The 56,118-nt window shown below is 50.8% G+C and carries 54 protein-coding genes, 1 tRNA gene and 1 CRISPR repeat array; of the genes, 24 read left to right on the top strand and 31 right to left on the bottom strand.

What is annotated here, in order from left to right:
• Positions 1 to 41 precede the first annotated feature (41 nt).
• Positions 42 to 473: a CRISPR direct-repeat array (repeat unit 36 nt; unit sequence GTTGTAGCTCCCTTTCTCATTTCGCAGTGCTACAAT).
• A gap of 62 nt (positions 474 to 535) precedes the next feature.
• The 7 genes from cas2 to ACTHRE_RS09195 all read right to left on the bottom strand — a co-directional run bounded on the left by cas2 (position 536) and on the right by ACTHRE_RS09195 (position 10,543).
• Entirely contained in the window at positions 536 to 862 is a 327-nt protein-coding gene (gene cas2 / locus ACTHRE_RS09165) for a CRISPR-associated endonuclease Cas2 (protein ID WP_033912916.1), read from the bottom strand.
• Complete coding sequence (gene cas1, locus ACTHRE_RS09170; RefSeq protein WP_070608383.1) at positions 855 to 1,769, bottom strand: type II CRISPR-associated endonuclease Cas1; 915 nt, start codon at positions 1,767 to 1,769, stop codon at positions 855 to 857. The genes cas2 and cas1 overlap by 8 nt, the downstream gene beginning before the upstream one ends.
• 67 nt (positions 1,770 to 1,836) lie before the next feature.
• A complete protein-coding gene (cas9, locus tag ACTHRE_RS09175) occupies positions 1,837 to 5,085 on the bottom strand; it encodes a type II CRISPR RNA-guided endonuclease Cas9 (RefSeq protein WP_377073744.1) in 3,249 nt (1,082 codons plus the stop codon).
• A 269-nt stretch (positions 5,086 to 5,354) separates the two neighbouring features.
• The gene (locus ACTHRE_RS09180) at positions 5,355 to 6,779 is read right to left on the bottom strand and encodes an alanine/glycine:cation symporter family protein (RefSeq protein WP_296185205.1); all 1,425 of its coding nucleotides are present in this window, start codon (positions 6,777 to 6,779) and stop codon (positions 5,355 to 5,357) included.
• Positions 6,780 to 7,041: 262 nt separating this feature from the next.
• A complete protein-coding gene (lysS, locus tag ACTHRE_RS09185) occupies positions 7,042 to 8,553 on the bottom strand; it encodes a lysine--tRNA ligase (RefSeq protein ID WP_377073745.1) in 1,512 nt (503 codons plus the stop codon).
• A gap of 170 nt (positions 8,554 to 8,723) precedes the next feature.
• Positions 8,724 to 10,166: an aldehyde dehydrogenase gene (aldA, locus tag ACTHRE_RS09190; RefSeq protein ID WP_440345028.1), complete on the bottom strand. Its 1,443-nt coding sequence runs from the start codon at positions 10,164 to 10,166 to the stop codon at positions 8,724 to 8,726.
• Between the two features lie 301 nt (positions 10,167 to 10,467).
• A tRNA-Lys gene (locus tag ACTHRE_RS09195) sits at positions 10,468 to 10,543 on the bottom strand.
• A 182-nt stretch (positions 10,544 to 10,725) separates the two neighbouring features.
• On the opposite strand from ACTHRE_RS09195, the gene ACTHRE_RS09200 reads away from it, so the two are divergent.
• Positions 10,726 to 11,124: an Ag473 family lipoprotein gene (locus tag ACTHRE_RS09200; protein ID WP_070645672.1), complete on the top strand. Its 399-nt coding sequence runs from the start codon at positions 10,726 to 10,728 to the stop codon at positions 11,122 to 11,124.
• 63 nt (positions 11,125 to 11,187) lie between these two features.
• On the opposite strand, the gene ACTHRE_RS09205 is transcribed toward ACTHRE_RS09200, so the two are convergent.
• Together ACTHRE_RS09205 and ACTHRE_RS09210 are read right to left on the bottom strand one after the other, a co-directional pair.
• Positions 11,188 to 12,162 carry a TerC family protein gene (locus ACTHRE_RS09205; RefSeq protein WP_377073747.1) on the bottom strand — a complete coding sequence of 325 codons (975 nt, stop codon included), beginning with the start codon at positions 12,160 to 12,162 and terminating at the stop codon, positions 11,188 to 11,190.
• A gap of 33 nt (positions 12,163 to 12,195) precedes the next feature.
• Positions 12,196 to 12,645, bottom strand: coding sequence for a CopD family copper resistance protein (locus ACTHRE_RS09210; RefSeq protein ID WP_377073748.1), 450 nt, complete (start codon positions 12,643 to 12,645; stop codon positions 12,196 to 12,198).
• Positions 12,646 to 12,899: 254 nt separating this feature from the next.
• On the opposite strand from ACTHRE_RS09210, the gene ACTHRE_RS09215 reads away from it, so the two are divergent.
• Complete coding sequence (locus ACTHRE_RS09215; protein ID WP_003684747.1) at positions 12,900 to 13,112, top strand: glycine zipper 2TM domain-containing protein; 213 nt, start codon at positions 12,900 to 12,902, stop codon at positions 13,110 to 13,112.
• A 63-nt stretch (positions 13,113 to 13,175) separates the two neighbouring features.
• Here ACTHRE_RS09215 and ACTHRE_RS09220 read toward each other — a convergent pair whose 3' ends face one another.
• From ACTHRE_RS09220 to ACTHRE_RS09240, 5 genes are all read right to left on the bottom strand, one after another.
• The gene (locus tag ACTHRE_RS09220; protein WP_049330768.1) at positions 13,176 to 14,096 is read right to left on the bottom strand and encodes a hydrogen peroxide-inducible genes activator; all 921 of its coding nucleotides are present in this window, start codon (positions 14,094 to 14,096) and stop codon (positions 13,176 to 13,178) included.
• A 3-nt stretch (positions 14,097 to 14,099) separates the two neighbouring features.
• Entirely contained in the window at positions 14,100 to 14,363 is a 264-nt protein-coding gene (gene minE / locus ACTHRE_RS09225) for a cell division topological specificity factor MinE (RefSeq protein WP_003680625.1), read from the bottom strand.
• Positions 14,364 to 14,366: 3 nt separating this feature from the next.
• Positions 14,367 to 15,182 carry a septum site-determining protein MinD gene (gene minD, locus ACTHRE_RS09230; protein ID WP_070645666.1) on the bottom strand — a complete coding sequence of 272 codons (816 nt, stop codon included), beginning with the start codon at positions 15,180 to 15,182 and terminating at the stop codon, positions 14,367 to 14,369.
• A gap of 26 nt (positions 15,183 to 15,208) precedes the next feature.
• On the bottom strand, positions 15,209 to 15,928 hold the full coding sequence (gene minC / locus ACTHRE_RS09235) for a septum site-determining protein MinC (protein ID WP_296185723.1): 720 nt from the start codon (positions 15,926 to 15,928) through the stop codon (positions 15,209 to 15,211).
• A gap of 147 nt (positions 15,929 to 16,075) precedes the next feature.
• Entirely contained in the window at positions 16,076 to 17,311 is a 1,236-nt protein-coding gene (locus tag ACTHRE_RS09240) for an FAD-binding domain-containing protein (RefSeq protein ID WP_296185726.1), read from the bottom strand.
• A 125-nt stretch (positions 17,312 to 17,436) separates the two neighbouring features.
• Between ACTHRE_RS09240 and ACTHRE_RS09245 the strand changes: the two genes are divergently transcribed.
• The 6 genes from ACTHRE_RS09245 (at position 17,437) to ACTHRE_RS09270 (ending at position 25,845) form a co-directional block, all read left to right on the top strand.
• A complete protein-coding gene (locus ACTHRE_RS09245; protein WP_440345027.1) occupies positions 17,437 to 18,294 on the top strand; it encodes an ATP-grasp domain-containing protein in 858 nt (285 codons plus the stop codon).
• A 370-nt stretch (positions 18,295 to 18,664) separates the two neighbouring features.
• Complete coding sequence (locus ACTHRE_RS09250) at positions 18,665 to 20,056, top strand: alanine/glycine:cation symporter family protein (protein WP_107697227.1); 1,392 nt, start codon at positions 18,665 to 18,667, stop codon at positions 20,054 to 20,056.
• An 83-nt stretch (positions 20,057 to 20,139) separates the two neighbouring features.
• Positions 20,140 to 21,396: a D-amino acid dehydrogenase gene (locus ACTHRE_RS09255; protein WP_049336835.1), complete on the top strand. Its 1,257-nt coding sequence runs from the start codon at positions 20,140 to 20,142 to the stop codon at positions 21,394 to 21,396.
• A gap of 180 nt (positions 21,397 to 21,576) precedes the next feature.
• Positions 21,577 to 22,386 (top strand): zinc transporter ZupT, encoded by an 810-nt coding sequence (gene zupT, locus ACTHRE_RS09260; RefSeq protein WP_002224778.1) that lies wholly within the window; start codon positions 21,577 to 21,579, stop codon positions 22,384 to 22,386.
• A gap of 96 nt (positions 22,387 to 22,482) precedes the next feature.
• Positions 22,483 to 25,311 carry a valine--tRNA ligase gene (locus ACTHRE_RS09265; protein ID WP_377073754.1) on the top strand — a complete coding sequence of 943 codons (2,829 nt, stop codon included), beginning with the start codon at positions 22,483 to 22,485 and terminating at the stop codon, positions 25,309 to 25,311.
• A 69-nt stretch (positions 25,312 to 25,380) separates the two neighbouring features.
• A complete protein-coding gene (locus tag ACTHRE_RS09270; RefSeq protein ID WP_049336837.1) occupies positions 25,381 to 25,845 on the top strand; it encodes a hypothetical protein in 465 nt (154 codons plus the stop codon).
• A gap of 107 nt (positions 25,846 to 25,952) precedes the next feature.
• Here the strand turns inward: ACTHRE_RS09270 and ACTHRE_RS09275 are convergent, their stop codons facing one another.
• Positions 25,953 to 26,894: an ABC transporter ATP-binding protein gene (locus ACTHRE_RS09275; protein WP_440345026.1), complete on the bottom strand. Its 942-nt coding sequence runs from the start codon at positions 26,892 to 26,894 to the stop codon at positions 25,953 to 25,955.
• A 15-nt stretch (positions 26,895 to 26,909) separates the two neighbouring features.
• Positions 26,910 to 27,800, bottom strand: a complete 891-nt coding sequence (locus tag ACTHRE_RS09280; RefSeq protein ID WP_377073755.1) for an NUDIX hydrolase — start codon at positions 27,798 to 27,800, stop codon at positions 26,910 to 26,912.
• Positions 27,801 to 27,923: 123 nt separating this feature from the next.
• Here ACTHRE_RS09280 and ACTHRE_RS09285 point away from each other — a divergent pair, with 123 nt between their 5' ends.
• The 8 genes from ACTHRE_RS09285 to ACTHRE_RS09320 all read left to right on the top strand — a co-directional run bounded on the left by ACTHRE_RS09285 (position 27,924) and on the right by ACTHRE_RS09320 (position 38,224).
• On the top strand, positions 27,924 to 28,508 hold the full coding sequence (locus ACTHRE_RS09285; RefSeq protein ID WP_070461258.1) for a beta-class carbonic anhydrase: 585 nt from the start codon (positions 27,924 to 27,926) through the stop codon (positions 28,506 to 28,508).
• Positions 28,509 to 28,526: 18 nt separating this feature from the next.
• Positions 28,527 to 29,132, top strand: a complete 606-nt coding sequence (nadD, locus tag ACTHRE_RS09290) for a nicotinate-nucleotide adenylyltransferase (protein WP_377073756.1) — start codon at positions 28,527 to 28,529, stop codon at positions 29,130 to 29,132.
• A 58-nt stretch (positions 29,133 to 29,190) separates the two neighbouring features.
• Positions 29,191 to 29,577 carry a ribosome silencing factor gene (gene rsfS, locus ACTHRE_RS09295; RefSeq protein ID WP_049322451.1) on the top strand — a complete coding sequence of 129 codons (387 nt, stop codon included), beginning with the start codon at positions 29,191 to 29,193 and terminating at the stop codon, positions 29,575 to 29,577.
• Between the two features lie 108 nt (positions 29,578 to 29,685).
• Complete coding sequence (gene hrpA / locus ACTHRE_RS09300; RefSeq protein ID WP_004520228.1) at positions 29,686 to 31,080, top strand: ATP-dependent RNA helicase HrpA; 1,395 nt, start codon at positions 29,686 to 29,688, stop codon at positions 31,078 to 31,080.
• 129 nt (positions 31,081 to 31,209) lie between these two features.
• Positions 31,210 to 32,787, top strand: coding sequence for a lipooligosaccharide phosphoethanolamine transferase (lpt3, locus tag ACTHRE_RS09305; protein ID WP_440345025.1), 1,578 nt, complete (start codon positions 31,210 to 31,212; stop codon positions 32,785 to 32,787).
• A gap of 65 nt (positions 32,788 to 32,852) precedes the next feature.
• Positions 32,853 to 35,693 (top strand): DUF3418 domain-containing protein, encoded by a 2,841-nt coding sequence (locus ACTHRE_RS09310; protein ID WP_440345024.1) that lies wholly within the window; start codon positions 32,853 to 32,855, stop codon positions 35,691 to 35,693.
• A 51-nt stretch (positions 35,694 to 35,744) separates the two neighbouring features.
• Entirely contained in the window at positions 35,745 to 36,464 is a 720-nt protein-coding gene (locus ACTHRE_RS09315; protein ID WP_440345023.1) for a TIR domain-containing protein, read from the top strand.
• Positions 36,465 to 36,793: 329 nt separating this feature from the next.
• The gene (locus ACTHRE_RS09320) at positions 36,794 to 38,224 is read left to right on the top strand and encodes a tetratricopeptide repeat protein (protein ID WP_440345022.1); all 1,431 of its coding nucleotides are present in this window, start codon (positions 36,794 to 36,796) and stop codon (positions 38,222 to 38,224) included.
• 84 nt (positions 38,225 to 38,308) lie between these two features.
• On the opposite strand, the gene ACTHRE_RS09325 is transcribed toward ACTHRE_RS09320, so the two are convergent.
• The 3 genes from ACTHRE_RS09325 to ACTHRE_RS09335 form a co-directional block, all read right to left on the bottom strand.
• Positions 38,309 to 39,079: a ParA family protein gene (locus ACTHRE_RS09325; RefSeq protein ID WP_003681348.1), complete on the bottom strand. Its 771-nt coding sequence runs from the start codon at positions 39,077 to 39,079 to the stop codon at positions 38,309 to 38,311.
• Positions 39,080 to 39,146: 67 nt separating this feature from the next.
• On the bottom strand, positions 39,147 to 39,776 hold the full coding sequence (rsmG, locus tag ACTHRE_RS09330) for a 16S rRNA (guanine(527)-N(7))-methyltransferase RsmG (protein WP_440345021.1): 630 nt from the start codon (positions 39,774 to 39,776) through the stop codon (positions 39,147 to 39,149).
• An 82-nt stretch (positions 39,777 to 39,858) separates the two neighbouring features.
• Complete coding sequence (locus ACTHRE_RS09335) at positions 39,859 to 40,353, bottom strand: hypothetical protein (RefSeq protein WP_440345020.1); 495 nt, start codon at positions 40,351 to 40,353, stop codon at positions 39,859 to 39,861.
• Positions 40,354 to 40,787: 434 nt separating this feature from the next.
• Here ACTHRE_RS09335 and ACTHRE_RS09340 point away from each other — a divergent pair, with 434 nt between their 5' ends.
• The 3 genes from ACTHRE_RS09340 to ACTHRE_RS09350 all read left to right on the top strand — a co-directional run bounded on the left by ACTHRE_RS09340 (position 40,788) and on the right by ACTHRE_RS09350 (position 43,621).
• Positions 40,788 to 42,260, top strand: coding sequence for a malate:quinone oxidoreductase (locus tag ACTHRE_RS09340; protein ID WP_440345019.1), 1,473 nt, complete (start codon positions 40,788 to 40,790; stop codon positions 42,258 to 42,260).
• 143 nt (positions 42,261 to 42,403) lie between these two features.
• Complete coding sequence (gene trpC, locus ACTHRE_RS09345) at positions 42,404 to 43,186, top strand: indole-3-glycerol phosphate synthase TrpC (protein ID WP_049322461.1); 783 nt, start codon at positions 42,404 to 42,406, stop codon at positions 43,184 to 43,186.
• Between the two features lie 63 nt (positions 43,187 to 43,249).
• Positions 43,250 to 43,621 carry a DUF488 domain-containing protein gene (locus tag ACTHRE_RS09350; protein WP_049322462.1) on the top strand — a complete coding sequence of 124 codons (372 nt, stop codon included), beginning with the start codon at positions 43,250 to 43,252 and terminating at the stop codon, positions 43,619 to 43,621.
• Positions 43,622 to 43,693: 72 nt separating this feature from the next.
• Here the strand turns inward: ACTHRE_RS09350 and ACTHRE_RS09355 are convergent, their stop codons facing one another.
• The 5 genes from ACTHRE_RS09355 to argG all read right to left on the bottom strand — a co-directional run bounded on the left by ACTHRE_RS09355 (position 43,694) and on the right by argG (position 46,729).
• Positions 43,694 to 44,326, bottom strand: coding sequence for a DUF421 domain-containing protein (locus tag ACTHRE_RS09355; RefSeq protein ID WP_049322463.1), 633 nt, complete (start codon positions 44,324 to 44,326; stop codon positions 43,694 to 43,696).
• A gap of 14 nt (positions 44,327 to 44,340) precedes the next feature.
• The gene (locus ACTHRE_RS09360) at positions 44,341 to 44,790 is read right to left on the bottom strand and encodes a DUF3290 domain-containing protein (protein ID WP_049322464.1); all 450 of its coding nucleotides are present in this window, start codon (positions 44,788 to 44,790) and stop codon (positions 44,341 to 44,343) included.
• Between the two features lie 129 nt (positions 44,791 to 44,919).
• Positions 44,920 to 45,135, bottom strand: coding sequence for a hypothetical protein (locus tag ACTHRE_RS09365; RefSeq protein WP_107997267.1), 216 nt, complete (start codon positions 45,133 to 45,135; stop codon positions 44,920 to 44,922).
• A complete protein-coding gene (locus ACTHRE_RS09370; protein ID WP_003749376.1) occupies positions 45,128 to 45,343 on the bottom strand; it encodes a DUF4177 domain-containing protein in 216 nt (71 codons plus the stop codon). The genes ACTHRE_RS09365 and ACTHRE_RS09370 overlap by 8 nt, the downstream gene beginning before the upstream one ends.
• 42 nt (positions 45,344 to 45,385) lie before the next feature.
• Positions 45,386 to 46,729 carry an argininosuccinate synthase gene (gene argG, locus ACTHRE_RS09375; protein ID WP_004520241.1) on the bottom strand — a complete coding sequence of 448 codons (1,344 nt, stop codon included), beginning with the start codon at positions 46,727 to 46,729 and terminating at the stop codon, positions 45,386 to 45,388.
• A gap of 110 nt (positions 46,730 to 46,839) precedes the next feature.
• Here argG and ACTHRE_RS09380 point away from each other — a divergent pair, with 110 nt between their 5' ends.
• From ACTHRE_RS09380 to ACTHRE_RS09390, 3 genes are read left to right on the top strand one after another with little or no spacing between them, the layout of a single operon-like run.
• Positions 46,840 to 47,640 carry a competence/damage-inducible protein A gene (locus ACTHRE_RS09380; RefSeq protein ID WP_440345018.1) on the top strand — a complete coding sequence of 267 codons (801 nt, stop codon included), beginning with the start codon at positions 46,840 to 46,842 and terminating at the stop codon, positions 47,638 to 47,640.
• Positions 47,640 to 48,266: a phosphatase PAP2 family protein gene (locus tag ACTHRE_RS09385; protein WP_070748568.1), complete on the top strand. Its 627-nt coding sequence runs from the start codon at positions 47,640 to 47,642 to the stop codon at positions 48,264 to 48,266. The genes ACTHRE_RS09380 and ACTHRE_RS09385 overlap by 1 nt, the downstream gene beginning before the upstream one ends.
• A 12-nt stretch (positions 48,267 to 48,278) precedes the next feature.
• Positions 48,279 to 49,229 (top strand): YheT family hydrolase, encoded by a 951-nt coding sequence (locus ACTHRE_RS09390; protein WP_377073766.1) that lies wholly within the window; start codon positions 48,279 to 48,281, stop codon positions 49,227 to 49,229.
• A gap of 93 nt (positions 49,230 to 49,322) precedes the next feature.
• Here ACTHRE_RS09390 and ACTHRE_RS09395 read toward each other — a convergent pair whose 3' ends face one another.
• The 6 genes from ACTHRE_RS09395 to ACTHRE_RS09420 form a co-directional block, all read right to left on the bottom strand.
• Positions 49,323 to 49,616 carry a helix-turn-helix domain-containing protein gene (locus ACTHRE_RS09395; protein ID WP_003684039.1) on the bottom strand — a complete coding sequence of 98 codons (294 nt, stop codon included), beginning with the start codon at positions 49,614 to 49,616 and terminating at the stop codon, positions 49,323 to 49,325.
• A gap of 404 nt (positions 49,617 to 50,020) precedes the next feature.
• Complete coding sequence (gene map / locus ACTHRE_RS09400) at positions 50,021 to 50,821, bottom strand: type I methionyl aminopeptidase (RefSeq protein ID WP_225905510.1); 801 nt, start codon at positions 50,819 to 50,821, stop codon at positions 50,021 to 50,023.
• A 42-nt stretch (positions 50,822 to 50,863) separates the two neighbouring features.
• Complete coding sequence (locus tag ACTHRE_RS09405; protein ID WP_440345017.1) at positions 50,864 to 51,469, bottom strand: hypothetical protein; 606 nt, start codon at positions 51,467 to 51,469, stop codon at positions 50,864 to 50,866.
• Positions 51,470 to 51,536: 67 nt separating this feature from the next.
• Entirely contained in the window at positions 51,537 to 52,148 is a 612-nt protein-coding gene (locus ACTHRE_RS09410; RefSeq protein ID WP_036493677.1) for a BON domain-containing protein, read from the bottom strand.
• Positions 52,149 to 52,221: 73 nt separating this feature from the next.
• Complete coding sequence (locus ACTHRE_RS09415) at positions 52,222 to 52,815, bottom strand: phosphoheptose isomerase (protein ID WP_049359335.1); 594 nt, start codon at positions 52,813 to 52,815, stop codon at positions 52,222 to 52,224.
• A gap of 4 nt (positions 52,816 to 52,819) precedes the next feature.
• A complete protein-coding gene (locus tag ACTHRE_RS09420) occupies positions 52,820 to 53,167 on the bottom strand; it encodes a YraN family protein (protein ID WP_377073767.1) in 348 nt (115 codons plus the stop codon).
• A 65-nt stretch (positions 53,168 to 53,232) separates the two neighbouring features.
• Between ACTHRE_RS09420 and rsmI the strand changes: the two genes are divergently transcribed.
• The gene (gene rsmI / locus ACTHRE_RS09425; protein ID WP_070712221.1) at positions 53,233 to 54,120 is read left to right on the top strand and encodes a 16S rRNA (cytidine(1402)-2'-O)-methyltransferase; all 888 of its coding nucleotides are present in this window, start codon (positions 53,233 to 53,235) and stop codon (positions 54,118 to 54,120) included.
• Between the two features lie 219 nt (positions 54,121 to 54,339).
• On the top strand, positions 54,340 to 54,960 hold the full coding sequence (locus tag ACTHRE_RS09430; protein WP_070712222.1) for a DUF1269 domain-containing protein: 621 nt from the start codon (positions 54,340 to 54,342) through the stop codon (positions 54,958 to 54,960).
• Between the two features lie 257 nt (positions 54,961 to 55,217).
• Here the strand turns inward: ACTHRE_RS09430 and ACTHRE_RS09435 are convergent, their stop codons facing one another.
• The gene (locus tag ACTHRE_RS09435; protein WP_070712223.1) at positions 55,218 to 56,027 is read right to left on the bottom strand and encodes an alpha/beta hydrolase; all 810 of its coding nucleotides are present in this window, start codon (positions 56,025 to 56,027) and stop codon (positions 55,218 to 55,220) included.
• Between the last annotated feature and the right edge of the window lie 91 nt (positions 56,028 to 56,118).

Genomic DNA, 56,118 nt, shown 5'->3' on the forward strand with positions numbered 1-56,118 from the left:
AGTGCTACAATAAAATTGACCCGTCTATGGGTAATTGCATGGTTGTAGCTCCCTTTCTCATTTCGCAGTGCTACAATTGAGTTATTGACGGCCAACGTAGCCGAATAGTTGTAGCTCCCTTTCTCATTTCGCAGTGCTACAATAAAATTGACCCGTCTATGGGTAATTGCATGGTTGTAGCTCCCTTTCTCATTTCGCAGTGCTACAATGCATTTGCGTGCTTTCCGTTGCTTTCCATGGTTGTAGCTCCCTTTCTCATTTCGCAGTGCTACAATGGCGTTGGCGTTGTCCGACGGTTGACTTATGTTGTAGCTCCCTTTCTCATTTCGCAGTGCTACAATCGAATGGAAACTCGACATAAACCGTTGTTGGTTGTAGCTCCCTTTCTCATTTCGCAGTGCTACAATTGACCGGAACTGCCATACTGTTTCCTATTGGTTGTAGCTCCCTTTCTCATTTCGCAGTGCTACAATACCTCAACGGGAAATCCTTATTTTATAAGGGTTTCCCGTTTTATTTTGTCTAAAAAATGAGCTTAAAATAATAATAGTTGGTCTGAATTTACTCTTTTTTCTTGGGTTTTTAGCTCTCCCAATAGTAGTTTCATGGTGGCATATTGCTTTTCCGTTACTTCCAAACAGCGGATTGACCCTTCTTGCGGTAGGTTTGCACATAGCCTGTTGTGGTGTTTTTGCAACGAATCTCGACCTTTGACAATACGGCTGTATACGGAAAGCTGGAGCATTTGGTATCCATCTTTTAATAGAAACTGGCGGAATTGATTGGCAGCTTTGCGCTTTGCCGCTGTGGTAACCGGTAGGTCGAAGAAGACAATAATCCTCATAAATTTGGCCTCACTCATATTGGTATTCTTTCAATGGCAAGATTTCAGGCAGTTTCAGCTGTTTGGCATTTTTGTCAGTTACGCTGGCTTGAAATGAGGAAATCATTTTGTCTATGGCAGCCAAGGTGCTGAAGTATTGCCGTTCGATGCAGATTTGACAGTGAAGGGTCTTGATAAGGTTTTGTTTGATATTAGGGGTCAGATCAGTTTTCAGACGGCCTTGTTCATGCAAATGTATAACGACCAGGTCGGCCAATGGGCGTAAGGGTTCGATAAAGTCATCGGCGAGGTTGAATGGATTTAGTTCGCTTCTATGAAACAAGCCTAATGCAGGCAACCATCCATATAAAGTCAGGGCGCGTGCAACTGCTGCACGGAGTACGGCGTAGGTGTAGTTCAATGCGGCATTGACGGCATTGTTGTCATTGCGAGTAAACTTTTCTCCAAAGAGGGCTTGGAAGTAGAGGGCGGCAGCTTGGGCTTCACGGTTTCCTGTATCGCCCGAACGGACTTCGACTGCCAAAGTGCGCAGCCGTTTGGCGGCAAGATCATTGCCTGTTTCGTCTGCGACAAATGCTTGATTTAGGATTTTTTGGCGGATGATATGTTGCCAGAGTTGCTTTTTTAAGGGTTCGCTTATATTCAGCTGCAGCTTGAGGATTTTAAGTTGGCGGTGATATTGGGCATAAGGCAGCCATTGTCCGCAGGGTAGGAACTGTTCGTCACATGTCAGCAGGGTTGAGCCATGTTCGGCTAAGGCTGATAGGAGCGGGGCAGTAATCAGGGTTTCGCGGTTTTCGATGATGATAACGGCGATGTCTTCTAATGGTACGGTATGGGACTCGCCGTTTTGTTGAATCAGCAGTTGCCGGCGTTGCAAGGATAATTTACCGCCGTTTTGAATAAGCAGACTGCGCCAAGTCATGTTTCTTCCCCTTATTTTTATACAAAAAATCCCTGTTTCATGTCGTCTGAAACAGGGATAGGTTTATTTAACGAACAGGCGGGCGTTTTTTCAGACGGCATGATCTGATTTCTTTGCCCAATTCGTCGATTTGGTATTTTTGGAATGAAAGGGCGGTTTTGACACCAACACTTTGGAAAATGCCGTTTTTCCCTTTGGTGCTATCCGTATCATGTGTACGAATATCAATTGCTCCTGTAGCTCTATTTAGGCTGACGAAATAGCCTAAAAATTCATTTTTCTTAGCGGTTAGCTTAATCAGATCATTCGCATAAAGTACAAACTTAAACTCAAAACTATCATCCATTACCGTCCAATCTTCTTCATCTTTTCCTTGTACAACAGCCCTATTCGGCAAAATCCCTTTTGCGACCTGCCAACTGTAAATCGGTACCAGATAATACTTGCCGCCTTTCTCAAACACATCTACGCGCACCATGGTTGCGTTGTCGGCAATACCGTTATGGTTGCGCACCCATACGCCGGTTTTCTGTACTTGCTCTACGCGTACGGCTTTTACCTGTTGGGTGCGGTTGCCTGCTTTATCGTATTTGTAAAACGGCTCGGCAAAGGCTTTGGCCGGATCGTCTTTATGTGTTTCCAGCCGTGCTTTCAGCGCTTCGTATAGCTTAGGTTCACGCTCCCGATTGACCATTTTTTCCAAGTCTTTCAGTTTTAACTGTGTCAGCGGTACGCGCAACACGCTGATGCCTTCGTCCAGTCGTTTGGCGGATTTGACGGTCTCCATATGGCCTTGCCCGCTCATCTTCCGATTGGGCGCGCGTGAAACAAACAGTGGCGTAACGTATTCGTGTACGGCTTCGGGACGAGATGATAATTTTTCTGCGAGCAGGGTACGCAGTTTTTCGGGGGTATCCGCTTCTTCAAATTCGGGTTTGCCGTCCGGTTTGCCGAAGACGCGAATCATGACTTCTTGTGCGAAAAATTCCCAAGGTTGCGGGAAATGTGCTTTTTGATGCAGCACTTCTCCTGTTTCTTTATCTATAGTTTTGCCGTCAAATGCGTTCATCTCTTTATAGCGTACAAAATGGGTAATTTTCTGCTGCATGGCAACGGTCGAACAGGCAACGACAACTGCGTCCAAGGCGTGATGGCGGTCGTTTTCCGCACGCACTTTGCGTAATCCCCAAAAGCCGCGCAACAGATTGGTAATTTGTCCGTTGGATGCAAAGACACGTCTTTTCCCTTTACCTGTCAGCCGCATACGGTCGGCAATAAATTGGCACAGGAAACGGTTGACGTAGCGCGTATCGTTCAGATTGCGTTCTTTAAAGCCGTCTTCGTCGAATTTTTGCAGCAGAATCCGTTGTTTTTTACTACGAGGAAAACGGCTGGTTTCGACACGCGCTTTAAATTCCTGCCATTCGCGGCTGTTGTCTTTGCCATTGAAGTATTCGTAAGGGGTTTGGTTGCTTTTGTTTTGGTTTTCGCTGCCCAATACCAGCACTTTATTGTTGAAACTGTCGTCCCATGTGCGCGAGAACGGCAGGGCATGGTCGATTTCGACATAGCCTTTTTCGTTCAGACGGCCTAAGTTGATTTCTTTGCCTGAATACAGGCATTTGCCGTGTTGTTGCTCGTACAGGCGCAGTTTCAGAATATCTTTGGATTTGGGTTCGCCGACAAAATTGGGGAAATACTCTCGGAATTTGGCGGCGGCTTTTTCTCGGTCTTTACGGTTTTCTTCTTGGCGTTTTTCGATTTCTTTGCGGTCTTTAAACGATTTTCCTACTTCCCTTGCCGTTTCAATATGAATACGTGCAGGAGAGCCGTAACGCCGTACAACGGCGTTAATGACTTTTCTGGCTTGAGATAAGGCGCGTAAGACGACTGAGTTACGGATTTCATCGGCGGGAATCGGTGGCAGATAAATCGCTTCTTCCGCATTTTTCTTGCCGTAATGGTCTCCGTAGATTTCGGCGCAGGCTTCATCGTAACGTTTGCTTTGCTCCATTAGAGGCACAATTCGGCGCAATGCTTTCAAGGAAATTTGGACGAACTTATCGAAGCTAATGTGTTTCAACAGCGCTTCTAAGATTTCGGGCTGAACACGGTCTTTCAGACGGCCTGTAATATCTTCATCGGTTTTGAACAGGGAGAATGCCGTGCCGATTTCGTCTTGTAATTCGGGAGAAAGGTTTAATGGGGATTTTTTGTCTTTCAATCCTTCTTTTTCCAGCGCACGGCTGATGGCATGGTAGGCCTTCATTTCCATCAATGTTGAGGTTTCGGCATTGTCTTTACCATAGTGTAATCCTTTGAAAAAGGCGGTATCTTCTAAACCCAGCAGCTTACGGGCTTGTGCGTAAGTCAGTTTGGATTTTCTGTATGGCTCGTCCATAAGCGTGGCGCGTTCGGTAGCGGTCAATGGCCGCTCGCTGCCTTGCTCTAAAATACGCAGGTTGTTCAGCTTGGTCAGCCAGATGAAACGTTCGGCTGTGTAGGTGTTTTTAGCGGCTTTAGGTTCTGTCGGTTCGAAGGTGCAATGCCCCAACATTTTTTGAACGGCATCGCCGGACAGGGCAGGGCGTTGCGTCATCAGCAGGGTTTCAATACCTTCTTTAAGGCCGTCTGAAACATTCGGATTGCCGAATTCTTTTTGTTTTTCAAACAGTAAATTCAGCTCTGCCTGCAAATCTTTGCGGCTGAACGTATGCGAATAATCATCGCGCTGGTTGCGGATATGGCCGCTTTCTTTTTCAAATTTATTTAAAGCCAATTCGGCCGGAGTGCGGAAATTGCTAGTCTGTAAGGCATGGGCATTGTCGGCTACGCCTTTAAGCAAAGCGCCAAGCTCCTTATCGGCAGTTTCGCCCTCGTTTTTTCTTTGCGACAAATAGCCGCGATGTTTGATTAAATGCAACAAGACTGCCGACCACTCTAAAGGCGTCAGTTTGCGGTCTAATGCGGCTGTGCGAAGTTGCCATGGTGTATTCGGTAAGGATTTGATCAAGCCGTTTTCATCAAAATCGGCAGCCTGTAATACGCCCTCGCGTTTCAATAGGCGACGGGCCCGAAGCAGGCGGTGGGCGCGACGGCGGGTCAGGCGGCGGACGCTGCGTGCTAAGCGTCTTACCGCTGCGAGAGAGTCGCCTGTTTTTGGTACTTCGGCCCGCTCAAATACGCGCACGCCCAAATCAATCAGGCGTATGGGGTTTTCTTCTTCGTCAATTTCTACCATCGCCCAGCCGACGGATGCGATGCCGATATCGAGGCCGAGGACGTAGTTGATTGGATTGGGTTTGAATGCAGCCATCAGTTTCTCCGTAATGTGATGTTTGGTAAGTATAAATATATCCCAGGTAAGTATTACCATGCAAATGAAATACTTGACTAGGTACCGATTTGGAATTAGAATCTGTCCATATTGTTGCACTGCGAAATGAGAAACGTTGCTACAATAAGGCCGTCTGAAAAGATGTGCCGCAACGCTCTGCCCCTTAAGGCTTCTGCTTTAAGGGGCATCGTTTTGTCTAAATGGCAGGGATTAAAAAGGCCGTCTGAAATTTCAGACGGCCTTTGGTTTTACCAGATATCGGATTTGATTTTGCGTTTCAAGCCTGGGTGTTCAGAGAGTTTGAACTCTGGGTCTTTACCCATTTTCAGCTTGGCTGTGTAGTCTTTCAACAGCAGGAAGGCAAGTGGGGACAGGAGCAGGATGGCGACGAGGTTAATCCATGCCATGATGCCCATGGCCATGTCTGCCATATCCCATACCAAGGGTACGTTGGCAACTGCGCCGAAGTAGACCCATGCCAAAACCAGCATACGGAAAACGGCGGTAACCAGCCAATGGCTCTTGATGAATTGGACGTTGGACTCGGCATAGGCATAGTTACCGATAACGGTTGAAAAGGCAAACATAAACAGGATGACGGCAAGGAAGCCCGCGCCCCATTGACCCACTTGGCTGACAATCGCTGCCTGCGTCAACGCCGCACCGCTCAGGTCGCCGTAAGGCTGTTGATAGATCAAGACGATAAAGGCGGTGCATGAGCAGACGATGATGGTATCGACGAAAACGCCCAGCATTTGAATCATGCCTTGGGAGACGGGGTGTTTCACTTCGGCTGCGGCTGCGGCGTTCGGCGCGGAACCCATACCCGCCTCATTGGAATACAGGCCGCGTTTGATGCCCTGCATCATGGTGGTTGAAATCAGACCGCCGAGGAAACCGCCTGCAGCCGAATCGAAGTTGAACGCGTTGGAGAAAATCTGACCGAACACGTCAGGAATCAGGGAAATATTGGTAGCAATGATGAAGAGTGCTATGACGAGATATAAAACCGCCATCAGCGGAACGATAATTTCCGCGGCTTTGGATACGCGGCGGATACCGCCGAAGATAATTGGGGCAGTCAGAATGACCAGGGCGACGCCGACATAGTGTTGATCCCAGCCCCATGCCGCTTTGGTGGTATCGGCGATGGTATTGGTCTGTACAGCTTCAAATACAAAGCCGAAACAGAAAATCAGGCTCAGGGCGAACAAAACGCCCAGCCATTTTTGTCCCAGGCCTTGAGTGATGTAGTAGGCAGGGCCGCCGCGGAAGTGGTGGTTGTCGTAGTCCCGGACTTTAAAGAGTTGGGCCAGTGAAGATTCGACAAACGCCGAACTCATGCCGATTAAGGCGGTTACCCACATCCAGAACACCGCGCCCGGTCCGCCGAGTTTGATGGCAATCGCCACGCCGGCGATGTTGCCCACGCCTACGCGGCTGGCCAAGCCGGTAACGAATGCTTGGAACGGTGTGATTCCGTGCGGATCATCACCTTGTTTGCGGCCGCCCAACATTTCTTTAATACTGCGGCCGAAGAGGCGGAATTGTACAAAACCGGTGGTAACGGTGAAAAAGAGGCCTGCGCCTAAAAGCATATATACCAACCCCGACCACATTTGGTCGTTGATGGCGTTTATCAAGCCGTGAAGCTGTTCGAAAAATTGATCCATACAAACCTTTCAGAGTTTCTGCATTTTCAGACGGCCTGTGTGTGGAGGCTGTCTGTAACTGGATGTATTCTAGCAGACTGTCAACAAACTGAAAAACGTTTACATATTCTTTTTTATATTATCTTTTTGATTATCATGTAATTTTATTATTATGGTGTAAAGGATTTATCGATTTAAACTCTTCCGTTTTACATATTTGAACAAAAAGACCGCCTGAAAACAGAGTCTTGTTTTCAGACGGCCTTGATTTTATTTCAATGCGTTATTCGGGACGCATTTGTGGGAACAGAATCACGTCGCGGATGGTTTGCGAATCGGTCAGCAACATTACCAAGCGGTCGATACCGATGCCGCAGCCGCCTGTCGGTGGCAGGCCGAATTCCATGGCGCGGATGTAGTCGGCATCGTAGTGCATGGCTTCGTCGTCACCGGCATCTTTTTGCGCCACTTGCGCTTTGAAGCGTTCGGCTTGATCTTCCGGATCGTTCAACTCGGAATAGCCGTTTGCCAGTTCGCGGCCGACAACGAAAAGCTCGAAGCGTTCGGTCAAACCCGGTTTGCTGTCGGATGCGCGTGCCAATGGCGATACTTCGACAGGGTAGTCGATGATGAAAGTCGGGTTCCACAGTTTGCCCTCGGCGCAACCTTCAAACAGGGCGAGTTGCAGGCTGCCGATACCCGGAGACGGAGGCAGGCTTTCGCCGTGTTTGACGATTTCTTTTTTCAGCCATTCTTCATCGTTCAACTGCTCATCGGTGTAGTGCGGATTGTATTTTTTGATGGCCCCGAGAATGGTCAGGCGTTCAAACGGGCTTTCCAAATCGACTTCTTTGCCGTTGTAGCTGATTTTTGCCGTACCGTTTACCGCGCGGGAAGCGTTGCGGATGATGTCTTCCGCCATTTGCATCATGCGTTCGTAGTCGGAGAAGGCTTCGTAGAATTCGATCATGGTGAATTCAGGGTTGTGGCGTACGGACATGCCCTCGTTACGGAAGCTGCGGTTGATTTCAAACACACGTTCCAAACCACCGACAACCAAGCGTTTCAGATACAGCTCGGGAGCAATGCGCAGGTAGAGCGGAATATCCAAAGCGTTGTGGTGGGTAACGAAAGGTTTCGCTGTTGCGCCGCCTGGAATCGGGTGCATCATTGGGGTTTCAACTTCCAAATAATGCTCGTTGACCATGAAATTGCGCACGGATTGGATGATTTGGCTGCGTTTGATGAAGGTATTGCGCGATTCTTCGTTGGCAATCAAATCGACGTAGCGTTGACGGTATTTGGTTTCCTGATCGCTCAAACCTTTGTGTTTGTCCGGCAGAGGGCGCAGGGATTTGGACAGCAGACGGATGTTGGACACGCGCACGGTTAATTCGCCGTGGTTGGTTTTGAACAAAGTACCTTCCGCGCCGACGATGTCGCCCAAGTCCCAATGGTTGAAATCGTCCAAAACTTCCTGACTCACGCCTTTGTTGTTCAGATAAAGCTGGATTTGACCGGTCACGTCTTGAATGGTGGCGAAGCTGGCTTTGCCCATTTGACGTTTGAGCATCGTGCGGCCGGCCACTTTGACGGGAATGCCTTGCGGGTCGAGTTCTTCTTTGCTGATTTCACCGTATTGGGTGTGCAGGTCGGCGGCAAAGCTGTCTCGTTTGAAATCGTTAGGGTAGGCATTGCGTTCTTTGCGGATGTTGTGCAGTTTCTCGCGGCGCAGGGCGATGATTTGGTTTTCGTCCAACTGCGGCTCGATTTGCGGATTGTTTTGTTCGCTCATGGTGTTTTCCGGAAAAATGAGTCAGGCTGCCGGAGTTTTCAGACGGCCTGAATAAAGTGAAAAATTGGCTCTATTTTACGCGATGTCGGTGTTTTTTTCTATAAAGGCAGAAAGGCCGTCTGAAACCTGAAAAATCGGTTTCAGACGGCCTTTTGTTTTATGAAGGGCAGTTAGATATCGGTTTCTAAATAAACAACTTGGGTTTGCAGATATTCTTCCAAACCGTGTTTACCGTCCGCGCCGCCGATACCTGATTTTTTCCAACCGGCATGGAAGCCCTGCATGGCTTCGAAGTTTTCGCGGTTGATGTAGGTTTCGCCGAAACGCAAGCGGCGGGTTACATAAAACGCTTCATTCAGATTGGTGGTATAGACGGAGCTGGTCAGGCCGAATTCGCTGTCGTTTGCCAAAGCGATGACTTGGTCGAGTGTGTCAAAAGTGGCAACCGGCAGGACTGGGCCGAAGGTTTCTTCTTTCATGATGTCCATGCTGTTGTCGGTATCGGTCAGCAGGGTAGGTTCGAAGAAGTAGCCTTTGCCGTCGGCACGTTTGCCGCCGCAAACCAAGGTTGCGCCTTGTCTAACTGCGCGTTCGACTTTTTCGGCAACGGATTTTACGGCGCGTTCTTCAATCAATGGGCCCATTTCCAGTGCGCCGGGTTCGGCTTCGGCCGGGTTGCCGTAGCGCACGCCTTTCATGGCGGCGGTCATTTTTTCAATAAATGCGTCTTTCAGGCTGCTGTGGACATACACGCGTTCGGCGCAGTTGCAGATTTGGCCGGTATTGCCCACGCGTGAAGCCAAGATGGATTTCACTGCCAAGTCCAAATCCGCGTCTTTCAAAACGATGGCAGGGGCTTTGCCGCCCAGTTCCAGTGAGACTTTGGTAATGTTGGTGGCGGCGGCTTCCATTACTTGGCGGCCTGCATCGACAGAACCGGTCAGGCTGACCATATCGACTTGCGGATGCGATGCCAAGGCATTGCCTATTTCTGCGCCAGGGCCGTTGACGACGTTGAATACGCCGGCCGGTAAGCCTGAAGCATGAACGATTTCAGCAAAAATGTGGCAGTTAATCGGGGTAATGCTGCTCGGTTTGACGACGATGGTATTGCCTGTTACCAAAGCCGGGCCCATTTTGCGGGCGATCAGGAAGAATGGGAAGTTCCACGGCAAAATGCCGGCGATTACGCCCAAAGGACGTTTGAACAATAAAATATTTTCGCGCGGGCGGTCGCTTTGGATGATTTCACCTTCATAACGGCGCGCCCATTCGGCTTGGTAGTCGAGATAATCGGCAGTGAACATGACTTCTATGCGTGCCAAGTCTTTGGTTTTGCCGCCTTCAGCAACAATAGTGTCGGTCAGCTCGTCGGCACGTTCGCGGATGCCTTGGGCGATTTTGCGCAGGTATGCGCCGCGTTCAACGGCAGGCAAACGCTCCCATGCAGTTTGCGCATCTCTGGCCGCAGCAACGGCACGATCAACATCGGCTTTTCCGCCTTTAGGCTCACGTGCGATGACTTCTTCGGTTGCCGGATTCAATACATCACGCCATGCGCCGTTAAAGTCGGTTTCAAAGCGGCCGTTAATATACATAGACAGTTGTTTCATCAAACCTTCTCCTGTTGTTGTAGTTGGATGTAGTTTTAGTCTATGCCTAAATTGTCTGGCATACAAGAGGATTTAGCGTGGGTTGATGGTAGGTATTTGGAAGTTTTTAGAAAAAGATGTTGGGTGAGGAGTTGGGTTTGATTGATTCAAGAGGTTTGTGATGCTTTCAGTTACATCTATAACAGCATTGTGACAAAGCTCGAATATTCTTGATGTTGATAATAAGGGAGGTATCGAGTGAAGAAAGGCTTGATGGAGAATATAAAAAAAACCTACTTTTTTCAAAGCAGGTTTTCATATTTGGTGGGTCGTGAGCGATTCGAACGCTCGACCAACGGATTAAAAGTCCGCTGCTCTACCGACTGAGCTAACGACCCGATAAGCTGTGCATTATAGGGAACTTGTTTCTTTTCGTCAACTATTTTTTTGAAATTTTTTTCAAAAAACGTAAATCGGCTGTCATTTGGCGTTAATTCTTCCTTTTTTGAGCATTTATTATGTTATGATTTTTGGGTCTGTCAGTTTTGACAGATATTTTTTAGACCAAAGGATATACAATATGAAAAAATTATTGATTGCTGCAATGATGGTAGCCGGCTTGGCTGCGTGTACACAAGAAGCGAAAAAAGAAACCCAAGAGGCGGCTTCTGCTGTTGCTTCCGATGTAAACGCTGCTGCTGAAAATGCAGCTTCTGCTGTTGATGCTGCTGCTTCTGAAGCCAAAGGTGCGGCTGAGCAAGCTGTTTCTGATGTTAAAGACGCTGCTGCAGATGCTAAAGCAACTGCAGATAAAGCAGTTTCTGACGCTAAAGATGCTGCCGGTAAAGCGGTTGAAGAAGCTAAAGAAGCTGTTTCTGATGCTAAGGATGCTGCCAAAGACGCAGCTAAAGACGCTATGGGTAAAGCAGCCGATGCGACTCAAGAAGCTGCCGACAAATTGAAAGACGCTGCTAAATAAGCTGGTGTTTGATATTTGAAAAGGCCGTCTGAAATGTTCAGACGGCCTTTTTATATCGGCAGATTATTTTTTCTCTTGCTGACGCGTATATACCAAAGAAGTCAGGATGGACGCACCCAGTGCGCCGAAGACGACAGACAGGGAAATGGAAATCGAGATATGTACCCAGTGCATAATCAGCATCTTGATACCGATAAAGCTCAACACGAAAGCCAAGCCGTATTTGAGGAAAATAAAGCGTTCGGCAAAGTCTGCCAGTAAAAAGTACATGGCACGCAGGCCCAAGATGGCAAAAATGTTGGAGGTGAGGACGATGAAAGGGTCGGTGGTTACGGCAAAAATAGCGGGGATGCTGTCTACGGCGAAGATGACGTCGCTCAATTCGATCATAATCAATACCAGCAAAAGCGGCGTAGCGATGCGTTTGCCGTTTTCAATGGTAAAGAATTTTTCACCGTCAAACTGTGGGCTGGTTGGGATGACTTTTTTGAGTAGGGTCAGAATCTTGTTTTGGGAAAGGTCTTCTTCAGCTTCGGCTTCGGGCTTCATCATGTGAATGCCGGTGTATAAGAGGAATGCGCCGAAGAGGTACAAAATCCATTCAAATTGTTGTACCAAGGCTGCGCCGATGAAAATCATGATGGCGCGCAGGATGATTGCGCCGAATACGCCATAGAGCAGGACGCGGTGTTGGAATTTGGGTTCGACTTTGAAATAGCCGAAAATCATCAGGAAGACAAAGATGTTATCGACGGCGAGGGATTTTTCGAGTACATAGCCGGTGAAGAATTCGAGGACTTTTTCTTTGGCGACAACGGCTCCGTAAGTCGGGTTGACCGCCAGTTCAAAATAGAGCCAGCCTGCAAATGCGCAGGATACGGCCACCCAAATGCCGCTCCAAGCGAGGGCTTCTTTGATGCTGACTTTGTGGGCGCCGTTTTTTTTCAACGATACCATATCGATGGCGATCATGATTAAGACGGCAATAAAGAAGATGCCGTAAAACATCGGCGAGCCGACGGACGGGTATTGGGTCATAAACAATCCTTGTGTGTGGGGTATGGGTAAGGTTTACCAAGACAGGTAGAACATCGCCTTGGCAAAAAAGACGATAAACAGCATATGGCTGAATACGACGGCGTGTATGTATTTCGACCAGCCGACGGTGAGAGTGTGCCGTGCCATTTTGACGACGGCGATGGCAAAATGTACCAAAACGCTTATTGCCAACAGGATTTTGATGCTCAGCATGATGCCGAAGGAGCTGTCGAATGGGTGGTGCAGTATCGGCAGGTAACGGTTGTACACCATCACGATGCCGCTGATGAAAAGGGTGATGACGACAGGCGGCATTACGCGGACGGCACGATGGGACATGGCACGTTCGACTTCGCGGCGCGATTCGCGCGAAACGCGGCCGGTGTGCAAAACGGAGAGAACCAGCATTTCGAAAAATACGCCGCCGACAAAGGCAATCGCGCAATAAACGTGGATGATGTGTGCCAGTGCGTAGGTACTCATGACGGGTGTTTCCGGTAGTTCAGACAAGTCGTCATTGTATCACTACCGAATGCGGTTGATGTATGCGCAATTTTATGCCAAATATATTAAAATTTATAAATATTCTATTGGAATTTCCGTTTGTTTTTGAAGTTAACCGTTCATCAAAAGCATTATCTTAGTTTAATCTGTCTTTACTTATCAGAAAATATATTAATGAAAGGTTGTGCCATACTGTTCCATATACAGCTTAACCCCTGATGGAGAATCAAACCATGAAGAAAACTTTCGCAAAAACTGTGACCTTGATCATGCTGGCCGCTTCTTTGGGTGCATGTGCCAATATGACTCAAACCCAACGCAACACTGCTGCTGGTGCGGTATTGGGTGGCGTGGCAGGTAACTTGATTGGTGGCGATACCGGCTCTACCTTGGGTGGTGCGGCTTTGGGTGGCGTTATCGGCAGTCAAGTTCATACCCGCTACTAATCCTTTATTCGGTTAAAAATAAAAAGGCCGTCTGAATGTTCAGACGGCCTTTTGTTTTGTGGTTTATTCGTTGACGAAGGTTACACCGGTCAGTTGCGATTGCAAAATGGCAGTGCGCAAAGCAGTCAGTGCTTTCGGTCGGACAAAGTTGCGGCGATAGGCCAAAACGACACGGCGGTGCGGTGCAGTGCCTTCAAACGGGATAATGCTGAAAAGCATATGGTCGTTTTCGGTCAATGCGGTAGCCGGCATGACGCTGATGGCCAAACCGCTGGCAACCATGTGGCGGATGGTGTTGATGGAGCTGCCTTGCAGGGTATTGGTCAAACCTTGGATTTTTTGTTTGGAAGCCAATTCGGAACAGCTCGCCAACACTTGGTCGCGCATACAGTTGCCTTCGGACAGCAGCAACACTTGTTCTTCGCCTAAAAGCTGAGGCGTAACGGCATCGAGTTCTTCAAAGTGATGGCCTTTGGGAACAATGACGAAGAAAGGTTCGTCATACAGAGGCTCGGTCACGATGCCCGGCTCTTGGAACGGCTCGGCAACGACGATTGCATCGACATCGCCACGTTTGAGCGACTCGGTCAGGATGTGGGTATAGTTCTCTTCCAGCATCAGTGGCATTTTCGGCGCGGTTTCACGCAGCGCGGTAATGAGCTTGGGCAGAAGGTAGGGAGCAACGGTGAAAATCAGGCCGAGTTTGAACGCGCCTTCCAATTCGTTTTGCTCTTCATTGGCAAGGTGCTTGATGAGTTCTGCTTCTTCCAAAACCCGGCGGGCTTGGGCGACAATGCGCTCGCCCGCTTCGGTCGTGATGATGTCGTTGCTGCTACGGTCGAACAGGGATACCGACAGCTCTTCCTCCAGCTTTTTGATGGCGATGGAGAGGGTGGGCTGGCTGACAAAGCAGCGTCGTGCGGCACGTCCGAAGTGACGTTCTTGTGCGACGGCTACGATGTAACGCAATTCGGTCAAGGTCATGTGTTAAGCCTTTTTTTGTTCCGGCAGGGTGATGTTCAGCTCAAGAACGTCCAAGCCGTCTTGTTTCTCTTGGGAGATGCGGATGTCGTCCAATGATACGTTGACGTATTTGGACAGGACTTCCAACAACTCTTTACGCAGGGTCGGCAGATAGTCCGGAGCTTGGCCTTCTTGTGCGCGTTCTTGCGCGATGATGATTTGCAGGCGGTCGCGCGCGACGGTGGCGGTTTTCGGCTTTCTGCCGAACAGCATATCGAGCAGTGACATGTATTAACCTCCGAACAGTCGTTTTAAGAAGCTTTTCTTCTCAGCTTCGAGGAAACGCATTTCGCGGTTTTCACCCAAGAGGCGGGCGATAACGTCTTTGTAGGCTTCTGCCGCTGCGGCATTGTCTTGGTGGATGACAGGTTCGCCGGCGTTGGAAGCTTGCAGGACGTTTTGTGATTCAGGAATCACACCGATCAACGGAATACGCAAGATGTCGCAGATATCTTGTACAGACAGCATTTCGCCTTTGGCTACGCGCTCAGGGGAGTAGCGAGTAATCAGCAGGTGCTCTTTAACAGTACCGCCTTGTTCGGCTTTGCGGGATTTGCTTTGCAAAATGCCCAAGATACGGTCGGAGTCGCGGACGCTGGATACTTCCGGATTGGTGGTAATGATGGCTTCGTCGGCAAAGTAGAGCGCCATCAGTGCACCTTGTTCGATACCGGCAGGGGAGTCGCAGATGATGAATTCGAAGCCCATTTTTTTGCTGGCCAGCTCTTTCATCACGTTGTCCACGCCTTCGCGGGTCAGTGCGTCTTTATCGCGGGTTTGCGATGCAGGCAGGATGTAGAGGTTTTCGCAGTTTTTGTCTTTAATCAGGGCTTGGTTGAGAGTCGCTTCGCCGTGGATGACGTTGATGAGGTCGTATACGACGCGGCGTTCGCAACCCATAATCAGGTCAAGGTTGCGCAAACCGACGTCGAAGTCGATCACGGCAGTTTTGTGGCCGCGCAGGGCCAGGCCGGTTGCGATGCTGGCGCTGGTAGTGGTCTTTCCTACGCCGCCTTTACCTGAAGTTACTACGATGATTTTGGACACGATATTTCCTTTTTAAGTACTGATGTTTATTCGGCGTCGATTGCGCTGATAACCAGTCGGTTGTCTTGCAATGATACTTGTACGGGTTTTTTGTGCAGATGCTCGGGCAAGTCTTGCTCGAAGTTGCGGTAGATACCGGCAACGGAGACTAATTCGGCCTGCATGGAATGAATAAAGATGCGCGCGTTGGTATTGCCTTTGGCACCGGCCAACGCTCTGCCGCGCATGGGGGCGTAAATATGGATGTTGCCGTCGGCGATAAGTTCCGCACCTTGGCTGACGATGCCGGTAACGATGAGGTCGCCGTTTTCAGCGTAAACCTGCTGGCCGGTACGCACGGGCGTGCTGACCAATACGGTCGGATTGTTGATAACGGTAGCTTGTACGTCTTGCGGCTGCGGTGCTTGGCGCGGGGTAGGTGCTGCCTGTGTGTCGGCTGCCTGGGTGGAGTTGCCTTGTTTGAAGACCAAGTGATAACGCGCTGCCGCTGCCGCCCAGGTATCGCTGGTGTGGTGCAGCCCTAAAATTTGCATACCGTAACGGGCAAACAGGGAAATCATACCGCCCAAATCGATGGATTCGGGATGGTCAAAATCTTGTACGTCTAAAATGAAGGGAACGAATTCGTCTTGGGATTGGCCTGCCAGTTGGCGCAGGAATTCTTCCAATTCGGTTAGATCTGCGGTGTGCAGATAGATGGATAAGACGTCCAACCGTGACGTTTTTATGTCGAATGCGGGTTTCATTGTAATGAAATAATAAAATTTTTTAATGACGTAAGTTTACCGTGTAAATCTTGGCTATTCAATCTGTTTGGCCGTCTGAAACCAAAATATTTTGCTTGAATGTTTTTCAGCTGTATTTAGTGTGGTTTTTTGGTGTGAACACAGGTTTCAGATGGCCTTGGGAAAGGGGTAGCCGTGTGTGTCGATGTCATCGGCGGCAGCCCACGGCGTGTGGATGAGGGTGGACGGCAGGTGCGCCAATTCGGGGAGATAACTGCGGATGTAGCTGCCGTCGGGATCGATTTGATGTGAACGATGGGCATAGCGGACGGTGGCCGTGTCTTGTGCGGTGAGGTGCCAGTTGGCTTGGTTGAGCGCGGGGTCGGTGCCGGTTTGGACGGAAGCTGTCCATGCGATGCCTTGGTTGGGGTCGAAGTTGAGCGCATGGCAGAAATAGTGGGCGCACAGCTGCTGGAGAACGGGGTGTAAGTGGCCGGTGGCTTCGAGGCCGCGGATGGCGGCGTCGATGATGGGCACGCCGGTTTGGCCGTGTCGCCAGTATTCGCGTACCGGAGCAGCATCGGTTGTTTCGGGCAGGCGGCGGTGGTAGGCGAGCTGGTAGCAGTAGTCGCGGAAAATAAGCTTGTCCAGCCACTCGAAATGTCGGTTTGCCAAGCCTTCAGCAGCCAGTAGGCGCGGTGAAATGCAGCCTGCGGACAGGTAGGCATTGAGGAGGCTGGTGTTTTTTCGTGCCGGAAAATTTTGGGTAATCGGGTAGTGAACCAAATTCTGTTTGAACGCGTGCCATTGCGTTAAGGCTGCGGTTTCGCCGCCCTGCTGATAGGCAGGCAATATTGCTCCGGTATGGGCTGGAAACAGTGGAACGTTTTGTCCGGTTTGAACAGGCAATTCGGTGTCAGACGGCCTTTGTCCTGAATAAGCCTGCAACCATGCTTGTTTATAGGCGGCAAAATCGGTGTAGGGCAGGCCGTTGGCATCCATGAGGGGGGATTTGGCCAAAATGCCGCGGTCGGTGGCGTGTTGCAGGGGAATGCCTGTGCGGTCGAGATTGTGCCAGAGGTGGTTGTCTTGGCGGATTTCGGCTTCGGTGTAGGCTTCGTCTGTGATGACGGTATGGGCATTGAGCGAAGCGGCCAAGGGGAGGAGGTCTTCGTCGGAAGCGACGACATATAAAGGAATATAGTGCGCCGCCAGACGGGTATGCAGCTCTTGTGCGGCTTGATAATGGAACAGGCTTTGACGCGGATTGTGGTTTTCAGACGGTCTTTGGCTGACCCAGACGCAGGTGATGGGCAAACCGCTTGCAACGGCGGCATTAAGCGCGGCATTGTCGTGCAGGCGGAGGTTGCGGCGGAACCAGACAAGGACGTGAGCAGATTTCATGAGCATGTTCCGACGAAAAAGGGGAAACCATTTTATCAGAATCGGCCTCATGTATCAGGCCGTCTGAAAAATCTTTTGGTTTGATTTCGCTATATAATTTTGGTTTTAGCAATGAGGCGGCAACCATGACCGAGCAAACCGTTTTGGCACTCATTACCTGCCAAACTTATCCCGAACCATCAGACAACCTGAAAACATTGGCGGCATGCTTGGAAACCATGGGCGTGAAAACCGTATTTGATGCGTGGCAAAACCATCCGTCCGTGCCGTTTTTACTGCCTTTGTGCGCATGGGATTATGCCGCCGAACCCGAAGCCTTCCGCCAATGGCTGGAGCATGCCGGGCAGGCGGGGCAGTGTTTTATCAATCCGCCCGAGTTGATGGCTTGGAATATGGAAAAGACTTATTTGTGCGATTTGGCGGCGCGCGGCGCGCAAGTGATTCCCAGCGTGTTCGTTCCGCTGCAAAAAACCGAATTGGCCGACATCCTGAACCAACAGGGCTGGACGGAAGCGGTCATCAAGCCGGCATTCGGGCAGAGCGGCAAAGGCGTGGTTAAAGTTTGTGCGGAGGCATTGGACGTGGATATGGCGGATTATCCGCAAGGTATGATTGTTCAACCTTATATCCGCGAAATCGAAACGGCGGGTGAAACCTCGCTAGTGTTTTTCAACGGCATATTCAGCCATGCCGTGCGCCGTCAGCCGCCACAAGGTGAATGGCGTGCCAACTCGGCCTATGGCGTGTCGGTGTTCGGTATTGAGCCGCCCGAGTTTGCCGTCCGTGCCGCGCAAGACGTACTGGCTGCCTTGCCACAAATGCCGGTTTACGCCCGAGTGGATGGTACATTGGTCGGCGACACCTTCCTGCTCAATGAATTGGAACTTATCGAGCCCGCCCTGTATTTGCACACCAGCGAAGGCGCTCCGGAACGTTTTGCCCGAGTGTTGGTGCAGTTGCTTGGGCAACATTCATCAACCTGATTTTATCAATATAATTAAAAAGCCTCAGGCCGTCTGAAAACCATCTTTCAGACGGCCTGAAGCTTTTTAAAACAAGATTTGCGTGTTTGTATTTTTCAATAATGTGCCATTTGTCGATTGTGTCATTTTAATTGATGCAGTCTTAATTAATGGTTGATTAACTTTCATTTGGCATTTTATCTCGGCCGCAGCCTTTATTTTTAGCGGATTGTAAACAATCTGACCGGTCTAAATAGATATCTTTTTAGGGTAAAACCTCAAAAATCTTTTTAAAAAGAAAGATATTGTCTTATTGAATATTCTGTGCTGAAATTACATGACACTACAAAAAGTAGTGCATAAAAAAATAAAACAGACAAAGGAGAAAGCCATGCAATTGTTTTTAGACAATCTCAAAGCCTTTTTCGAAACCATCAGCGGCTGGGTCTGGGGACCTATTATGTTGATGCTGCTGGTCGGTACGGGCATTTTGCTGACCGTTTTGCTGAAAGGCTTGCAGTTCACCATGTTGGGTTATGCACTGAAACAGGCGTTTGTGCCGTCAAAGAAGCATGAAGACGGCGAAGACCATGAAGGCGATATTTCCCATTTCGCGGCGTTGATGACTGCGCTGTCGGCCACCATCGGTACGGGCAATATCGCCGGCGTGGCGACTGCGGTGGTAACCGGCGGCCCGGGCGCGGTATTTTGGATGTGGATGACCGCTATTTTCGGCATGGCGACCAAATACGGCGAGGGCGTGTTGGCGGTGAAATACCGTGTGACCAATTCCAAAGGCGAGATGTCCGGCGGCCCGATGTATTACATCGAAAAAGGCTTGGGCAAAAACTGGAAATGGATGGCCGTTGCGTTTGCGCTGTTCGGCACATTTGCTTCCTTCGGTATCGGCAGCTCGGTGCAGTCCAACTCGGTTGCGCAGGCAGTGCAAACCAGCTTCGGCGTCGAGCCTGCCTACACCGGCGTGATATTGACCGTATTAACGGCCATCGTGCTTTTGGGCGGCATTAAGGGCATCGCCAAAGCCGCGTCCTTTATCGTGCCTGCCATGGCCGTGTTTTATGTAGTGGGCGGTATTTCCATTATTGTCGTGAATTCTGACGCGCTGATGCCCGCCGTCAAACTGATTTTCTCCGATGCGTTTAGTGCACAGGCTGTGGCCGGCGGCGCCATCGGCACGGTCATCCGCTACGGCGTGGCACGTGGTGTGTTCTCCAATGAAGCGGGTATGGGTTCTGCGCCGATTGCCGCCGCAGCCGCAAAAACCGACCATCCCGTCCGTCAGGCTTTGGTTTCCATGACCGGTACGTTTTTGGACACCATCGTCGTTTGCTCGATTACCGGTATCGTGTTGGTCATGGGTCTGCTCGGCGCAGGTGGCGAGTTTGTCAAACCTGAATTGAGCGGCGCGGCGCTGACAACCGTCACTTTCCAAAAAATGCTGCCCGGTATCGGCGGCTGGATTGTCACCATCGGCCTGATTTTCTTTGCCTACTCAACCATTCTCGGCTGGTGTTATTACGGCGAGAAATGCGCGGTTTACGTCTTCGGCGAGAAGTTTGCCGGTTTGTACCGCGTTGGTTATGTTTCTTCAGTTATGCTGGGAACCGTGTTGAGCCTTGATTTGGTGTGGCTGGCTTCGGATACATTCAACGGCTTGATGGCATTGCCCAACCTGATTGCGCTTTTGTTGATGGCGAAAGTCATCGTCAATGAAACGCGTGACTTCAAACAAAAAATCAAAAACGGCGAATTGCCGCATTAATGTCCAAGGCCGTCTGAACCTGAACATTCAGACGGCCCGATGGATATTAAGTTTGTTTTGAAAAAAGTCAGAGGAGGAGAAAAATGAAAGTGCTTGTTTTAGGTGCTGGTGTTGCCGGCGTATCTTCCGCGTGGTATCTGGCAGAGGCAGGGCATGAAGTAACGGTCATCGACCGCGCCGAGGGCGTGGCGATGGAAACCAGTTTTGCCAATGCAGGCCAGCTTTCTTACGGCTATACCACGCCTTGGGCTGCACCCGGTATCCCGACCAAAGCACTGAAATGGCTGTTTAAAAGCCATCCGCCTTTGCTGTTTCGCCCTGACGGCAGCCTGTATCAAATCGAATGGCTGTGGCAAATGCTGCAAAACTGCACGTCAGCGCGCTATCAAATCAATAAAGAGCGCATGGTCAGGATTTCTGAATACAGCCGAGAAATGTTCCGCCGTTTTGAAGCGCAAACCGGCATGAATTTTGAAGGGCGCAAAAAAGGGACGTTGCAGATTTTCCGCCAAGCCAAAGAAGTTGAAGCGGCAGAACAAGACATTGCCGTTTTGGAACGCTACGGCGTGCCGTACCGCCGTCTGAAACCCGAAGAATGCGCAGAGTTTGAGCCTGCGCTGGCACGCGTTACCGCCAAAATTGCCGGTGGCCTGCACCTGCCCGCAGACGCGACCGGCGACTGCCACCTCTTCACTGAAAACCTATACAAATTGTGTCAGGAAAAGGGAGTACAGTTTCATTTCAACCGAACCATCCGCCGCATCGAACAGGGCGGCCAGCGCATCAGCGCAGTGGAAACCGAAACAGAACGGTTTGAAGCAGATGCCTTCGTCTGTGCGCTCGGCTGCTTCAGCAGGACGGTTTTGGCGCAGTTGGACCTCGATCTGCTCATTTACCCCGTCAAAGGCTATTCCTTGACCCTGCCTGTCACAAACTCAGACGGCGCGCCAGTGTCCACCGTTTTGGATGAAAGCTACAAAGTCGCCATCACGCGCTTTGACAACAGAATCCGCGTCGGCGGCATGGCGGAATTATCGGGCTACGAAATCAAACTGCCCGAAAAACGCCGCGAAACCCTGGCTTTGGTCGTCAACGATTTGTTCCCCGAAGGCGGCGACTTGAATCAGGCATTGTTCTGGAGCGGCCTCAGACCAATGACGCCCGACAGCACGCCGTTAATCGGGCGCACCCGCTTTGACAACCTGTTCCTAAATACAGGCCACGGCACTTTGGGCTGGACCATGTCGCTGGGTTCGGCAAAATTAACCGCCGATATCGTGAGCGGTAAAGACACCGAAATCCGCAGCGATGATTTGAGCCTGTCGCGCTATCAGGCTTAAGCTGGAAAGCGATAAGGTTTAGTGACATTTCAAACTTAAAGGCCGTCTGAAAATTATTTTTCAGACGGCCTTTTGTTTCAAAATCTGTGTACCTAATCAATAAAATAAATAATAACTATTATCATATGCATTAAAAAGTGTTAGTCTGAACCTGTCCCAGCTTTTAGCGCAGGTTTTCTCATGCCCGATTTTTCGATGTCCAATTTGGCCGTTGCCTTTTCCATCACGCTGGCCGCTGGTTTGTTTACCGTATTAGGCAGCGGCTTGGTGATGTTTTCCAAAACGCCCAATCCGCGCGTGTTGTCGTTTGGTTTGGCATTTGCCGGCGGTGCGATGGTATATGTTTCCCTGACGGAAATTTTCAGTAAATCCAGCGAGGCATTCGCTGAAATTTATGATAAAGACCACGCGTTTGCGGCGGCGACCATGGCATTTTTGGCTGGGATGGGCGGCATTGCGCTGATCGACCGCCTGGTGCCGAACCCGCATGAAACCTTAGATGCGCAAGACCCGTCGTTTCAAGAAAGTAAACGCCGCCATATCGCGCGAGTCGGTATGATGGCGGCGTTTGCGATTACGGCGCACAATTTCCCCGAAGGTTTGGCGACGTTTTTTGCCACCTTGGAAAATCCGGCGGTCGGGATGCCTTTGGCCTTGGCGATTGCCATCCATAATATTCCGGAGGGCATTTCCATCGCCGCGCCGGTTTATTTTGCCACCCGCAGCCGTAAGAAAACGGTATGGGCGTGTCTGCTATCCGGCTTGGCCGAGCCTTTGGGGGCGGCTTTGGGCTATTTGGTTTTGCAGCCGTTTTTATCGCCTGCCGTGTTTGGTTCGGTGTTCGGCGTGATAGCCGGTGTGATGGTGTTTTTGGCGTTGGACGAGTTGTTGCCGGCCGCCAAACGCTATTCAGACGGCCATGAAACCGTTTACGGCCTGACAACGGGCATGGCAGTGATTGCCGTCAGCCTGGTATTGTTCCATTTTTAAAACCCGTATGCCAAAGGCCGTCTGAAATGATTCAGACGGCCTTTTTGCGTTATAATCCGCACATCAAAAATAACCTTAATTTCACAAAGTTCCATCATGTTAGACAAATACAATCCAGCCGAAATCGAATCCAAACATTATCAAAACTGGGAAAAGCAGGGCTATTTCCAGCCTGATATGGATTTGACCAAACCGTCTTTCTCCATCCAACTGCCGCCGCCCAATGTAACCGGCACGCTGCACATGGGCCATGCCTTCAACCAAACCATTATGGACGGCCTGACCCGCTATTACCGCATGAAAGGCTGCAACACCGCCTGGATTCCGGGCACCGACCACGCGGGCATCGCCACGCAAATCGTGGTCGAGCGTCAGCTTGCCGCGCAAAACGTGTCCCGTCATGACTTGGGCCGCGAAAAATTCTTGGAAAAAGTGTGGGAATGGAAAGAAGTTTCCGGCGGTACGATTACCCAACAAATGCGCCGCGTGGGCTGCTCTGCCGACTGGACGCGTGAGTATTTCACAATGGATGACGTGCGTGCCGAAACCGTGACCGAAGTGTTTGTGCGCCTGTATGAGCAAGGCTTGATTTACCGCGGCAAACGCTTGGTGAACTGGGATCCGGTATTGGGTACCGCAGTGTCTGATTTGGAAGTGGAAAGCGTGGAAGAACAAGGTTCCATGTGGCACATCCGCTATCCGCTGGCCGACAATCCTGCCGAAGCCGTTATCGTGGCGACCACCCGCCCTGAAACGCTGCTGGGCGACGTGGCCGTTGCCGTCAATCCTGAAGACGAACGTTATACCCACTTAATCGGCAAAGAATTAATCCTGCCGCTGACCGGTCGCACCATTCCGGTTATCGCCGACGAATACGTTGAAAAAGACTTTGGTACCGGCTGCGTGAAAATCACGCCTGCGCACGACTTCAACGACTACGAAGTCGGCAAACGCCACGACACGCGCCTGATTAATGTGTTCGACTTGGAAGCCAAAGTGCTGGCCAATGCCGAAGTGTTCAACTTCAAAGGCGAAGCGCAACAATGTTTTGCCTTGCCTGAAAAATACGCAGGCTTAGACCGCTTTGCCGCGCGCAAACAAATGGTTGCCGATTTGCAGGAACAAGGTTTCTTGGTCGAAATCAAACCGCACACGCTGATGACGCCGAAAGGCGACCGCACCGGCTCAGTGATTGAGCCGATGTTGACCAGCCAATGGTTTGTCGCCATGTCCACCACCCCAAATGGCGGCGAGCCTGACAGCGAATTCAAAGGCTTGAGCCTCGCCGACAAAGCCAAAAAAGCCGTCGACAGCGGCGCGGTACGCTTCATCCCTGAAAACTGGGTCAATACCTACAACCAATGGATGAACAACATCCAAGACTGGTGTATCTCGCGCCAACTGTGGTGGGGTCATCAAATCCCTGCATGGTACGACAACGAAGGCAATGTGTACGTCGCCCGCAATCAGGAAGAAGCCGAAAAACAAGCCGGCAAAACAGGCTTGACCCGCGAAGAAGACGTATTGGATACATGGTTCTCCTCAGCGCTCGTGCCGTTCTCCACATTGGGCTGGCCGTCTGAAACCGACGAACTTAAAGCCTTCCTGCCGTCCAATGTCTTGGTCACAGGCTACGAAATCATCTTCTTCTGGGTGGCGCGCATGATTATGATGACCACCCACTTCACCGGCAAAGTACCGTTTAAAGACGTGTACATCCACGGCATCGTGCGTGACCACGAAGGCAAAAAAATGTCCAAATCCGAAGGCAACGTCATCGACCCAGTGGATTTGATCGACGGCATCGACTTGGAAAAACTGCTGGTAAAACGTACCACCGGCCTGCGCAAACCCGAAACCGCGCCGAAAGTGGAAGAAGCAACCAAAAAACTCTTCCCCGAAGGTATCCCCAGCATGGGCGCGGACGCATTGCGCTTCACCATGGCGAGCTACGCCAGCCTCGGCCGCAGCGTCAACTTCGACTTCAAACGCGCCGAAGGCTACCGCAACTTCTGCAATAAATTGTGGAACGCCACCAATTTCGTGTTGATGAACACCGAAGACAAAGACTGCGGTCAAGACGAAATGCAGCCGTTGGCGTTTACCTTTGCCGACCAATGGATTATTGGCAAACTGCAACAAGCCGAAGCCGCCGTTGCCGAAGCCTTTGAAACCTACCGCTTCGACTTGGCCGCGCAAACGCTGTACGAATTTGTGTGGAACGAATATTGCGACTGGTACATCGAGCTGGCAAAAGTGCAAATCCAAACCGGCTGCCCGACCACCCAGCGCACCACACGCCGCACCCTCGTGCGCGTACTCGAAACCATCCTGCGCCTGCTGCACCCAATCATGCCGTTCATTACCGAAGAGCTGTGGCAGGTCGTTGCGCCTCTGGCGAATGCCAAAACCGCCGACAGCATCATGTTGGCCGCTTATCCCAAAGCCGACCCGGAAAAAATCGTGCAGGCTGCTTTTGACCAAATGGCGCAACTGCAAGACCTGATTGGCGCCGTGCGCAACCTGCGTGGCGAAATGGGCATTGCCCCGAACGTGAAAGCGCCGCTGTTTGTGGAAGGCAGTGTGCCTGAAGCGCTGCTGAAATACCTGCCCGCCCTCACGCGCCTGACCGAAGCCAAAACAGTGGACAGGCTGCCCGAAAGCGAAGACGCACCTAGCGCCGTCTGCAATTGCGCGCGCCTGATGCTGAAAGTCGAAATCGATAAAGCCGCCGAAACCGCCCGTTTGAGCAAAGAAGCCGAGAAGCTGCAAAAAGCCTTGGACAAACTCAATGCCAAACTCTCCAAACCCGGCTACACCGAAAAAGCCCCCGTGCATCTGGTGGAAAAAGACAAAGCCGATTTGGCGGAGTTGGAAGACAAAATGGCGAAAGTTCAAACTCAGTTGGCGAAGTTGAAAGACTGATTTTGATTGAATAGACAAGGCCGTCTGAAAAATGTTTTTTCAGACGGCCTCTTTAAAAAAAGGAAATAGATGAAACTCTTTATTCTGCCGGTGCTTTTATCCGCAACAACTGCTCTGGCTTCTCCAATTGTCGGTACATGGCATTGCGTTGGCTCTGATGAAAACATTCAGAGTGATACAAAAGTCGAATATCTTCAGGACGACAGTTTCCGTGGCGACGCTAAGCTCAAAGTGGACGATGACGGCAATGTTTTGGCATACCATGTTGTTGGTGGGGGTAAATGGCGTTTTGCGAACAATGCCTTAACTCAAAGCCAAATCAAGTACAGTGAAGTTTCACGACTCCACAGCCCTGAAACATTGGCATGGTTGGAAGAATCAGAAGACGGCCAATTCTTGGAAAGTATGATATACACCGGATTGGTCGCGCAGATGGACAAGCCCGGTGAAGACGAGGTTTATCAACTGGATAAAACAGGCAAATTGGTGTTTGAAGACGGGACTGCCCGTGAGGTATGTACGAAAGTGAAGTAAAAAGCGACCATAGGTCAGATAGGTTTGTTTGATTGATGGCTAGATAACAAAGGCTGTCTGAAACTTAATTTTCAGACGGCCTTTTTCTTTTTCTTAATCCATCAAATTCAATCAAACCAAACGATCTGACTTTCATCCACGCTGATGCGGATTTCCTGTCCGGTTTGCGGTTTGTCCGTATCGTGGTCAGCGTGGGGATACCAAATCAAATCGCCGTATTGCGGATGGGCGAGGGTGAGGCGTGTGCCTTCGGCGAGGGGAACGGCTTCGCTGATGCGGACGGCCGTGCCGTCTGGGTCGAATCGAATGGCGTGTTGGGGAATGTAGCGTGTGTCGCCGGTGTTGGCCAAACCGAGCAGTAAGGCGGCTTGGGCGTTGATGGGGCGGTGGATAAGGGTTTCCGGCGTGCCGTGTTGGAGGATGCGGCCTTCGTGCATGATGGCGATGGTGTCGGCCATGGTGCAGGCTTCCTCGGCGGAGTGGGTCACGAGGATGGCGGGGATGTTTTGACTGCGGATGCGTTCGGCGGTCAGGGTGCGCAGGTGGCGGCGCAGGTGGGTGTCGAGGCTGGAGAAGGCTTCGTCCAAGAGCAACAGCGACGGGCGCGTGATGAGGGCGCGTGCGAGGGCGAGGCGTTGCTGTTCGCCGCCGGAGAGGCTTTCGGGTTTGCGTTGCGCTTCGTGTTCCAAACCGATGTCGCGCAAGGCCTGCATGGATTGTTCTTCGATTTCGGCTTTGGGCAGGCGGCGCATTTTGAGGCCGAAACCGACGTTGTCGAGGGCGGTTAAATGCGGCAAAAGGGCGTAGTCTTGAAACATCAGCGAGATATTGCGCTTTTCAGACGGCATGTCGGTGATGTTGTCGCCGTTGAGCCAGACTTCGCCGCTGTCGGGACGCACCAGGCCGACGATGGTTTTGAGCAGGGTGGATTTGCCGCAGCCGGAGCGGCCGAGTACGGCGAGGATTTCGCCTGCTTCGACGTTTAGATTAATGTCTTGGGCAACGGTTTTGCTGCCGAAGCGTTTGTTGATGTTTTTGAGTTGTAACATGGTTTCAGACGGCCTTTAAAAATGGGGTCGGCAACGGATGCTGTCGAGCCATGCGGACAGCAGATGTTTGGGGTCGATCAGGCCGTATCGACGGCAGGCTTCGATTGTGACCAACTGGGCATCGTGCATCATGTGTCCGCCCAACATGGCATCAAGCAGGGTGGGGATGTCCATCAGTTCAAAACCGGCGACTTCGCCGTCTTGGTTGGCGGGTTGGAAGCCTTCGGGCAGGACGATGTCGAAGATATACAGGATTTCGTTATGGACACCGCGATTAACCGGGCGCAAACTATATATTTGGGCGGTCGGTCGGATATGGGGGGTTAACGAAGCGGGAATACCGGCTTCTTCTTCGCCCTCGCGACAGACAGCTTCAGACGGCCTCTCGCCGCTGCTGATGCCGCCGCCGGTCAGGTTGTCGAGTTTGTTCGGATCAACGGCTTTGTGCGGACTGCGGCGGCCTATCCAAAAGCGCAAACCGTCTTCTGTTTCGACCAATCCGTTCAAATGCACTGCCTGACTCATTAGGCCGAACGGACGGAAGGCGGCGCGTTCGAGTGCGCATAAAGGCTTGCCTGCCTGGTCGCAGATGTCGAACTTTTCATCGCGCCAACCTTTGAGCCAACCGCACTCGCGCCATTGTTGCGCCAGCGTTTGCAAACTGTCGCCCATTTCCGGCCAGCTGTCTGTTTCCAAATTCAGGCCGTCTGAAAGGGTCGACTGCCTGCCTGTCCAATCGTGCCCGAGGCGTTCGCGCCATAACGGGTTCAGACGGCCTAAAGGCAGGCCGTTGAGATACAGAATGCACCAATCGTCGGATGCGCCATAGCTTGTTTGCGCCCAATCCCACAATGCGTCGTGGACATCGGGTGTGAATACTTGTTCAAAACGGAAAGACTGAGACATGGCGCATCCTCCAAAAGAACTAAAGATACGTCGATTTTAGCCGTTTACGGCGAATTTGCAAAACAACCATACACCTTGAAAACCGCTATAATAGAGTAAATCATCCGAAACGAGCACATCATCATGAGTGAATTGACCGATATCCTTTCCTACAACCAACGTTTCGTTGAATCGGGCGAGTACGAAAAATATTTCACCAACAAATACCCCGGCCGCGAACTGGCCATTCTTTCCTGCATGGACGCACGCATTATCGAATTGCTACCCAATGCCTTGGGCTTGAAAAACGGCGATGCCAAGCTCATCAAAAACGCCGGCGCGCTGGTGACCCACCCTTGGGGTTCGGTGATGCGCAGTTTGTTGGTGGCCGTATTTGAACTCAAAGTCAAAGAAATCATGGTCATTGCCCACCACGACTGCGGTATGCGCGGATTGCACGCTGAAGAGTTCCTCCAACGCGTACACGACAGCAATATCCCCGACGACCGTATCGAAACCCTGCGCAATGCCGGTATCGATTTGGACGGCTGGCTGACCGGTTTTGACAACGTCGAAGACAGCGTGCGCCACACCGTCGAGCTGATTCGTAAACATCCGCTGATGCCCGACAACATCGCCATCCACGGCCTGGTCATCCACCCGACCACCGGTAAGCTCAACCTGATTGTTGACGGCAGCCTGCCTGCTTCAGACGGCCAAAACATCTAACGCAGACACCACCACGAAATGAAAAACATCGGATTATTCGGCGGCACGTTTGACCCCATACACAACGGCCACCTCCACATCGCCCGCGCCTTCGCCGACGAAATCGGTTTGGACCTTGTCGTCTTCCTGCCGGCAGGCGACCCGTACCACAAAGACAGCACGCGCACGCCGGCACAAGAGCGCCTCAATATGGTTGAACTCGCCATCGCCGACGAGCCGAAATTCGCCGCCAGCGACTGTGACATCGTCCGCGACGGCGCAACTTATACGTTTGACACCGTCCAAATCTTCCGCCAGCAGTTTCCCGGCGCGCAATTGTGGTGGCTGATGGGCAGCGACAGCCTGATGCAGTTGCACACATGGAAAAAATGGCAAACCCTCGTGCGCCAGACCCATATCGCCATCGCCATGCGCCAAGGCGACAACCTCAACAAAACCCCGCGCGAATTGCACGCATGGCTCGGCGAAGCCCTGCAAAACGGCAGCGTCCGCATCCTCAACGTGCCGCTGCACAACACCAGCTCCACCCAAATCCGCGCCGATCTCGCCAAAACGCACCATTCAGACGGCCTGCCACAACCGGTCGCCCAATACATCCGTCAACACAAACTCTATGAAAAATAGCGTTTATTCAGGCAGATAAGCTATAATGCCGTCTGAAAACATTTTAACTAGGAAAACAATGAACGAACAAGAATTGCAAGACCTGCAAAAAATGGTCGAAGTGGCCGTAAACGCCCTCGAAGACATTAAAGCCAAAGACATCTCTGTTTTGGAAACCCAAGACAAAACCTCCCTGTTCGCCCGCATGATTATCGCCAGCGGCGACAGCACACGCCAAGTCAAAGCACTGGCGAACAACGTTGCCGTCGATTTGAAAGAAGCCGGTTTTGAAATCCTCAGCACCGAAGGCGACACCGGCGAATGGACGCTCGTCGACGCAGGCGACCTCGTTGTCCACGTTATGCTCCCTGCCGTGCGCGACTTCTACGACATCGACACCTTGTGGGGCGGAGAAAAACCGAGTTTCCACGCCGGTATGCAAAAACCTTGGCACGCCGCCGACTAAAACGGTTTATCCATACAAAGGCCGTCTGAAACTTGAAAGCAAGCAAGTTTCAGACGGCCTTTTGCTATAATTCCATTCTTTTCACATTATTTAATTTATTGCACCATCATGCCGCAACCCGATTTCGCCCAAACCCTCTCCAAAGACCGCCATTTTCTGCGATCTGCCTTTAAAAACCCCAATAAATACGGTGGCTTGGCTAAGGTTGAGGAAAAATACAAAAAATCGCACGACCTCTATCTGCAACGCCTGTCCAAACTGCCCAAGCCTGAATTTGACAACACACTGCCCGTTCACGAAAAACTCGACGAAATCAAAAAAGCCATTGCCGAAAATCAGGTAACGATTATTTGCGGCGAAACCGGTTCGGGCAAAACCACGCAGTTGCCCAAGATTTGTTTGGAACTCGGGCGTGGGGCGGCAGGATTGATCGGGCATACCCAGCCGCGCCGTTTGGCTGCGCGTTCCGTAGCAGAGCGGATTGCCGAAGAGCTGAAATCCGAAATCGGCAACGCGGTCGGCTATAAAGTGCGCTTTACCGACCACACCTCGCGCGATGCCTGCGTCAAGTTGATGACCGACGGCATCCTGCTGGCAGAAACCCAGACCGACCATTATCTCGCCGCATACGACACGATTATCATCGACGAAGCGCACGAACGCAGCCTGAACATCGACTTCCTCTTGGGCTATTTGAAACAGCTGCTGCCGCGCCGCCCTGATTTGAAAGTCATCATCACCTCGGCAACGATAGATGCAGAACGCTTCTCCCAACACTTCAACGGTGCCCCTGTTTTAGAAGTGAGCGGACGGACGTATCCCGTCGAAATACTCTACCGACCGCTGACCAGCAAAGACGAAGACGACGCAGAAGTCGAGCTGACCGACGCAATTGTCGATGCAGCCGACGAATTGGTACGCTATGGCGAAGGCGATATTTTGGTGTTCCTGCCGGGCGAGCGCGAAATCCGCGAAGCCGCCGAAGCCCTGCGCAAATCCACGCTGCGCCGCAACGACGAAATCCTGCCCCTATTCGCACGCCTGTCGCACGCCGAGCAGCACAAAATCTTCCACCCATCAGGCGCAAAACGCCGCATCGTGCTGGCAACCAACGTCGCCGAAACCTCGCTCACCGTACCGGGCATTAAATACGTCATCGACACCGGCCTCGCGCGCGTCAAACGCTATTCCGCACGGGCGAAAGTGGAGCAGCTTCATGTCGAAAAAATCTCCCAAGCTGCCGCCTGCCAACGCTCCGGTCGCTGCGGACGCGTCTCCGCAGGCGTGTGTATCCGACTGTTTTCAGAAGAAGATTTCAACAGCCGCCCCGAATTTACCGCCCCCGAAATCGTCCGCAGCAACCTAGCCGCCGTCATCCTACGCATGGCATCGCTGAACTTGGGCGACGTAGCAGCATTCCCATTTTTAGAAATGCCCGATTCGCGGTATATCAATGACGGTTTTCAGGTATTACTGGAGTTGGGTGCGGTGGAGGCCATCTGAAAAGTAAAAGAAAATGGTAGATTATGTTTCATTTTCAGACGGCCTAAATCATTGAGAAACTAAAAACTATTGAAAAGGGAATATTGGGTTTTAAAACTCAATCGGTAAATTTTTTATTGTGAAATATTAATGATGAAAAAATCTTTCCTCACGCTTGTTCTGTATTCGTCTTTACTTACTGCCAGCGAAATTGCCTATCGCTTTGTATTCGGAATTGAAACTCTGCCGGCGGCAAAAATTGCAGAAACGTTTGCGCTGACATTTGTGATTGCTGCGCTGTATCTGTTTGCGCGTTATAAGGCGACGCGTTTGTTGATTGCGGTGTTTTTTGCGCTCAGCATTATTGCCAACAATGTGCATTACGCGGTTTATCAAAGTTGGATGACGGGCATTAATTATTGGCTGATGCTGAAAGAGGTTACCGAAGTCGGCAGCGCGGGCGCGTCGATGTTGGATAAGTTGTGGCTGCCTGTGTTGTGGGGCGTGTTGGAAGTCGTGCTGTTTTGCAGCCTTGCCAAGTTCCGCCGTAAGACGCATTTTGCCGCCGATATTTTGTTTATTGCGGCGATGTTGCTGATTTTTGGACGTTCATTCAGTACGACGCAGGAACACGGTATTTCGCCCAAACCGACATATAGCCGTATCAAAGCCAATTATTTCAGCTTCGGCTATTTTGTCGGGCGCGTGTTGCCGTATCAGTTGTTTGATTTAAGCAAGATTCCTGTGTTCAAACAGCCAGCGCCAAGCAAAATCGGGCAGGGCAGTGTTCAAAATATCATCCTGATTATGGGCGAAAGCGAAAGCGCGGCGCATCTGAAATTGTTTGGTTACGGACGCGAAACTTCGCCGTTTTTAACCCAGCTTTCGCAAGCCGACTTTAAGCCGATTGTGAAGCAAAGCTATTCCGCCGCTTTGATGACGGCTGTGTCCCTGCCCAGCTTTTTCAATGCCATACCGCATGCCAACGGCTATGAGCAAATCAACAGCGGCGATACCAATATGTTCCGCCTTGCCAAAGAGCAGGGCTATGAAACGTATTTTTACAGCGCGCAGGCGGAAAACGAGATGGCGATTTTGAACTTAATCGGTAAGAAATGGATTGACCATCTGATTCAGCCGACGCAGCTTGGCTACGGCAACGGCGACAATATGCCTGATGAGAAGCTGCTGCCCTTGTTCGACAAAATCAATTTGCAGCGGGGCAAGCATTTTATTGTGTTGCACCAACGCGGTTCGCACGTCCCATACGGCGCATTGTTGCAGCCTCAAGATAAAGTTTTCGGCGAAGCCAATATTGTGGATAAGTACGACAACACCATCCATAAAACCGACAAAATGATTCAAACCGTATTCGAGCAGCTGCAAAAGCAGCCTGACGGCAACTGGCTGTTTGCCTATACCTCCGATCATGGCCAGTATGTGCGCCAAGATACCTACAACCAAGGCACGGTGCAGCCCGACAGCTATCTTGTGCCGCTGGTGTTATATAGCCCGGATAAGGCCGTGCAACAGGCTGCCAACCAAGCTTTTGCGCCTTGCGAGATTGCCTTCCATCAGCAGCTTTCAACGTTTCTGATTCACACGCTGGGCTACGATATGCCGGTTTCAGGTTGTAGCGAAGGTTCGGTAACGGGCAACCTGATTACGGGCGATGCAGGCAGCTTGAACATTCGCGACGGCAAGGCGGAATATGTTTATCCGCAATAAGCGGCGTGAAAACCAATAAAAACAAATTTAGATGATGTCGGGGAAGATGCCCGACCGACAAGACTATGCAAAATATGAAAAACCAAGTACGCGGATCAGGCATGGATGCCCGATCCAACCCAGCCAATGTTTCAGACGGCCTACAAAACAGTTCGGGCCATATCGGTGCCAACACGCGCTACCGTCTGACCAAGCTCGGCGAACAAATGGCGTGCCTGCCCATTGACCCGAAAATCGCGCGCATTTTGCTGGCGGCGAAGAAACACGACTGCATGGCGGAAATATTGGTGATTGCGTCCGCGCTGTCGATTCAAGACCCGCGCGAGCGGCCGCTGGAAGCGCGTGATGCCGCGGCCAAGGCGCACGAGCGTTTTACCGACAAGCAATCCGACTTTCTTGCCTATCTGAATATTTGGGACAGTTTCCAGCGCGAGCGCGACAAAGGTTTGTCCAACAAGCAGCTGGTGCAGTGGTGCCGTCAATATTTCCTGTCACACCTGCGTATGCGCGAATGGCGCGAGCTGCACCACCAGCTTGCCCAAACCGCGATTGAAATGGGTTTGACCACCAAAGAAGCCGCTTTCAGACGACCTCCCGAAGTCAAACAACTGACGTCGTCTGAAAACCAAGGCGACCAAGACTTATCCGCAAAACTCAAACAAAAACAACTGGATAAGAAACAACACCGCGCCCAAATCCGCGCCGCCAAAGAAGCGGGCTACGAACAAATCCACCGCGCCCTGCTCACCGGCCTCATCGCCAACGTCGGCATGAAATCGCCCGACGGCAACGACTACACCGGCGCGCGCGGCAGCCGCTTCCACCTTTTCCCCGCCTCCGCCCTGTTCAAAGCCAAGCCCAAATGGGTGATGGCAGCAGAACTCGTTGAAACGACAAAACTTTACGCCCGCGACGTGGCCGCCATCCAGCCCGAATGGATAGAGCAGGAAGCGCCGCACCTCGTCCGCTACCACTATTTCGAACCGCACTGGGAACAAAAACGCGGCGAAGTCATCGCCAGCGAACGGGTAACGCTCTACGGCCTGACCGTCTTGCCGCGCCGCCCCGTGTCTTACGGCAAAGTTGCACCTGAAGAAGCGCGCGAAATCTTTATCCGTGGCGCATTGGTGGCGCAGGAAAGCAATCTTCAGACGGCCTTTTTTGCACACAATAAAAAGCTGATTAAAGAAATTACCGAACTCGAACACAAATCGCGCAAGCAAGACGTATTGGTCGATGACGAAGCCCTGTTTGCGTTTTATAACGAACGCCTGCCCGAGCTGGTGTGGAAAGATGCGAAAGGCGGCGTTTGGGGAAGCGAAGAGGGCGGACAAAACCTGTCAGATAAAAATGCCGAACAAAACGGATCAGACAACAAGACCAATCAGCATGCCGCAAAAGGCAAAGGCCGTCTGAAACCTTTGCCCCTTGCCGATATCCGCACCTTTGAAGCCTGGCTCAAAACCGCCGAACGCGACAATCCGCGCCTGTTGTTCCTCAGTCGCGATGACCTCATGCAGCACGCCGCCGCGCACATCACCGAAGAACAATTCCCCAAACATTGGCAAACCGCAGACGGCAAATTCAAACTTTCCTACCGCTTCGAGCCGCACCATCCGCTCGACGGCGTGACCATGACCGTGCCGCTGACCGTCCTCAATCGCTTGCACGCGCCGTCGCTCGAATGGCTGGTGCCTGGTATGTTGCGCGAAAAAATCCAGCTGCTGATTAAAGCACTGCCGAAGCAAATCCGCCGCATTTGCGTACCCGTGCCCGATTTCATCACCAAATTTCTCGAAAGCAATCCCGACCGCCAAGCGGCCATCATTCCCCAGTTGGCACACTTTATCGCTAAAAGCGCCGGCGATATGCGGATTCTCGAGCAAATCGACCAAGACGCATGGGCGGCGCAAGAATTGCCCGAACACTGCTATCTGAATCTGCGCATTATCGACGACGGCGGACAAGAGCTTGCCGGCGGCCGCAAACTGCACGAATTGCAACAACAACTCGGCCAAGCCGCCGCCGTTACCTTCCGCGACAACACCCAAGAATTCGAGCGCGACAACGTTACCGCATGGGACATCGGCACCCTGCCCGAATCCATCAAATTCGCACGCGGCAAACAGCAGCTCACCGGCTACCTCGGCCTGCAAAAAGAAAAAGACGGCCGCATCGCCCTGCGCCTGTTTGACACCACCGAAGCCGCCGAACAAGCCCACCGATTAGGTGTGATCGAACTCATGAAACTACAACTAAAAGAACAAGTTAAAGACCTGAACAAAGGCATCCAAGGCTTCACCCAAGCCGCCATGCTGCTCAAACACATCAACGCCGACACCCTGCGCGACGACCTCACCCAAGCCGTCTGCGACCGCGCCTTTATCGGGGAAGACGAGCTGCCGCGCAACGAAAAAGCCTTCAAAGAACAAATCAAACGCGCCCGCAGCCGCCTGCCCGCCGTCAAAGAAGCCCTCAGCCGCTACTTGCAGGAAACCGCTGCCGCCTACGCCGAACTGAACAGCAAACTCGGCAAACACCCATTGACCCACCTTTTAAGACTACGCCTGCAAACCCTGCTTGCCCCCGGCTTCGCCAGCCATACCCCGTGGGCACAATGGCCGCGCCTCCCCATCTACCTCAAAGCCATGACCCTGCGCCTCGAAAAATACAGCAGCAACCCCGCCCGCGACGCAGCCCGCGAAGCCGATATCCAAGAGCTGGAACAAATGTGGCAGGAAAAAACCGACGGCTTAATGAAACAAGGACAACCCGTTTCAGACGACCTCGCCGCGTTTAGATGGATGATTGAAGAATTGAGAGTGTCACTGTTTGCGCAGGAATTGAAGACGCCGTATCCGGTGTCGGTGAAGAGGTTGTTGAAGGAGTGGAGTTTCTTTAGGTAATAATCTAAAATTCAATAGACTATTAAATTTTTCAAATTTATGGAGTTTAAAATGATTAAATGCTTCTTATCGCATAGTTCTAAAGATAAAGAACGTTATATAAGAATAGTTGCAGAAAATTTGAGAACAGACGCAACACTATTTGATGAAATTACTTTTGAAAAAGGTATGATGAATATTGAAGAAATTCATAATGCGCTTAATGATACATCTTTGTTTGTCATATTTTTATCTGAACACTCATTAAATTCTGATTGGGTAAGAGAAGAGCTAACATATGCAAAAGAAAAATTAGATCAAGAGCAAATAGATAGAATATATCCGATTATTATAGATGATAAAGTAAACTATAAGGATGAAAGGATTCCTGAATGGATGCGAGAAGACCTAAATATACAGCTTATCGCCTCCCCTAAAATAGCAGCTCGAAAAATCAATACTCGCCTGATCGAACTAGCATGGAAACACCATCCTAAACTTAAAGAAAGACAAGAAATTTTTGTAGGTAGAAATGATTTAATTAAAAAAATAGAAGAGCGATTAGATGACTTTGATCAAACCTATCCTATTACCCTAATTGCATCCGGACTTCCTTCAATCGGAAGGAAATCATTGCTTAATTATTCAATAAAAAAGGCAGGATTAGTTAAGGGAGCATACAAACCCATATTTATATCTTTAAATAGTCAAGATAACATAGAAGATTTTATTTTTAAACTTGCAGATAGTGGTATTTATCCTTTGTCTAATAATGAAAAAAATCAATATTAAATGATAACTTACAAAGAAAAATTGAAATACTAAAAAGAATTATCTGTCAGATAAATAATGAAAATGAAAAGATTCTTATAGAAGATTATGGTGTACTTGTACAGAGAGATGGCTCTATTATTGACTGGTTTAATGATATATTATTATCCTTTGATAATAGACTATTATTTTGTATAGCTTCACAATTTAGATTAAACCCAATTCTATATAGAAAATATCCAAAAATATTTTCTGTATCAGTAAAAGAATTAGAACGCCCAGAAAGAAATGGCTTATTGAATAGATATTCTTCTTTTCAAAATATACGAGAATCGCTTTCTGCCGACGACATGCAATTCTTCTCCGATCTTCTTACAGGGTATCCAGAACAAATTTTTTTTGCAGTCGATCAAATTAAAGAACAAGGAATTATTTCTGCGAAAAAGAATTCTCATATCATCCAACAATATTCTTCTGATAAAGCGAAAGTAATTTTTGATATCTATAAAGATAATGAAGAAATTAAAGAACTTATACTTCTTCTTTCAAAATTTGAATTTATTAGTTATGAAGTTCTATTTAAGATAGTCCCAGAAGAAAAATATTTTCCTTTGTTACAAGAATTAATTACAAATTCAATATGTGAATATATTGGAAAAGTTTCTGAATATATTAGACTAAATGAAGTATTACGTGACTATATTAGCAGAAATAGATTTGAATTAAATGCTGAATTTAATAAATCAATACAGAGTTATGCACAAAATTTCATCTCTAATTTTAATGATGATGGTTTTGATATTTCTGGATATTTTTTATCAGCTAAAGAAAATTTATTAACCAACAGTTCTGATGCATATAAATTTATTCTACCTTCGATATTTATTAGTACTATTAAAAAATTATATGACGAAGATAGAAACTACGATGAAGCCATCTCACTAGCAAACAGAGTTCTTTCAAATGAAAGAACTCTGCATAAGAATACAATAAACTTTGTTCGATTTTTAAAATGTCAGGCATTAGCTAGAAAAGGTATGAATGATGAGTTTTTTCAAGAAGTTCATAAAATCCATGATGAAGGTGAAAAAGAATTTTTGATTGGCTTTTTCTACAGATTACGAGGCAAAACTCAACAGTCAGAAAATCATCTCATCAAATCATTAGAATATAAAAAATTTAATGATCCAAAGGTACGTGGTGAACTAATTCGAATATATATTCAAAATGAAGAGTATGATAAAGCTTATGCCTATTCGAAAGAGAATTATGAAAATAGACCGGGGAACATCATTAACGCCAATGATTATTTCATATGTATTTTAATGAAAGATGATGAAAGAATCCATGTTAATGAATTAAATTCCATAATAAAAAAACTATCAATTGATCCATCAAATAAAGCTCAAGAAGTCGTTTTGTCAATGCAAGCTAGAGTTTCTTTTTTCTATAAAAAAGACCATGAAGATAGTTTTAATATAATTGATAAGGCTATTGCTAAATTTCCTCAAGTAACTTATCCTTTACTAACCAAAGCAGATTTGGCTGCTAGCTGTAGAGATACCAAGAGATTACAGGAAGCAATTGATAAGTTGGAGAAGTTGGTAAATAAAAGTGCGCAAACATATCGTTCATTTATCCGGTTTAAAGCAATATTACTTACACTAACTAACAATATGCAAGCAGCTTTATCCCTAATCGATAGTGAGTTAAATGGATTAAATCCAATATCTATCCATAAATTTAAGGAAAAACTAAAACAGTTATTTGAATCTTCATAAACTATTTCCCTTTACAACTAAACCAAAGGCCGTCTGAAAGTATTTCCCAACTTTCAGACGGCCTTTTTATATTCATATTTCTGTTTATTTTTCCAACCGTGCAATCAGTTCATCAGCTAAGTCCAGATAAGCTTGGGTGCCTTTGGCGTGGGCGTCGTAGGCGAGGGCGGGGAGGCCGTGGCTGGGGGCTTCGGCTAGGCGGATGTTGCGGGGGATGACGGTGTCGAAGAGCAGGTTGCCGAAGTGTTGTTTGAGCTGTTCGCTGACTTCGACGACGAGGCGGCTGCGGCTGTCGTACATGGTGCGGACGATGCCGGTTACATCGAGGTCGGGGTTGATGGCTTGGCGGATTTTGCGGACGGTGGCCACTAAGTCGGAAATGCCTTCGAGGGCGTAGTATTCGCAAAGCATGGGGACGATGACGCCGTTGGCGGCGACCAGGCCGTTGAGGGTGAGCAGGGTCAGGGATGGGGGGCAGTCGATGAGGACGTAGTCGTAGTTGTCGGCAACGAGCTGCAGGGCGTTTTTGAGGCGGATTTCGCGTGCGATTTCTTGGACGAGTTCGACTTCTGCGCCGGCAAGTGTGCGGTTAGCGCCCAATACGTCGTAGCCGCCTTCTTTGCTGCGGACGACGGCGTTGGGGATGTCGGTTTCGCCGAGTACAACTTGGTAAACGCCGTTTTCGATGGTGGCTTTGTTGATGCCGCTGCCTGTGGTGGCGTTGCCTTGGGGGTCGAGGTCGACGACGAGGACGCGGCGGCCTTTGGAGGCTAGGGAGGCGGCTAGGTTGACGGTGGTGGTGGTTTTGCCGACTCCGCCTTTTTGGTTGGCGACGGCGAGGATTTGTGCGCTCATGTGCTTTGCTGTCGTATTAAGTGTGGATGGCTGGATTGTACCGTTATTCGGTATGCTTGGGTTGTTTTCAGACGGCCTTTTTGCGGATGATGACGATATGGCGTTCGGCATTGAGTTGGGGGACGTGCAATGCTTCGACTTTTTCGACGGCGACGCTTTCGGGCAGTTTATCGATTTCTTCTTGCGGGTATACGCCTTTCATGGCTGCCCAGTAGCCGCCGTCTTTGAGGAGGTGCTCGGTCCAGTTGACGAAGTCGGCGAGTTCGGCAAAGGCGCGGCTGGTGATGACGTCGGCGCGGCAGTCGGCGGCGGCTTCTACGCGGCCGCTGATGACGCGGACGTTTTTAAGGTCGAGTTCGATGACGGCTTGTTGCAGAAAGGCGGTTTTTTTGGTGTTGGCATCGAGGAGGGTGATGTCGAGGTCGGGACGGCAGATGGCGGTGGGTATGCCGGGCTGTCCGCCGCCGGAGCCGACGTCGAGCATGGTTTGCGCGTGTTCGATATAGGGCAGGAGAGTCAGGCTGTCGAGCAGGTGATGGCTGACGGTTTGGGCGGGATCGCGCAGGGCGGTCAGGTTGTAGGTTTTGTTCCACTTTTGCAGCAGGGCGGCATAGTCTAGGAGTTTGGCCTGTTTGGCTTCGTCGATGTCCAAACCCAGTGCCTGTATGCCGTCGCGGAGCTGTTGCGCCTGATTCATTTGTTATTCCTTATTGGTTAAAACGCGTTGGATGTAATGGTAACGGAAAGCATGCCGTCTGAAAATGTTTGCGCCTGTTGAATCAACGTTTCATCTTGTGAAAGACGATGGGCTGCTCCGGCGCGCGCGTGAGCTGTTTGGGCAGGGTCAGCATGGCGATGATCCATACGGAGAGGGTGTAGTAGAACACGCCTTGCCCACGCATGCCTGCCAATGCGGCATTGCCTAAGATGGCTTCAAAAATCAAGCCTGCCACCGCTGAGGCACACGCTGCGACACCGGCAAGGAAGATGGCGTAACGCGAATGCCGGCGCATCATTTTTTTATACGCCAGCTTGGTCAGTCCGCCGGCAATCGGCAGGTTGAGGAAGGCAAACATGCCGCAGACAAACCATGCAACGGAATCCTGCCAACCGCTTTGCCATGCCCATGTGCCGTCTTTGACCGTTATCAGCAGGCCTTGGCCGTCTGAAAAGGCGATTTGCACGATATTGTGCAATATCATCGCCAGCGGCAGGGTGAGGAACATCAGTGCGACCAATAGGGGGCGGTAGGGTTTTTCTTGTGTCAGATACATGGCGGTTTGCCTTGTTGTGGGATAAGTCGAAATGATAGCAGATTGGCGGTTGATTCACGTTTGTTAGCGCTGAAATTGCTGACAAAAACGGTCAATTAAAAAAGAAATGAAAAATTCTTTTTTCTTAGCAAACGTTGGCGGATAAAGGTTAAGAAAACGTTTTCAGACGGCCTAATCTCTTATTTTTATATGAACCGAACAGAAAATCTTTGCATTTCTCCGTAAAATCTACTAAATTCTCAATAACATATTATAAAGACCTGAAATCTGGAACCCAAACCGAAACTGCCTTCCGCCATTTACGCTCGGAAACTCAGCAGGCAACAAAAGTTTCACATACAACAAAAATACAAAATAATTCCTATGAAATCAGTTGTTTATAATGATAGATAACCACAAGGCAAACCATGCCTGACTTTAGTAGGAGTAAAACCATGGCTGAAGCAACCGATGTCGTATTAGTAGGCGGCGGCATTATGAGCGCTACTTTGGGCGTATTGCTCAAAGAACTCGAACCGTCTTGGGAAATCACCCTGATCGAACGCTTGGAAGATGTAGCGTTGGAATCATCAAATGCATGGAACAATGCCGGTACGGGACACTCTGCACTGTGTGAATTGAACTATGCGCCCCTGACTGCCGACGGCACGATCGATCCGACCCGTGCCCTCAATATTGCCGAACAATTCCATATCAGCCGCCAATTTTGGGCGACTTTGGTTGAAGAAGGCAAACTGACCGACCGCACTTTCATCAATTCCGTCCCCCATATGTCGCTGGTGATGAACACTGACCATTGCAGTTATCTGCAAAAACGTTTCGACGTGTTCAAAACCCAAAAACTCTTTGAAAAAATGGAGTTTTCTACCGACCGCGCCAAAATTACCGAATGGGCGCCGCTGGTTGTCAACGGTCGTGATGAAAGCCAACCCATTGCCGCCAACTACTCCGCCGAGGGTACGGACGTTGATTTCGGTAATCTGACCCGCCAAATGGTGCAATATCTGCGCGAAAAAGGCGTGAAAATGGAATTCAACCGCCATGTTGAAGACATCAAACGCGAATCTGACGGCGCGTGGGTACTCAAAACCTGTAACACCGAAAACCATGAAGACCATTTGACCCTCCGTACCCGCTTCCTCTTCCTCGGTGCAGGCGGCGGCGCACTGACCCTGCTGCAAAAATCCGGTATTCCGGAAGGCAAAGGCTACGGCGGCTTCCCTGTTTCCGGCCTGTTCTTCCGCAACAGCAACCCTGAAACTGTTGCCCAACACAATGCCAAAGTGTACGGCCAAGCTTCCGTTGGCGCGCCTCCTATGTCCGTTCCACACTTGGATACCCGCAACGTAAACGGCGAACGCCATCTGATGTTCGGCCCATACGCAGGCTTCCGCCCCAACTTCCTCAAACAAGGCTCGCTCATGGATCTGCCGATGTCCATCCAAATGGACAACCTTTATCCTATGCTCCGCGCCGGTTGGGCTAATATGCCGCTGACCAAATATCTCTTGGGCGAATTGCGTAAAACCAAAGAAGAACGCTTCGCTTCGCTCTTAGAGTATTATCCGGAAGCCAATCCTGACGATTGGGAACTGATTACCGCCGGTCAACGCGTACAAATCATCAAAAAAGACCCGAAAAAAGGCGGCATACTCCAATTCGGTACCGAAATCGTTGCCCATGCCGACGGCTCGCTGGCCGCATTGCTGGGCGCGTCTCCAGGCGCATCAACCGCCGTGCCTTTGATGATTAAGCTGATCAACCAATGCTTCCCGGGCCGTATCGAGGCATGGTCAGGCCGTCTGAAAGAATTGGTGCCCGGCTACGGTATCAAGCTGAACGACAATCCGACTTTGGCGGACGAAATCATCAGCCACAATGCGTCCGTTTTGGGCATTCATCACTAAATTGAAGCAGACACAAAGGCGGGCATTCTTGCCCGCCTTTTTTCAAACCATTAAAATAGCGGCATTCAGGCCGTCTGAAATCTAATCTGCGACAGCATGTTGCACGATTCAAACTCGAAAATCAGCCCCAATAGAAAAACGCCATGACCGATATTCTCAACAAAATCCTTGCCACCAAAGCAGAAGAAGTGGCCGCCCAAAAAGCCGCCGTTTCCTTGGAAGACATCAAAGCCCAAGCGCAGGCTGCTGCGCCGGTTCGTAGCTTTATCGGCTCGATCCGTGAAAAACACGCGCAGAATCTGCCCGCCATTATTGCCGAAGTCAAAAAAGCCAGCCCAAGCAAAGGCCTGATCCGCCCTGATTTTCATCCTGCCGAAATCGCCGTTGCCTATGAAAAAGCCGGCGCGGCCTGTTTGTCCGTGTTGACGGACGAACCTTATTTCCAAGGCTCACCCGAGTATTTGAAACAGGCGCGTGCGGCTGTGGCGCTGCCGGTCTTGCGTAAAGATTTCATCATTGACGAATACCAAATCTATCAGGCGCGCGCGTGGGGTGCGGATGCGGTTCTTCTGATTGCCGCCGCCTTGGAAGCAGAGCAGCTTGAGCGTTTTGAAGCCGTTGCCCACGAATTGGGCATGACTGTCTTGTTAGAATTGCACGATGCGTCCGAGCTGGAAAAATGCCGCAACATGACCACGCCGCTGTGGGGCGTCAACAACCGCAACCTGCGTACGTTTGAAGTGACCCTGCAACAAACCCTCGATCTCTTGCCTGAATTGAACGGTAAAACCGTTGTAACCGAAAGCGGCATCCGCAACAAAGAAGACGTCGATTTCATGCGCGGCCACGGCGTGCATACTTTCCTGATCGGCGAAACCTTTATGCGTGCCGAAGATATCGAAGCCGAAGTCAAAAAACTGTTCTAAACCTAAAAAATATCAGGCCGTCTGAATTTTCAGACGGCCTGAATCCATTGGAGACGAGAAAAAATGTTTACCGTACAACGCATTTATGCTTATCAGCCGAATCCCGAACAGACCGCCGTCTTTATCGACCGCCTTTATCCGCGCGGCGTCCATAAAGAAGTTTTCGCTACGGCGATTTGGCTCAAAGACATTACGCCCAGTGCAAACCTGCGCCGCTGGTATCATGAAAATCCGGCTGAGAATTTTGACGGTTTTGTCAGCCGTTATCACGAAGAGCTGCAAGGCGATACCGAGCAGGCCGCGATCAAACGGCTGCTGGATTTGGAGCGGCAACACGGCAATATCCTGCTGCTGACCGCCGTCAAAGATCCCCGGCATTCCCACGTCTCTGCGCTGGCTCAATTTTTGGGCACAACGTTTGAATATCGCGATTAAAAAATCAGTGTTTGGGCTGAATACAAAAAGGCCGTCTGAAATTAAGGTTTCAGACGGCCTGCTATTTTCAAATCAAGAAGGATAACGGTGTGCCACCAATTTTCCGTCTATGTATTCGCCGATATAGACTTGCGAGGCTTCAAGGTGGAGGCGGTCGAGTTCTTGTTGCAGCCACTCTTCATCACGCTTAATGATTTCGAGGATGTCGGGGTCGACTTGGCCGTCTGTAATCAGTGGATAGCGCATGCTTTCGTCGCCGTACTTAATGACGGCGAGCTGGCCGTTTTGTTCCATCACGGCACGTTTGACGGCAGAGATTTCGTAGATGCCGGCGGCGCGGAGTTTGAACATGAGGTCGTGTGCGCTGATGCCGTTTTTCATGCATTCATCGGTTTGGATTTTGCCGTTGACGATAACCCAGACGGATTTGCCGTCAATGATGGATTTGACCCAGCGGTTGTGGTTTTTGATGAATTTCAGGCTCAAGACCAACAGCGTCCACAAAATCAGCACGAGGAAAAATTGCAACAGGCCGACGCTGTCGCTGTAAATCACGCCACCGATGATGCCGCCGAGTACATAGTTTTGCACTTGGTCCATGGCGGAGGTCGGCGCGAGGTTGCCTTTACCTAAGAGGTTGATTTGCAAAATCAAACCTAAAATACCCATCAGCAGTTTGAGGGCGAGCAGGGAGTATGCTTCCATGTGTGTGTATCCTGTTATTCTTTATCGATGAGTTCGATATTGTTGTTGACCAAATTGATGGGCGTCAGCGTGTAGGCGGAGAAGTCTTGATTGAAATGGACTTCGTAATATTGGCTTTTGATGCCGACAATCATGCCGTTGAACAGGCGCGTGCTGTTGACGATGATGTCTTGTTTTTCAACTTTTTGGTTTTCAATCAAGGCATTGAGAAAACCCACCATGCGCGAAGTATCGGCGGCAAAGTTTTGACGCTCGCTGTATGAAAGATATTGCGTGCCGCAGATGAGGATGAGCAACAACAGCGCAATAATGCTCAGGTCGCGGTATTTGGTGTCCATACGGTGGCGCAGGTATTGCGATACGGCGAGCAGGAGGATGACGAGGGCGGCGAAAATCAGGACGTATTTCAAGTAGTCGTTGAAATACATATGGTTTTCAAGATAAAAGTGGGAAAAGAATTTCATGGTATTTGATAAATTTGGGAAGGGTAATAAGGCCGTCTGAAACTTAAATTTCAGACGGCCTCGTCTATTAAACAAGGATGTTGCGTCAAGGTTTCGGATAAAGCATACATGGTGCTTCCTGAAGTAGTATCAGTTGATAAATCCGTCGTCTTTCATTTTCTTTTCGGCAAAATACTGGCTGATGACCAGCAAACTGGCCAGAATGATAATGAAAAGACCTGCCATGGTCAGGGTGATTTTGAAAAACAAATCGGCGTCGATAAAGGCAAACCACAGTTGCAAAATCAAGAGCAACACCCAGCCGACGAACAATCCGAGACAGGCATAGACGCCGAGTTTAAACACGTTCTTTTTCCAAAATGACGACGTAGGCTTCACGCACGAAAAACAGCAGCATGCGGCGTTGGTCTTTTTCCATGGTAACGACCTTCCAGCCTTGCGAAGCGTGGCTGTTGAGGAAATCGCTGAATTTGACCGGATTGATTTTGGCGCTGCCGAAAACCAAACTGGACAGCAGGTTCTCTTGATAAATGACGGCTTTATATTCTTTCATTTTATTCCTTTAAAAATAAGGGGGCTTTAAAGCCCCCTCATTCTACTCCTTATTATTCAACTGCGGTAATACGGAGCCTTCGCCCAATGCCAACAAACCGCTTTGCGAGTAAATACCCAGTTTGGCGCGGGTGTCGGTGATGTCGAGGTTGCGCATGGTCAGTTGGCCGATGCGGTCGAGCGGTGTGAACGCTGCGTCTTCGACTTTTTCCATGCTCAGGCGTTCGGGTTGGTAGGTCAGGTTGGGCGATTCGGTGTTCAGAATCGAGTAGTCGTTGCCGCGACGCAGCTCGAGGGTAACTTCACCGGTAATGGCTTTGGCGACCCAGCGTTGGGCGGTTTCGCGCAACATGAGGGCTTGGCTGTCAAACCAGCGGCCTTGGTAGAGCAGACGGCCGAGGCGCAGGCCGTTGATGCGGTATTGTTCGATGGTGTCTTCGTTGTGGATGCCGGTTACCAAGCGTTCGTAGGCGATGTGGAACAATGCCATGCCCGGGGCTTCGTAGATGCCGCGCGATTTGGCTTCGATGATGCGGTTTTCGATTTGGTCGCTCATGCCCAAACCGTGGCGGCCACCGATGCGGTTGGCTTCGAGGAAGAGTTCGACGGGGTCGGCGTATTCTTTGCCGTTCAATGCAACCGGCACGCCTTCTTCAAAGCGCACGCTGACTTCTTCGGGTTTGACTTCGACGTTTTCGTCCCAGAAGGCAACGCCCATGATGGGTTTGACGATTTTGATGCCGCTGTTGAGGAATTCCAAGTCTTTGGCTTCGTGGGTGGCACCCAGCATGTTGGAGTCGGTGGAGTAGGCTTTCTCCACCGACATTTTGTAGTTGAAGCCGTTGGCAATCAGAAATTCGCTCATTTCGTGACGGCCGCCGAGTTCGTCGATAAATTGTTGGTCGAGCCAAGGTTTGTAGATTTTCAGCGCGGGATTGGTCAAGAGGCCGTAACGGTAGAAACGCTCGATGTCGTTGCCTTTGTAGGTGCTGCCGTCGCCCCAGATATTCACATCGTCTTCTTTCATGGCGGAAACGAGCATGGTGCCGGTTACGGCGCGGCCCAAAGGCGTGGTGTTGAAATAGGCGATGCCGCCGGTGGAAACGTGGAACGCGCCGCATTGGATGGCGGCAATGCCTTCGTGTGCCAGTTGTGCGCGGCAATCAATCAAGCGGGCGTTTTCTGCGCCGTACTCCATCGCTTTTTTAGGAATGGCGTTGTAATCGTCTTCGTCGGGCTGGCCGAGGTTGGCAGTGTAGGCATAAGGCAGCGCGCCTTTGAGTTTCATCCACAGCAGTGCGGCAGAGGTATCAAGACCGCCGGAGAAGGCGATGCCGACTTTTTGGCCGACGGGGAGATTTTGTAAAATGGTGTGGTTTTGGCTCATGGGAATTTCTCCAGACTTGAAAAGTTGAAACCATTATCTTATAAATGGAATATATTGTCAGCAATTAGGCCGTCTGAATGTTCGGAAGGCCGCATTAAAGAAACCTCATCATGAACGCTTTTAACCTCATCATCATCGGCGACGAAATCCTGCACGGCAGCCGCCAAGACAAGCATTTCGCCTTTTTCAAATCTTTATTGGAATCGCGCGGGCTGAAGCTCAATCAGGTGCAATATCTGCCTGATGAACCCGAATTGCTGGTCAAACAACTGCGCCGCAGTTTTTCAGACGGCCTGCCGACTTTCGTTACCGGCGGTATCGGCTCTACGCCTGACGACCACACCCGCCAAGCCGCAGCGGCTGCTTTGGATTTGCCCGTCGTCCGTCATCCTGAAGCCGCCAAGTTTATCGAAGGCGTAACCCTGAAACGCGGCGAGCCGCTTGATTCGCCGGAGCACGCCCAACGCCTGAAAATGGCGGATTTTCCCGAAGGCGCGGAATTGGTGCTCAATCCGTTTAACAACATCGCCGGATTTTCCATCCGCGGGCATTATTTCTTCCCCGGCTTCCCCGTGATGGCGCACCCGATGGCCGAATGGGTATTGGAAACTTATTACGCCGACCGCTTCAACCAAACCGAACGCGGCAGCCGCAGCGTGTATGTGTTCGACCAACCCGAATCGCGCATTACGCCGATTATGGAACATCTTGAGCGTACCTACGCTGGTATCCGTTCGTACAGCTTGCCCACCGTGGGCCGTACCGATTCAGACGGCCGTTATACTCCGCCGCATATCGAATTCGGCATCAAAGCGGAAGGCGAGGCCTGCCGCTTGCTGGATGCTGCGTGGGAAGATGCGTTGCAGGGTTTGCAGGCGATTGGCGCGACTTTGAAAGAAACGGTGGAATAATGCACTTATCCCCGGCCCAATCCAGACGCGCACTGACTTTCGCTTCTTTGCTGTTTTTACCGCCGACCCTCATTATCGGCATTTGGCTGGCGCAATATGGCGGCTTTGCTTTTGAGCCGCCGCTGATGCACGCCGTCCATGCCCACGCAGGAACATGGTTTGACCCGATTGCCACCGTGTTGCACTATCTGGGCAAAACCGCGATTGCCGTGCCGCTGATCGGTGCAGTCGCTGCAGCCCTGTATTTTGCCGATAAGAAGCGCGAAGCACTGTTTTGCGTGTTGGCGGCATTGGTGCCGACTTTGAACATGCTGATTGTGAAGGTTTGGTTTGCCCGCGAACGTCCGCTGCTTTGGCCGCGCCTGATTGAAGAGAGCAATTTTTCCTTCCCCAGCGGCCACAGTACGTTTTCCGCCGCCATTGCCGTCATGCTGATATTGCTTTGCCGCCGCACGCGCTACCGCCGCGCCGCTTGGATAGGCGGTATTTCCTTTGCCCTGTTGACCGGGTTTTCACGCATTTATTTGGGCGTGCATTATCCCACCGACGTTTGGGCAGGTTGGACAAACGGCACGCTGACTGCCTTGCTGGTGTATATGCTCATCTTCAGGCCGTCTGAAAAATAGAAGAAATAAATCATGAATACACGTTCACCCAACACGCCTTATTGGCTCAGAAACGGCCATGCCGAGACCCTGTTTGCCAAGCTGCTGCAAGGCAAGGCGCCCGACTACCGCCGCGAGCTTCTGCCCGACAGCACCGGCAAAACCCAAGTTGCCTACGATTTTGTCGACAGCGCCGATCCCGATGCGCCGTTGGTGGTTTTGTTCCACGGACTGGAAGGCAGCAGCGAGAGCCATTACGCGGTCGAATTGATGAAAGCCGTGCAGCAGCGCGGTTGGAACGGCGTGGTTGCCCATTTCCGCAGTTGCGGCGGCATAGAAAACACAGCGCCCGTGTTCTACCACCTCGGCGATACGCCTGAAATCGCCTTTATGCTCAACACGCTGGCACAACGCTATTCAACCATCTATGCCGTCGGCGTTTCTTTGGGGGGTAATGCCTTGGCCAAATATTTGGGCGAACAGGGCAGCAATGCCGTTCCGCATGCTTCTGCCGTCGTTTCCGCACCGGTTGATGCCGTGGCGGCCGGTACGCGTTTTGATCAGGGCATGACGCGACTGATTTACACGCGCTATTTTTTAAATTCGCTGTTGCCGAAAGCCCAGGCGATTCCTCAGTTTCAGACGGCCTTAAGCCAGCAAAACTGCAAAACGCTTGGCGATTTTGACGACCGCTTTACCGCGCCGCTACACGGTTTTGCCGACCGCCACGATTACTACCGCCGCAATTCCTGCAAGCCGTTCCTGAAAGGCGTGGATACGCCGTTGCTGTTGCTTAATGCCGTCAACGACCCTTTCCTGCCGCCGGAAGCCCTGCCGACCTGGCGGGACGTGTCCTCGGCTGTTACGCTGCTGCAACCGGCATACGGCGGTCATGTCGGCTTTGTCAGCCGCAATCAAGGCCGTCTGAATCTGCAATGGCTGCCGCAAACCGTGTTGAACTATTTCAAACAGTATCAGCCGTAAATGAAAAAGGGCATGTATGCGACATGCCCTTAGGGTATAGAAAGTAAAAAGGCCGTCTGAAAAGAGTTTCAGACGGCCTTTTGAATAGCTTGATTATTTGCCTTTGTCGGCTTTGGCTTCTTTTTTCAGAGAAGCGTACAACTCAGGGTCGCGGTTTTTCAGCAGGGAAGCAACGGCCAAGTCGTCACGGTTAACTTTAGCCAAATCTACGCGCTCGATGTGTACCAAACGCAGCAATTCGCGTACAGGTTTAGGCATATTGCGGCCGGACTCGTAACGGGAACCACCGGATTGAGTCACACCAATGCGACTCCAGAAGTCCATTTGGTTCAGGCCGAGTTTTTTACGGATATCGCGGATATTTTCAATTTTTTCGAACGATTTCATGAATCTTCCTTATTGTGGTATTTAGTGTATGCCATTAGGCATAAAAAAGGTCTGCAAGAATGCCGGCATCCTTTTCCCTATTGTTTTTTGGGGTGATATGTGGGCGTATTGCAAATGGCTGATCTAGATAATTAGACAGTATATTCGAAAGAAGTTTTCTGCTGTCTGCCATAATTTGTGTAAATATTTCTTAATTCATTATTTCAGTAAAATTTTGTTATATAAATCATTAAATTATGCGGTTATCTTAGATATGGCATAAGCAAATTTTTACATAATTAAACAATTCAATCTGGGTAAAAACTTAATTTCGAGTTTTTATTCGGTTTTCTGGATTGAGAATGCGAATAAATTTTAGGCCGTCTGAATCTATGTTTTCAGACGGCCTGAAGGTTTTTTCAAGGTTAAGGCTTACCGCTGGCAGGGCTGACGGTGAGGATTTCGTAGCCGGTTTCGGTAACCAAAACTTCGTGTTCCCATTGGGCGGAGAGGGAGCGGTCTTTGGTGACCACTGTCCAACCGTCGTTCAGGATGCGCAGATGGCGTTTGCCTTGGTTGATCATCGGCTCGATGGTGAAAATCATGCCCGGTTTGAGGACGAGGCCCTCACCTTTGCGGCCGTAGTGGACCACTTGCGGCGCTTCGTGGAAACCGCGGCCGATGCCGTGTCCGCAGAATTCCTGTACGACGGAGTAGCCGGCATTTTCGGCAACCTGTTGGCAGGCATAGCCGACATCGCCGAGGGTAGCGCCGGGTTTGACCGCTTCGATACCCGCCATCATGGAGGCGTGGGTCACGTCGATCAGGCGTTGGGCAATCGGGGAGACTTTGCCGACGGTAAACATACGGCTGGAATCGCCGTGGAAGCCGTCTTTTTTAATGGTCAGGTCGATGTTGACGATGTCGCCTTCTTTCAGCGGCTTGTCATCGGGAATGCCGTGGCAGATGACGTGGTTGACGGAGGTGCAGCAGGATTTCGGGTAGGGCGGGTTGCCGTAGTTGAGGGGGGCGGGATAACCGCCTTGGACGTTGACGTGGTAATCGTAAACGAGTTTGTCGATTTCGTTGGTGGTGACGCCGGGTTTGACGAATTGGCCGATGTAGTCGAGGGCTTCGGCGACCAAGCGGCCGAGTTCGCGCATTTTTTCGATTTCTTCGGGGGTTTTGATGATGACTTTGTCCATGAGGTTTCCTTCTTGTTTCAGACGGCATGGGGGCCGTCTGAACGGGACGGGTGTGCCGTCTGTTTAAAACAGGTTGTCGAGATTGTCTTTGTTGCGCGGTTTGGTTTGTGGTTTGGTCTCAGGCTCGGCTTTGGGAGTCGGTTTGGACTCGGGGGCTTTGGCTTTTGCCGGTTTGTTTTCTGCTGCTTGTGCGGCCGGTTTGCTGTCTGCGGCTTTGTTTGCTACCGGCTGGCTGTCTGTTTGAGGTGTGTTTGGAGCGGCAGGGCTGCTGTTGTCGGATTGTGTTTTTTCTGATTTGTCGGTTTCGGCGCGTTTGTTTTCTGTGCGTTTGCTGCGGTGTGTAGTGGGGCGGTCATTTTTTACACCTTCTTCCGCTTTTTCGCCTTTTTCGTTTTGTGGGACAACAGGATTGCCGGAGGCGGTTTTCGCGTCGCCTTCTTGGGCGGGTTGGACGGTTTCAGGTTCGACTGCGCCGTTGGGGCGCCAAACTTCAATGCGTGTATCGGTTTGTTCGGCAGGGCTTTTTTCGGGTACGTCGGTTTTACCGGAGTTTAGGGTGCTGAATACGCCGGCGACAAGGGCTGCGACGGCGATAAAGCTGACAAGGAATAAAGCGCGGATTAGGTGTTTGGGCTTAAGTTGGAAAGGGGTTTTATTATTCTTGGACATGATGGGTCAGGTAATCGTTGGAGGAATGGCCGTCTGAATATTCAGACGGCCCCGGGTTGCCTGTGAATCAGTTGGCAACGTAGTTTTGATAGAGGGTCACGACTTTTTGTACGCCGACGGTCGTGCTGACTTTTTGGGTCACGCGAGCTTGCTCGTCGGGCGTGAGGATACCCATGACATAGGTCACGTTGCCGTAAGTTACGATTTTGACACGTGCTTGGGTGGCCGGGCTGAGGCCCAACAGGGCGGCGCGGACTTTGGATGTGCCCCAGGTGTCGTTGGTCACGTCGCCGAGCGAACGCGCTTGCGAGGCGACGGTAATGTAGTTGTACACGCCTTCTGCGGCTTGTTCGGAACGGGCGATACGTTCAACAAATTGTTTTTCGCCTTCGGTGGCCACTTGGCCGAGCAGGAGCAGGTGGCGGTTGTAGCCGACAACGTTCAGTTTGGGCTTGTAGCCTTCGACTTGGTTGTTCTGGCGCAGGTAGGAGCGTGCGGTGGTTTCGACACGCAGGGCCATAACGTTGTCGTCGGTTTGCGCGCCTGTGGTGCGGCGGTCGACGGCGGATTTGGTGCCGACGGCAGCACCGCCGATCAGTGCGCCGACGCAGCCGCTCAGACTCAGGCTCAAGAGGGTCGCTGTCAGAACGGGGAGGGCGTAGCGTTTGATATTCTTCATATCCTTTTCCTTGGGTATGGACGGTTGGGCGTTCAGACGGCTTTTAAGGGATGGGCCGTCTGAAAAGAAAGGGTTACATGCCTTCAAGCAGGGCGGAGTCGATACAGTCGCACATGGCGTGTATCAGCAGGATATGGTTTTCCTGAACGCGGGCGGTGCGCGGATAAGGGACGTTGAGCAAAACGTCGGTATCTTTGAGCATGGCGGCGATTTTGCCGCCGTCGCGTCCGGTCATGGCGATGACGTGCATATCGCGTTCGTGTGCCGCTTTGATGGCTTCGATGACGTTGGCGGAATTGCCGGAGGTGGAGATGCCGACCAATACGTCGCCGGCACGTCCGAGCGCGCGCACTTGTTTGCTGAATACGTGGTCGAAACCGTAGTCGTTGCCGATGGCGGTCAGTGCGGAAGTATCCGTCGTCAGCGCGACAGCCGCCAATTCCATACGTTCTTTTTCAAAACGGCCGGTCATTTCTGCGGCGAAGTGTTGCGCGTCGGCAGCCGAACCGCCGTTGCCACAGGCTAGGATTTTGCCGTCGTTCATCAGGCATTGCAGCATCAGCTCGGCGGCCTGTGCGGTCGGCTCGACCAGTACTTTTTCGGCTTCCTGCTTGGCGCGGATGCTCTCGGCAAAATGTGCGGAAACGCGTTCTTGTAATGTTGTCATGAGGTTAACCTGTAATATTTTGAATCCATTCGGGTTGGCCGTCACCCTCGATCAGTACCGCATCCAGGCGGCAGGGCGCATGGTTTAACCCGTGCTTTTGCAGATAATACTCTACACTTCGTTGCAATTTCAATAATTTGGACGGTGAGATGCTGTATGCGGCACCACCGAAACCTCGGTTTTTGCGGTATTTTACTTCAACAAACACAATCGTACCGCCGTTTTTGACGATTAAATCGATTTCGCCGTAGGCGCAATGCCAGTTCCGCGCCAGCAGCGAGCAGCCTTTGCCCAGCAGGAATACCAGCGCCGCATCTTCGGCCGCCGCCCCCTGTTTGTGGTTTAAGCGCATGAAAAGTTTACCCGTTATATAATCATTGTTTTTAAAGAGACGCCGTTTCAGACGGCCTTGAATCTATGTACACAAAACACCTGCAAAAAGCAGTCGACAGCATCGAAAAACAGACATTATACGTTGTCGCCACACCCATCGGCAATTTAGCCGACATAACGCTGCGCGCACTGGCCGTTCTGCAAAAGGCCGACATTATCTGCGCCGAGGACACCCGTGTTACCGCCCAGCTTTTGAGCGCATACGGCATTCAGGGCAAACTCGTGAGCGTTCGCGAACACAACGAGCAGCAAATGGCCGACAAAATCATCGGCCATCTTTCAGACGGCCTGAGCGTCGCCCAAGTTTCGGATGCGGGTACGCCAGCGGTGTGCGATCCGGGTGCGAAACTTGCCGCCCGCGTGCGCGAAGCCGGATTTAAAGTGGTGCCTGTGGTCGGCGCAAGCGCGGTCATGGGGGCGTTGAGCGTGGCCGGTGTGACGGAATCCGATTTTTACTTCAACGGTTTCCTGCCGCCTAAGGCCGGCGAACGCCAAAAACTGTTGACCAAATGGGTGGAAGCCGATTTTCCGATTGTGATGTTTGAAACGCCGCACCGTATCGAAGCAAGCCTTGCGGATATGGCCGCGCAGTTCCCCGAACGCCGTTTGACATTGGCGCGCGAAATTACCAAAACGTTTGAAACCTTCCTCTGCGGCACGGTTGCCGAAATTCAAGCCGCCCTTAAAAATGACAGCAACCAAACGCGCGGCGAGATGGTGCTGGTGTTGCACCCTGCGGTGAAAGAGAAGCACAGCGATTTGCCCGAAGCGGCGCAAAATACCATGAAAATCCTTGCGGCCGAGTTGCCGACCAAACAAGCCGCCGAGCTTGCCGCCAAGATTACCGGCGAAAGCAAAAAAACCTTGTACGATTTAGCGTTGGAGTGGAAACGGATTTCAGACGACGCTTGAGGTCTTGTAGGCTTATTTCTCTCAACCTGTGGTGTAAACAACGCGACGATTTCCTACAGGTAAGGCTGGGTATTGTTCGTTATCCGTTTGCCGGTTCTACAGGCTTTATATAGGTAAAGTTCTGTTTGCCGCATTGCTCCCCCCCCCCCCTTGTAATTTACAATGACACTGCATACAACTAGTATGTTCTTAAATCTTTCAATCTACGGGAGTGGACTTATGAAACAAAACATCATCGTTGCCTTATTCGACATCTCCAGCGAAGCTTATCAAGCCTTTTCTGAATTGAAAGCTTACTCGCAGACAACAGATGCTTTGGTGGCACAAGCCGTTTTGGTTAAAAAGGAAAATGGTCTGATTATCCCAGCAGAAAGCACCGACTTTACCGCCAATACGGTCGAAGGCACATGGACGGGCGGCCTCATTGGTTCGCTGGTCGGCATCCTCGGCGGTCCTATCGGTGTTCTGTTGGGTGGAGCTACTGGCGCACTCATCGGCAGTGATGTAGGCACTGCCCAAACATTGGGAGAGGGGGCGTTGCTGGAAAATACAGCCAAAAAACTGGATAACGGCAGTACTGCAATCATTATTTTGGCGCAAGAATCCGACGAGGCTGTATTGGATGCTTTCTTCCACCGTTTCAAAACCGTTATTCTCCGGCAAGATGCAGCCGTTGCCCAACAGGACGTATTGGCAGCAATAGAAGCGCAGGAAGAAGTGGCACGTCAGGCACACGAAGCTTGGAAAAAACAGCGCAAAGCCGAACGCAAAGAGAAAGTGGAAGCCTTCAAGGCCGACATCAAACAAAAATTCGACGAATTGGCAGCCAAGTTGAAATAACACTGCCACCAACCCAAGGTATGTAACCGCTCAAATTTTCCGTTTCGGATGCATGCCAAACCGGTTTGAGGCTACCTGAAAATCTATTTTTCAGGTAGCCTCTCCCTTTTTCATGCCCCGAGACCTTTGCAAAGGTCTCAACCTATGTTATTGCGAAGGTCTCGGCCTTTTTATAATTGGATTTTAGATTGATCCAATAGGTTCAATACGCTTCTAAGTTTGCATTTCAGACGGCCTTGATGTTTGGCGAACCTGCTTCAACGTTGCCATGCGCTGCGCAAATATTCGATGCAGTCGGTCAGGGCGTAAAACGGGGCGTTGCCGTGATTGGCGTTGGGGTAGAGGGTAAAGCGGACATCCGCGCCGAGGTGGTGCAAAGTGCCGGCAAGGATTTTGGCTTGTGCGACCATGCCGTGGCTGGTTTGGTCGGGGCGGTTGTTTCTGCCTTCATATTCGCCTGCGCCAAGGCGGATGCCGATTCCTTGCGGTAAAGTGTCGGGCAGCCAATCGAGTACGCGGCGGTCTTGCCACCAGATAGACGGCGAAACCAGCAAATAATGGCGGAATCGTTCGGGACGGGTGAATAGGGAATAGAGGCCGTACAAGGCACCGAACGAATGGCCGAAGACGGCTTGGTTTTGGGTATCGATGCGGTATTTGCTGTTGAGCAGGGCGGAGAGTTCGTCATCGATAAAGTGGCTGAAGCGGTCGGCTTGGCCGTATTGTTTGCGTTCGGATTCGGGCGCGTTGTCGGGCAGCGGCGGCGTGTAGTCGAGGGCGCGTTGGCTTAAGTCGCGGATGGTGCCGCCGGTGTAGCCGATACCGACAATCAGACAGGCGGCATGGCTTTTGGTAATGGGATTGATGAGCAGGGATTGCGCCATATTGAGGATGGCGGGGAAAAAGGCATCTCCGTCAAGAATATACAGTACGGGATAGCCGCCTGCCGGACGCTCGCCGAGTGCCGCGGCTTGAATGCGGTAGGTGCGGCCGGTGTGGGCGGAGGTAATGGCGGTTTCTTCGGCTTGCAGCAGGGTGGCGGTTTGCCAGTTGGGACGGATAGGCATGATGGGGTGCTTTAATCAATGGGTTGCTTAAGTAAAAGGAGAAAAGGCCGTCTGAATAATCGGTTTCAGACGGCCTTATTGTACGGATTTC

Origin of the sequence: Neisseria sp. P0001.S007 (assembly GCF_051963655.1) — a bacterium.
Lineage (GTDB): Bacteria > Pseudomonadota > Gammaproteobacteria > Burkholderiales > Neisseriaceae > Neisseria > Neisseria subflava_A.

What these genes read in the sequence shown, in the direction of transcription:
- rsmI (WP_070712221.1), top strand. Translation starts at nt 53,233, where the DNA reads ATGTACACAAAACACCTGCAAAAAGCAGTCGACAGCATCGAAAAACAG.
- lpt3 (WP_440345025.1), top strand. Translation starts at nt 31,210, where the DNA reads ATGATGAAAAAATCTTTCCTCACGCTTGTTCTGTATTCGTCTTTACTT.
- minC (WP_296185723.1), bottom strand. Translation starts at nt 15,928, where the DNA reads ATGAAACCCGCATTCGACATAAAAACGTCACGGTTGGACGTCTTATCC.
- ACTHRE_RS09360 (WP_049322464.1), bottom strand. Translation starts at nt 44,790, where the DNA reads ATGAAATTCTTTTCCCACTTTTATCTTGAAAACCATATGTATTTCAAC.
- ACTHRE_RS09250 (WP_107697227.1), top strand. Translation starts at nt 18,665, where the DNA reads ATGCAATTGTTTTTAGACAATCTCAAAGCCTTTTTCGAAACCATCAGC.
- ACTHRE_RS09340 (WP_440345019.1), top strand. Translation starts at nt 40,788, where the DNA reads ATGGCTGAAGCAACCGATGTCGTATTAGTAGGCGGCGGCATTATGAGC.
- rsfS (WP_049322451.1), top strand. Translation starts at nt 29,191, where the DNA reads ATGAACGAACAAGAATTGCAAGACCTGCAAAAAATGGTCGAAGTGGCC.
- ACTHRE_RS09320 (WP_440345022.1), top strand. Translation starts at nt 36,794, where the DNA reads ATGCAATTCTTCTCCGATCTTCTTACAGGGTATCCAGAACAAATTTTT.
- lysS (WP_377073745.1), bottom strand. Translation starts at nt 8,553, where the DNA reads ATGAGCGAACAAAACAATCCGCAAATCGAGCCGCAGTTGGACGAAAAC.
- ACTHRE_RS09325 (WP_003681348.1), bottom strand. Translation starts at nt 39,079, where the DNA reads ATGAGCGCACAAATCCTCGCCGTCGCCAACCAAAAAGGCGGAGTCGGC.
- ACTHRE_RS09270 (WP_049336837.1), top strand. Translation starts at nt 25,381, where the DNA reads ATGAAACTCTTTATTCTGCCGGTGCTTTTATCCGCAACAACTGCTCTG.
- ACTHRE_RS09335 (WP_440345020.1), bottom strand. Translation starts at nt 40,353, where the DNA reads ATGTATCTGACACAAGAAAAACCCTACCGCCCCCTATTGGTCGCACTG.
- ACTHRE_RS09355 (WP_049322463.1), bottom strand. Translation starts at nt 44,326, where the DNA reads ATGGAAGCATACTCCCTGCTCGCCCTCAAACTGCTGATGGGTATTTTA.
- ACTHRE_RS09220 (WP_049330768.1), bottom strand. Translation starts at nt 14,096, where the DNA reads ATGACCTTGACCGAATTGCGTTACATCGTAGCCGTCGCACAAGAACGT.
- ACTHRE_RS09180 (WP_296185205.1), bottom strand. Translation starts at nt 6,779, where the DNA reads ATGGATCAATTTTTCGAACAGCTTCACGGCTTGATAAACGCCATCAAC.
- ACTHRE_RS09215 (WP_003684747.1), top strand. Translation starts at nt 12,900, where the DNA reads ATGAAGAAAACTTTCGCAAAAACTGTGACCTTGATCATGCTGGCCGCT.
- ACTHRE_RS09410 (WP_036493677.1), bottom strand. Translation starts at nt 52,148, where the DNA reads ATGAAGAATATCAAACGCTACGCCCTCCCCGTTCTGACAGCGACCCTC.
- argG (WP_004520241.1), bottom strand. Translation starts at nt 46,729, where the DNA reads ATGAGCCAAAACCACACCATTTTACAAAATCTCCCCGTCGGCCAAAAA.
- ACTHRE_RS09245 (WP_440345027.1), top strand. Translation starts at nt 17,437, where the DNA reads ATGACCGAGCAAACCGTTTTGGCACTCATTACCTGCCAAACTTATCCC.
- cas2 (WP_033912916.1), bottom strand. Translation starts at nt 862, where the DNA reads ATGAGTGAGGCCAAATTTATGAGGATTATTGTCTTCTTCGACCTACCG.
- rsmG (WP_440345021.1), bottom strand. Translation starts at nt 39,776, where the DNA reads ATGAATCAGGCGCAACAGCTCCGCGACGGCATACAGGCACTGGGTTTG.
- ACTHRE_RS09255 (WP_049336835.1), top strand. Translation starts at nt 20,140, where the DNA reads ATGAAAGTGCTTGTTTTAGGTGCTGGTGTTGCCGGCGTATCTTCCGCG.
- ACTHRE_RS09265 (WP_377073754.1), top strand. Translation starts at nt 22,483, where the DNA reads ATGTTAGACAAATACAATCCAGCCGAAATCGAATCCAAACATTATCAA.
- trpC (WP_049322461.1), top strand. Translation starts at nt 42,404, where the DNA reads ATGACCGATATTCTCAACAAAATCCTTGCCACCAAAGCAGAAGAAGTG.
- ACTHRE_RS09210 (WP_377073748.1), bottom strand. Translation starts at nt 12,645, where the DNA reads ATGAGTACCTACGCACTGGCACACATCATCCACGTTTATTGCGCGATT.
- cas9 (WP_377073744.1), bottom strand. Translation starts at nt 5,085, where the DNA reads ATGGCTGCATTCAAACCCAATCCAATCAACTACGTCCTCGGCCTCGAT.
- ACTHRE_RS09390 (WP_377073766.1), top strand. Translation starts at nt 48,279, where the DNA reads ATGAATACACGTTCACCCAACACGCCTTATTGGCTCAGAAACGGCCAT.
- ACTHRE_RS09415 (WP_049359335.1), bottom strand. Translation starts at nt 52,815, where the DNA reads ATGACAACATTACAAGAACGCGTTTCCGCACATTTTGCCGAGAGCATC.
- ACTHRE_RS09395 (WP_003684039.1), bottom strand. Translation starts at nt 49,616, where the DNA reads ATGAAATCGTTCGAAAAAATTGAAAATATCCGCGATATCCGTAAAAAA.
- ACTHRE_RS09205 (WP_377073747.1), bottom strand. Translation starts at nt 12,162, where the DNA reads ATGACCCAATACCCGTCCGTCGGCTCGCCGATGTTTTACGGCATCTTC.
- ACTHRE_RS09240 (WP_296185726.1), bottom strand. Translation starts at nt 17,311, where the DNA reads ATGAAATCTGCTCACGTCCTTGTCTGGTTCCGCCGCAACCTCCGCCTG.
- ACTHRE_RS09280 (WP_377073755.1), bottom strand. Translation starts at nt 27,800, where the DNA reads ATGTCTCAGTCTTTCCGTTTTGAACAAGTATTCACACCCGATGTCCAC.
- ACTHRE_RS09430 (WP_070712222.1), top strand. Translation starts at nt 54,340, where the DNA reads ATGAAACAAAACATCATCGTTGCCTTATTCGACATCTCCAGCGAAGCT.
- ACTHRE_RS09385 (WP_070748568.1), top strand. Translation starts at nt 47,640, where the DNA reads ATGCACTTATCCCCGGCCCAATCCAGACGCGCACTGACTTTCGCTTCT.
- ACTHRE_RS09315 (WP_440345023.1), top strand. Translation starts at nt 35,745, where the DNA reads ATGATTAAATGCTTCTTATCGCATAGTTCTAAAGATAAAGAACGTTAT.
- ACTHRE_RS09405 (WP_440345017.1), bottom strand. Translation starts at nt 51,469, where the DNA reads ATGTCCAAGAATAATAAAACCCCTTTCCAACTTAAGCCCAAACACCTA.
- ACTHRE_RS09380 (WP_440345018.1), top strand. Translation starts at nt 46,840, where the DNA reads ATGAACGCTTTTAACCTCATCATCATCGGCGACGAAATCCTGCACGGC.
- ACTHRE_RS09285 (WP_070461258.1), top strand. Translation starts at nt 27,924, where the DNA reads ATGAGTGAATTGACCGATATCCTTTCCTACAACCAACGTTTCGTTGAA.
- hrpA (WP_004520228.1), top strand. Translation starts at nt 29,686, where the DNA reads ATGCCGCAACCCGATTTCGCCCAAACCCTCTCCAAAGACCGCCATTTT.
- aldA (WP_440345028.1), bottom strand. Translation starts at nt 10,166, where the DNA reads ATGAAACAACTGTCTATGTATATTAACGGCCGCTTTGAAACCGACTTT.
- ACTHRE_RS09275 (WP_440345026.1), bottom strand. Translation starts at nt 26,894, where the DNA reads ATGTTACAACTCAAAAACATCAACAAACGCTTCGGCAGCAAAACCGTT.
- ACTHRE_RS09310 (WP_440345024.1), top strand. Translation starts at nt 32,853, where the DNA reads ATGCAAAATATGAAAAACCAAGTACGCGGATCAGGCATGGATGCCCGA.
- ACTHRE_RS09350 (WP_049322462.1), top strand. Translation starts at nt 43,250, where the DNA reads ATGTTTACCGTACAACGCATTTATGCTTATCAGCCGAATCCCGAACAG.
- minE (WP_003680625.1), bottom strand. Translation starts at nt 14,363, where the DNA reads ATGTCACTGCTCGATATGCTGTTCGGCAGAAAGCCGAAAACCGCCACC.
- cas1 (WP_070608383.1), bottom strand. Translation starts at nt 1,769, where the DNA reads ATGACTTGGCGCAGTCTGCTTATTCAAAACGGCGGTAAATTATCCTTG.
- ACTHRE_RS09435 (WP_070712223.1), bottom strand. Translation starts at nt 56,027, where the DNA reads ATGCCTATCCGTCCCAACTGGCAAACCGCCACCCTGCTGCAAGCCGAA.
- zupT (WP_002224778.1), top strand. Translation starts at nt 21,577, where the DNA reads ATGCCCGATTTTTCGATGTCCAATTTGGCCGTTGCCTTTTCCATCACG.
- ACTHRE_RS09200 (WP_070645672.1), top strand. Translation starts at nt 10,726, where the DNA reads ATGAAAAAATTATTGATTGCTGCAATGATGGTAGCCGGCTTGGCTGCG.
- ACTHRE_RS09370 (WP_003749376.1), bottom strand. Translation starts at nt 45,343, where the DNA reads ATGAAAGAATATAAAGCCGTCATTTATCAAGAGAACCTGCTGTCCAGT.
- ACTHRE_RS09420 (WP_377073767.1), bottom strand. Translation starts at nt 53,167, where the DNA reads ATGCGCTTAAACCACAAACAGGGGGCGGCGGCCGAAGATGCGGCGCTG.
- nadD (WP_377073756.1), top strand. Translation starts at nt 28,527, where the DNA reads ATGAAAAACATCGGATTATTCGGCGGCACGTTTGACCCCATACACAAC.